Origin of the sequence: Stenotrophomonas sp. NA06056 (genome assembly GCF_013364355.1) — a bacterium.
Lineage (GTDB): Bacteria > Pseudomonadota > Gammaproteobacteria > Xanthomonadales > Xanthomonadaceae > Stenotrophomonas.
Map to the genome: position 1 here is coordinate 2790917 of NZ_CP054931.1, position 57059 is coordinate 2847975.

The window sequence follows — 57059 nt, forward strand, 5'->3', positions numbered from 1 at the left end:
GCAGCGGCCGTGCGCTCGATCAGGCGTTGCAGCCGGGTGCGCACGTCGCCAACGCGGCTGACCTCGCTCATCGCGTCGAGGTCAGTGTAATCGGGGCGCTCATGGGTCCAGCCCAGGCGCTCGGCGACCTCGGCCAGGGCGGTGACCTTGGTCGCCTCCGGGCCGCTCTCGAAGCCGTGCGACAGGATGCAGTGACCGCGACTCATGCGTCCGCTCCCACGGAGCGGACCGACAGCAGAAAGGAAGGCAGTTTCATTCGGCAATGCTAGCATCGCCGCATGTCCAATCCGCTCCTGCCCGGCCTGCAGCTGCAGCCGCTGCCCTACCACGACCGCCTGCCCTTGCGCGATCCATCCAGCCTGGCGATGGTGGTGATCCACTGCACCGAACTGCCCGACCTGGCCACCGCCCGCGAGTACGGCGAGCGCGTGCTGTACGACAGCGGCGCCGGCAACAGCGGGCATTTCTACATCGACCGCGACGGCAGCGTGGTGCAGTACGTGGCGCCGGAACGCATCGCCCACCACGTGCGCGGCATGAATGCCGATTCGGTGGGCATCGAACTGGTCAATTCCGGGCGCTACCCGCACTGGCTCGACAGCCGCCACCAGGCGATGGACGAGCCGTACGCCGAAGCGCAGCTGCTGGCGCTGGAACGGTTGCTGCAGGCGCTGGTACTGCAGTATCCCTCGTTGCGGCAGATCGCCGGCCACGACCAGCTGGACCTGGAGCAGGTGCCTGCCAGTGACGATCCGGCCGTGACCGTGGCGCGCAAGCGCGATCCGGGCCCGTTGTTCCCGTGGCAGCGGATCCTGGCGAAGGTGCCGCTGCAGCCGTTGGGGTGATCGGCAGGGCTGCGCCCTGCACCCGCAGAGGCAACAGCCGAAGCAACAGCAAAAGCTGGGTATCCGTGGGATGGCGGGGCGGGTCCGGTTGCGGGGGACGCTGCAAGTACGTCCCTGTAAGCTCGGTCGCGCCATCCATGGCGCTCACGCCCCCGCAACCGGACCCACCCCGCCTTCGACAGGTTCCCGCGATCTGTCGGGACGGCACGGCTCGCTCTTGGTGGGGTGTCGACCGCGCTGCTGTTGGTGGGTGTCGACCTTGGTCGACACATGGATCCACGCCATGCGTGGATGAATGTCGAATCGATTGACCCGCTTCGCTCAGGCGCCGGTAGCCACCGGACGGCTGCTGTCGCTGACCCAGCCACTCCATGAGTCCGCATAGATGCGCGCGCCGGACAGGCCCGCACTCTCCATCGCCAGCAGCAGATGGCAGGCGGTCACGCCCGAACCGCACATCAGCACCACCCGCTGCGGGTCCTGGTTGCCGATCACGCTCTGCAGTTCGGCACGCAGTTCCTCCGCGTCGCGCAGGCGGCCGTCCAGCACGTTCAACGCGAACGGTCGATTGACCGCCCCTGGCACATGGCCAGCCACGGGATCCAGCGGTTCCACTTCACCGCGGAAACGCTCGCCTGCGCGGGCATCGACCAGCCAGCCCGGTGCATGCTTGAGGCGCGATTCGATCTCGTCCGCGCTGGCAATCTGGCTGGTATCGAAACGTCCCGGATATGCCGGCAACGCCGCGACGTCGCTGCTGCCGGTCGCCAGCGGCTGGCCGGCGGCGTGCCAGGCGGCGATGCCGCCATCGAGAACAGCCACCTTCGTGTGCCCGATCAGGCGCAGCAGCCACCACAGTCGCGCAGCGGCCATGCTGCCGTCGCTGCCGTCATACACCACCACCTGCGTGTCGGTGCCGATACCCCATTGCCCCAGGCGCGCGGCGAAGGCATCGCTGTCCGGCAACGGGTGCCGCCCGTGGCCGACCCGCGTCAGGTCGGACAGGTCACGATTGAGGTCGGCATGCACCGCACCGGGAATATGCCCCTGTGCGTAAAGGCCACTCCCCGCCTGCGGATCGGCCAGCGATGCACGCGCGTCGACCACGCGCACAGCGGTGCTTGCGGTCGCGCGGGCATCGACCACGCGTACTCCAGCGCCCAGCGCCGCAGCCAGGGTCGCGACATCGACGAGGGTGGTCCACGGCGGATCGATCGGCTTCATTGCACTTGCTCCAGGCGGCGACGCAGGTTGTACAGGATGGCCGCGGTAGCGCCCCAGATGCGCTGGCCGGGCCAGCCGTATTCGAGGACATGGCGGACGCGGCCGCGATGGTTGATTTCGACCTGGCGCAGGTTGTCCGCGGCCATCAGGTAGTCCAGCGGCACTTCAAATACTTCGGCCACTTCGCTGGGTTGCGGTACCGCCACGAACTCCGGATCGATCACCGCCACCACCGGGGTCACCCGGTAGCCGGTGATGGTCACGAACGGATCGAGATAACCCAGTGCCTGTACCTGGGTCGGCGCCAATGCGATTTCTTCCTGGCTTTCGCGCAGTGCTGCTGCCAGTGCATCACGATCATCCGGCTCGGTACGGCCACCGGGAAAACCGACCTGGCCACCATGTTGCCGCAGGGTTTCGGTACGCCGGGTCAGGATCACCTGCGCACCGTTGGCACGCGGCACGATACCGGCCAGCACCGCCGCCTCGACCGGTGGCCCCGGCGGCAACAGGTCATCCAGCTCACTTCGGTTCCAGCCGTCGCCTGCCGGCGGCTCGGCCAGCGGATGCAGCGCGCGCAGCAGGCGCTCATGATCGGCCAACGAGCCTCGCAGCGACTGCTGCAGTTGTTGGCGCAGTGGCAGCACGCGCTGCAGGATGTGCGTGCGTTCGCTGTCGCTCATCGACGACCACCGTGCGATTTCGTCGATATGCCGGCCGCAGCCGGCGCACAGCCGGTTGCGATCCAGCTTGCACACGTTGATGCAGGGGCTTGCGACAGCACGCGCCGTTTCTTCCATTGTTTGCACCGGTCAACAGTAGCGCGAATGGGCTGGATTTGGGATGGGCGCACACGGCTGTTGCATACCGCAGAAACAAAAACGCGCCGGTGGAATCACCGGCGCGTTGATGTTGACGCTGTTTCTTCTTACTTGACGCTGATCAGCTTGATTTCGAACTGCACAGCCACGTTCGGCGGGAACGGGGTGCGCGGGTCGGCACCGTAGGCCTGATCCGGCGGCAGGGACACTTCCCACTTCGAGCCCGCCGGCATCTGCAGCAGGGTCTCGCGCATGGCCTTCATTTCAACTTCGCTGACCTTGATCGACGGAATCTGCTGGGCCGGGCGGGCTTCGGTCGGACGCTGGCCGTACGGGAACGGACCGGCCACTTCCAGCTGCACGGTGCTGGCCTGGGTCGGCTTGGCACCCTTGCCGGCTTCGATCACACGGTACTGAACGCCGCTCGGCAGGGTCTGCACGCCCGCCTTGGCCTTGTTCTGCGCCATGAACTGATCGCTCTTGGTCTTGTTGTCGGCAGCAGCCTTTTCGTACTCGGCCTTGGCGGCCTGGGCACGGCCCTGCTCGCGCTTCTGGAACGCTTCAACGGCCGGCTTCAGCTGCTCGGCGGTGATCGCCGGCTGCTTCTTGGCGTAGGCGTCCTGCAGACCCTTCACCACCGAGTTGATGTCCAGCTGCTCACCGCGACCGGTCAGCTCCGCCAGGTTGTTGCCGTAGTCGTAACCGAAGTAGTAGCTCAGCTTGCCCTTCTCGGACGCGATGTCCTGGGCGAAGGCATTGCCCGTCAGGGCCAGGGCCGCGACGGCGACCGCGATAGAACGCAACTTCATCAAACAGTTCTCCAGGGGTGGTAACTCAGGGACGTTCTGCGCCGCCCTGAGGCGACGGGTTAGGATAACGGCCACAACGTGTAACCGCTACTCACCACGCAGGCTATGACCTGTCTGCGTTTACAGAGTTCAATCTCACTTTTTTTTAACGTTCCAGGAGTTTCCCGTGGTCGAGGCCCCCGCTCCCCGCCCGGTCGACGTCAGCGATGACGGCGCCGTCCGCACCATTACCGTGCAGCGCCCGGACAAGCTCAATGCCCTCAATGCAGCGACCCTGCAGGCGCTGGACGAGGCGTTCAGCGACGCGGCCGCCGACCCGGCGGTACGGGTGGTGGTGCTGACCGGCGCTGGCCCCAAGGCGTTCGTGGCCGGGGCCGACATCGCGGAAATGAACACACTGAGCGCGGTTCAGGGACGTGATTTCTCCCTGCTCGGCCAGGCCGTGATGCGCCGCATCGAACGCATGCCCAAGCCGGTGATCGCCCGCGTGAACGGTTTTGCGCTGGGCGGCGGGCTGGAGCTGGCCATGGCCTGCCATCTGCGCATCGCGGCCGATTCGGCCAAGGTCGGCCAACCGGAGATCAATCTCGGCCTGATTCCCGGCTTCGGCGGCAGCCAGCGCCTGCTGCGCCTGTGCGGCCGCGCGGCCACGCTGGAGCTGTGCCTGCTGGGCAGCCCGATCGACGCAGCACGCGCGCTGGCCCTGGGCATCGTCAACGAGGTGGTGCCCGCCGCCGAGCTCGACGCCCGCGTGCAGGCCCTGGCCCGGCAGCTGGCACAGTCGGCGCCGCTGGCGTTGCGTGGCCTGCTGGACGCGGTGCACGTGGGCGGCGAATGCAGCCTGGAGGCCGGCCTGGAATACGAAAGTGCGCAGTTCGGCCTGCTGTTCGCCACCGAAGACATGCGCGAAGGCACCAGTGCCTTCCTGCAGCGTCGTCCTCCCGCCTTCCAGAACCGCTGACGCCATGGCATCCCGACCCAACCCCGTGCTGCTGTTCGCCCGGGTCCAGGCAGACGATCCCGATGGTGCACTGCAGGCTGGACTGATGGACTACGTCGTGCGCGCTGGCGACGACCGGCTGCTGCCCGATCATCCCGACCTGCCCGACCGCCTCTGCCAGATGCAGCTGCAACTGCAGCGTGCATGGGCCGCGCGCGAACGTTTCCGCGCGCGCGCGGTGCGCTTGGCCCGCCGCGAGGCCGAGCGTGATGCGCGGCGGACGCCCGCGCCGGCACCGGACGCGAAACCCGCCCTGCCTGCCGCGGCGGCCGCCATCCTCGCCCGGGCCAAGGCCCGCGCCGCCGGCAAGGAGCTGTAATGGCAACCGCGAAGAAGACCGCGCGCGCGCCTGCGCGTCGCGGCGGTACGATGCCGCGCGCCGACGTGGTGGAAATGTTCACCCGCCTGCGCGAACTCAACCCGCACCCGAAGACCGAGCTGGAATACAGCTCTCCCTTCGAACTGCTGGTGGCGGTCGCACTGTCGGCACAGGCCACCGACGTCGGCGTCAACAAGGCCACCCGTCGCCTGTTCCCGGTTGCCAACACGCCGGCGAAGATCCTCGCCCTGGGCGAAGAGGGACTGAAGAAGTACATCGCCACCATCGGCCTGTTCAACGCGAAGGCGAAGAACGTGATCGCCACCTGCGCGCTGCTGCTGGAGAAACACGGCGGCGAAGTGCCGCGCGACCGCGATGCACTGGAAGCACTGCCCGGTGTCGGTCGCAAGACCGCCAACGTGGTGCTCAACACCGCCTTCGGCGAACCGGTGATGGCGGTGGACACGCACATTTTCCGCGTCGCCAACCGCACCGGACTTGCACCGGGAAAGAACGTGCGCGAGGTCGAGGATCGATTGGTCAAGGCGATTCCTGCCGAGTTCCTGCTGGATGCGCATCACTGGCTGATCCTGCACGGACGGTACGTGTGCAAAGCGCGCAAACCGGATTGCCCCGGGTGCGTGATTGCCGATCTTTGCCGGTTCAAGGACAAGACCCTCGCCGAGTGATGTCGGTATCCGCGCATGGCGTGGATGCACGGGAAAACCATCCACGCAGGGCGTGGATCTACTGCAACCGGGGCGAAATCCGGGCGTCATACGTAACCGGTTTCAATGGCAGGCCCAGCCGTGACGGGGCCTGCGGCGGATCGCGGCCGTGCGCGAACTGTCACATTTACGCAATCTTCACGCTCTAGCCTGCGCGCATCTTCCCACCTGCCTGCAAGGCTCCTCTCCATGAAACTGCATCACCAACTCCTGACGGTCGCCGTGGCTGCTGCGCTGTATGTGCCGGCCGCCCACGCCGAAGTCGCCATCGATGTGATCGGCGGTTCGGAAATCACCTTCGAAGGCCTGGTCCAGGCCGACGGCAACTGGTACGACAATGACGTCGTGGACCTCAACGGCGGTGACGCCGGCAACGGCAAGAACAGCGAATTCGAACTGCGTCGCGCCGAGCTGGTGCTGAAGGGCAAGGGCCCGGGCAACGTGGAGTGGGTGGTCGGCTATGACGCCAAGGCCGACAAGTTCCTTGACACCAACGTGAAGTACAAGCTGCTGGGCAACGCCAACCACTTCATCCAGGTCGGCCAGTTCAAGCAGCCCAACAGCCTGGAAGAGCTGTCCAGCACCAAGAACAACGACTTCATCTCCAAGGCCGCGGTCACCAACACCTACGCCGTCGCCCGCCGCCTCGGCGGTGCGTACAGCTATGGCCAGGACAACTGGTCGGTCACTGCCAGCGCCTTCGGCCGCGAGCTGACCCGCAACCTGGCCCACGGCAGCGGCTACGGCGCACGTGGCACCTGGGCACCGATCAACGAGAAGGGCCAAGTCCTGCACTTCGGCCTGAGCTATGTGGACTACGACACCGACGCGGACACCCTGCGCGTACGTGCCCGCCCGAACGCCGACCTGGCCACCGCGCGTCTGGTCGATGGCGGCAACATGACCGACACCGACCGCGTCAGCACCATCGGCGCCGAGGCAATGTACTTCCAGGGCCCGTTCAAGGCCCAGGCCGAGTACTACACCAGCAAGGCCAAGCGTTACGCCCACGACAACTACACCACCGACGGCTACTACGTCAGCGGCGTGTGGAATGTCACCGGCGAAAGCTGGAGCTACAAGGGCGGCACCCCGGGCACTGGCCTGCCGAACAACCCGGCCAGCGGCCAGTGGCAGCTGGGCCTGCGTTACGACCACATGGATCTGAACGACGGCAACCTCGCCGCCAACCCGGTGGCCGGCCGTCCGCCGATCGTCGATGGCGTGCTCGGCGGCAAGATGGACATCTGGACCGTCGGTGCCAACTGGTACTGGCGCTCGAACTTCAAGCTGATGCTCAACTACGTGATGGTCGACAGCAAGAAGTACAGCTCGACCGCTCGTGGTTTCGTCAACGACGATCCGAACATCCTGGAAGCCCGCGCGCAGTTCTTCTGGTAAGTCCTGCGGCGTGAAGGTGGACGAAGGCACGGCACCGGCCGTGCCTTCGTCGTTGTGGGCAGGCGGTGGGCGCGCGATGATGCCCTGCCCTGTCGACATGGACCTTCGGGATGCCCACTTCCCTCCGCCTGCGCCGCCTGCTGTGTGGCGCCCTGCTTACCGCCCTGTCCCCCGCTGCGCTCGCCTGCGAGGATGCAGAGGCCGTGCGCGAGGCCGCCTATCGGCAGTTGCCGGCCGGCGTACTGCCAACAGCGGCACGCTTCACCGATGCCGACAGAACCGCCTGCCGCGCGTGGCCCGCGCAGCCCGGCACGACCCTGCTGGCCGTGGCGCAATGGGCCGAGCCCGCCTCGGAAGACGTGCGCGGTGGCGATCTGGACCTGTTGCTGATCGATACCGCCAGTGGCCGGCCGCTGGCCTGGACCCGCGTGGCCGATGCGGTCAGCAGTGATGCGCTGCGCTTCACCGGCCTCAGCCTGGACACGGCGCGCTGGCAGCTGGATGCGGCCACCCGCGCATTCGGCGTGCGCATGGACTACAGCGGCAGCTCAGGCCCCAACCCGTTCGCGCAGACCGAACTGCAGTTGTTCGTGCGTGATGGCCAGCAGCTGCGTCGGGTGCTTGCGCCGCTGGCCGTCAGCGGCAGTCGCGGCGAATGGGATACGCGCTGCGCCGGCGAACTCAGTCGGTTCGAGCGCACGCTGGAGATGGGCAAGGCCCATAGCGCTGGCCTGGCACCCATCCTGGTGCGCGAAAAGCGCGTCGACACGATCAGCGTCGCCGTCGGTGATGACTGCCATGCAACCGACACGACGGCACCTGCGCACCGCTGGACACTGCTGCCCAGCGACGGTCGCTATGCCATTCCGGAGGCGCTGCGGGGGCTCTGAAAGGGAGGCTTCGGCACCGCCATGACCGCTGTCACGTTTGCGTCATATGACAGACGCGGGCGTGTCATGGAACCGTTATGGAATGTGCACCGAAACGTCGGGCAGCCGCCCCTCGACCACCCCAGGAGTCTCTCCCGTGATCCACGCCTTCAAGTCGCGCGCCGCCGTCGCCATTCTGGCCGCGTCGTCCGTGTTCGCCGCCAACGCCGCCGATGTCACCGGCGCGGGCGCCTCGTTCATCTACCCGGTGATGTCCAAGTGGTCGGCCGACTACAGCACCGCCACCGGCAAGAAGGTCAACTACCAGTCGATCGGCTCCGGTGGTGGTATCGCCCAGATCAAGGCCGCGACCGTCGATTTCGGTTCGTCCGATGCGCCGCTGAAGCCGGAAGAACTGGCTGCGGCTGGCCTGGCCCAGTTCCCGTCGGTGATCGGCGGCGTGGTGCCGGTGATCAACGTCGCCGGCGTCGCCCCGGGCGCGCTGAAGCTGGACGGCCCGACCCTGGCCAACATCTTCCTGGGCAAGATCACCACCTGGAACGACCCGGCCATCGCCGCGCTCAACGCCGGCCTGACCCTGCCCAGCGGCAAGATCACCATCGTCCATCGTTCGGACGGCTCGGGCACCACCTTCAACTTCGTCAACTACCTGTCCAAGGTCAGCCCGGAGTGGAAGAGCAAGGTCGGTGAAGGCACTTCGGTGCAGTGGCCGGCCGGCATCGGCGGCAAGGGCAATGAAGGCGTTGCAGCCTACGTGAAGCAGATCAAGGGTGGCATCGGCTACGTCGAACTGTCCTACGCGCTGCAGAACAAGATGTCCTACGCGGCGATGAAGAACGCGGCCGGCAAGATCGTGCAGCCGTCGGACGCCTCGTTCTCGGCCGCTGCGGCCAGCGCCGACTGGGCCAACGCCCGTGACTTCTACCTGGTGATGACCAACGCCCCGGGCGCTGACGCATGGCCGATCACTGCCACCAACTTCATCCTGGTGCGCAAGCAGCCGAAGAACGTGGCGGGCGCCAAGGCCACCCAGGAGTTCTTCCGCTGGGTCTACAAGAATGGCGATGCGCAGGCCAAACAGCTGGACTACGTGCCGCTGCCGGACGCACTGGTGCGCCAGATCGAGACCTACTGGACGCAGAACCTGAAGTACTGAGTTTCGTTGCCAGGCGTTCCCCCGCAGGAACGGGGTCGGCGGGTCCTCTCTCCCCCGCCGGCCCCACCGGGCGCTGGATCCTTCGGGGTCCGGCGCTCTTCTTTTTTGTACGGTTGTCGATTGGGTTGGGTTGGTCGTGAAGAGCGCTGCGCTTCCGTTGAAGTCTTGTTGCGGCGATGGGCCGGGCTGCGCAGGACACGCCGTGAACCCGTCCGTGGGGGCTCGGCCACGGCATCCATGCCGTGGACGGTCCTGCGCAGCCCGGCCCATCGCCTTTCGACAGTCCATCGGGGGCGCGGTGGGGTCATGGAAGGCAGGAGCAGGAGCAAGGGCAACGGCAATGCGCCGCCGCGCCGGGGACCGCGCAGACGCGCAGTTGGCGCCGTCAGCCGGCCCAGCGGCCAACCGCGGATCAGCCGAAACCCTTGTCGGAACGTGATCCAGGACACCTCTGTCATGGACGTCATACGGCTGTAACAAAAACATCATTTCATAGCCGCATCCGCCGACACCGTCGGCTCTACCCCGCTATGGAGTGACCATGAAACTGCACTCGGCCAGCCTTGCCGCCCTTTCCCTGGCCATCGCCCTGGGCTTGTCTGCCTGCGGTGGCGACAAGCAGGCCGCACAGCAGCCGGCCGCTGACGGTGCCGCTGCTCCGGCCGCTGCCGGCGACAAGGTGACCGCTGAGGTCTCCGGTGCTGGCGCCTCCTTCATCTTCCCGCTGGTGTCCAAGTGGTCGGCCGACTACAACACCGCCACCGGTGCCAAGATCAACTACCAGTCCATCGGTTCCGGTGGTGGCATCGCCCAGATCAAGGCCGGTACCGTTGATTTCGGTTCGTCCGACAAGCCGCTGAACAGTGACGAGCTGGCCCAGGCCGGCCTGGCCCAGTTCCCGTCGGCCATCGGCGGCGTGGTTCCGGTGGTCAACATCGACGGCCTGGAAGCCGGCAAGCTGCGCCTCAGCGGTGCCCTGCTCGCCGACATCTTCCTGGGCAAGGTCAAGACCTGGAACGACCCGGCCATCGTCGCCGCCAACCCGGGCGTGACCCTGCCGGACGGCAAGATCACCATCGTCCACCGTTCGGACGGTTCGGGCACCACCTTCAACTTCTCCAACTACCTGTCCAAGGTCAGCCCGGAGTGGAAGAGCAAGGTCGGTGAAGGCACCTCGGTGCAGTGGCCGGACGGCGTCGGTGGCAAGGGCAATGAAGGCGTCGCTTCGTACGTGAAGCAGATCAAGGGCTCGATCGGCTACGTCGAACTGGCCTACGCACTGCAGAACGCGATGCCGTACACCTCGCTGCAGAACGCCGCCGGCACCTGGGTGCAGCCGAATGCTGAAACCTTCGCCGCCGCTGCCGCCAGCGCCGACTGGGCCAGTGCCAAGGACTTCAACCTGGTCATCACCAACGCGCCGGGCGAGCAGGCGTGGCCGATCACCGCCACCAACTTCATGCTGATGCAGAAGAAGCCGAAGGATGCCAAGCGCAACCAGGATGCGCTGGCCTTCTTCAAGTGGGCCTTCGAAAGCGGCCAGACCCAGGCCAACGAACTGCACTACGTGCCGCTGCCGGCCGAGCTGGTCAAGCAGATCGAAGCCTACTGGGCGACCGAACTGAAGTGATGGACCCGACGGTGCCCGCCATGTGCGGGCACCGCCTCCTGAACATCGTGCTGCCCCGCCCCTTCCTGGCCCTGCCGTCCCCATGAATGCCATCGCCCAGCCTGTAGCCGCCCCGTCCACGCGTGACACGCGTGATGCCCGCAACGACAAACTGTTCCGATGGGTGCTGGTCGGCACCGTCATCTTCGTCCTGATCGCTCTGGCCTGCGCCGCACTGTCGATGCTGTGGGGTGGTCGCCACGCCCTGCAGATGCAGGGCTTGAGCTTCTTCTTCTCGTCCGACTGGAATCCAGTCGAAAACAAGTTCGGCGCCCTCGCCCCGATCTACGGCACCCTGGTCACCGCGCTGATCGCGATGGTCATCGCCGTGCCGGTCAGCTTCGGTATCGCCTTCTTCCTCACCGAGGTGGCACCGCGCTGGCTGCGGGGTCCGGTCGGTACCGCCATCGAACTGCTGGCGGGCATTCCCTCGATCATCTACGGCATGTGGGGCCTGTTCGTGCTGGTGCCGGTGATGACCGAATACGTCACTCCGTTCCTCAACGAAACCCTGGGCGAATGGCCGATCATCGGTCCGGTATTCCAGGGCCCGCCGCTGGGCATCGGCATGCTCACCGCCGGCTTCGTGCTGGCGATCATGGTCATCCCCTTCATCTCCTCGGTGATGCGCGAAGTCTTCCTGACCGTGCCGACCCGCCTGAAGGAATCGGCCTACGCGCTGGGTTCCACCAAGTGGGAAGTGAGCTGGGACATCGTGCTGCCCTACACCCGCTCGGCGGTGATCGGTGGTGTGTTCCTCGGCCTCGGCCGCGCACTGGGCGAGACGATGGCCGTGGCCTTCGTGATCGGCAACAGCGTGCGCCTGTCGCCGTCGCTGCTGGAACCGGGCACCACCATTGCCGCGCTGATCGCCAACGACTTCGGCGAGGCCACTGAAACCTACCGCTCGGCGTTGCTGCTGCTCGGCTTCGTCCTCTTCATCGTCACCTTCGTGGTGCTCGCCATCGCCCGCCTGATGCTGATGCGCCTGTCCCGCAAGGAGGGCAACTGATGTCCAGCACCGCTGACTCCCTGTACCTGCGCCGCCGCATCGGCAATGTCATCGCCATCGCGATGTCCTGCGCCACTGCGCTGTTCGGCCTGTTCTTCCTCGGCTGGATCCTGTTCACCCTGGCCTCCAAGGGCCTGGCAGGCATCAACCTGGATCTGTTCACCAAGATGACACCGCCGCCGATGCAGGAAGGCGGACTTGCCAACGCCTTCTTCGGCAGTGCGGTGATGTGTGCGCTGGCGATCGGCATCGGCACCCCGCTGGGGGTGCTGGCCGGCACCTGGCTGGCCGAGTACGGCAACGCCCGCAAGGCCGGCACCGTGGTCCGCTTCGTCAACGACATCCTGCTGTCGGCGCCGTCCATCGTGCTGGGCCTGTTCGTTTACACCCTGTACGTGATGCAGACCGGCGGCAGCTTCTCCGCCTTCGCAGGTGCGCTGTCGCTGGCCTTCATCGTGCTGCCGGTGGTGGTGCGCACCACCGACGAGATGCTGCGCCTGGTGCCTTCGCAGATGCGCGAAGCGGCCCTGTCGCTGGGCATCCCGCAGTGGAAGGTGATCGTGCAGGTGCTGTACCGCAGTGCCTCGGCCGGCATCATCACCGGCATCCTGCTGGCACTGGCCCGCATTTCCGGCGAGACCGCACCGCTGCTGTTCACCGCCTTCGGCAACCAGTACTGGAACAGCAACGTGTTCCAGCCGATGGCCTCGGTGCCGGTGGTGATGAACCAGTTTGCCGGCAGCCCGTATGAATCCTGGCAGGTGCTGGCCTGGGCCGGCGCGCTGGTGCTGACCGTGTTCGTGCTGCTGGTCAGCCTCTCTGCGCGCGGCATCCTGCTGCGCAACCGTATCTCCCATGACTGACCTTTCCGTGGATACCGCCATGAACGACCTTTCCAACGCCGTGCCGATGCAGCGCATCGTGGTGCCGGCCTCGCACGAGAACCTGCACGCTCCGGCACCGGTCAAGCTCGCCGCGCGTGGACTGGACTTCTACTACGACAAGTTCCACGCCCTCAAGGGCATCAACCTGGAGATCCCGGAAAAGCGCGTGACCGCGCTGATCGGTCCGTCCGGTTGCGGCAAGTCGACCCTGCTGCGCATCTTCAACCGCATCTATGCGCTGTACCCGAAGCTGGAAGCGCGCGGTGAGGTGATCCTCGACGGCGAGAACATCCTGTCGCCGAAGTATCCGATGAACCGCCTGCGCAGCAAGGTCGGCATGGTGTTCCAGAAGCCGGTGCCGTTCCCGATGACCATCTTCGAGAACGTGGCCTATGGCATCCGCCACCACGAGAAGCTGTCCAAGGCAGACATGGCCGACCGTGTCGAGCATGCGCTGCGCCAGGGCGCGCTGTGGGACGAAGTGAAGGACAAGCTCAACCAGAGCGCGCTGGGCCTGTCCGGCGGCCAGCAGCAGCGTCTGTGCATCGCCCGTGCCGTGGCCCTGCGCCCGTCGGTGCTGCTGCTGGATGAGCCGACCTCGGCGCTGGATCCGATCTCCACCAGCCGCATCGAACAGCTGGTGGAAGAACTGAAGCACGAATACACCATCGTGATCGTCACCCACAACATGCAGCAGGCCGCGCGCGTGTCCGATTACACCGCCTTCATGTACCTGGGCGACCTGATCGAGCACGACCGCACCGAAGTGATCTTCTCGCAGCCGTCCAAGCAGCAGACCGAGGATTACATCACCGGCCGCTTTGGCTGATCGGCCTGTTTCTTTGCCCTATGTCCCAGCCAGGCATGGCCTGGCTCTACCCGGATTGCAGACCATGAACCTTCCCAACGACCACATCGTCAAGAGCTACGACGAAGAGCAGCAGCGCCTGGTGGCCGAGATCGTGCGCATGGGCGAGATGGCCGTCGCCCAGCTGGAGGCGTCGATGGACGTCATCGAGAAGCGCGATGAGAACGCCGCCCACCGCATCATCGCCAACGATGAAGCGATCGATTCGCTGGAACAGCAGATCAGCCACGACGTGATGCGCCTGGCGCTGCGTGGCCCGATGGCACGCGACCTGCGCGAGATCCTTGCCGGCCTGCGTATTCCGGCCGATATCGAACGCATCGGCGACTACGCGGCCAACGTCGCCAAGCGCTCCATCGCGCTGGGCAAGGTACCGCCGCTGCCGCAGATCCAGGGCCTGCGCGCCCTCGGCCGTCTTGCCGCGCAGCAGGTCCGCCGCGCCATCGCTGCGTACCGCGACAACGATGCCGATGCCGCGCTGGAACTGCGCGAGGACGATGCCCGCCTGGATGCGCAGTACACCGCGCTGTTCCGCGAGCTGCTGACCTACATGATGGAAGACCCGCGCAACATCACGCCGTGCACCCATCTGCTGTTCATGGCCAAGAACCTGGAGCGCGTGGGCGACCACGCCACCAACATCGCCGAGAACGTGTGGTTCCTGGTGCATGGCGAACAGCCGCTGCCGCCGCGCCAGAAGCGCGACGAGACCTCCAGCGCCGGCGATATCTGATACCGCACTGCAACACCGGAGTTGACTCCAAGGTGGCCGCTGTCCTGGTGACAGCGGCCTTCCTGTTTCTGGGCGTTCCGGCGATTCATCCACGCGTGGCGTGGATCTACTGGCCACCGGTCTCGCCTTCTGTAACAAACCTCACGAAAATTTGAGGTCTTGGCGAGGATTCGTTGAGTAGGATCGCTGCACCATCACTTCACCACGGGCATCCGCCCACCACCCAGGAGCACGACCGATGAGCACCTCCAACAAGACGCTGTCCCTGCTGACCGCCACCGCCTTGGCCGCAGGCCTGGGCATGACCGCTTCCGCCTCGGCCCTGAGCATGAGCGACCTCGCCCAGGGCTATCTGGTGGCAGGACAGGCAGCCAAGGCCAGCACCGACGCCAAGGCTGCCGATACCAAGATGGCCGCGGACGCCACCAAGCATGCTGAAGGCAAGTGTGGCGCCGATGGCAAGACCGCCGAAGGCAAGTGCGGTGCCGACAAGGGCAAGGCGGCCGGCGCAGCTGCCGGTGCCAAGGCCAAGACCGGCGACAAGAAGGCAGCCGAAGGCAAATGCGGCGAAGGCAAGTGCGGTGCCAAGCACTGACGTCAACACCGGCGTCGTCCACCCGCGGTCGCCGCTTCCCGCGGCGGCCGTGGGCCTGGGCCTGCGCCGCGCCCTGCTGCAGGACCTGCGCGAAGCTCCGGCCGGCGATTTCGATTTCCTCGAGTGCGCGCCGGAGAACTGGATCGGTGTCGGTGGCCCTGCTGGTGATGCCCTGGCCGAACTGACGGCGCGGCATCCGTTGAGCTGCCACGGCCTGTCGTTGTCACTGGGCGGCAGCGCAGCACTGGATACCCAGCTGCTGGCCCAGGTGGGTGCCTTTCTTGAACAGCACCGGGTGCCGCTGTACAGCGAACACCTGAGCTACTGCAGCGACGAGGGCCATCTGTACGACCTGCTGCCGATTCCGTTCACCGATGAAGCGGTACGCCACACCGCTGCACGCATCGCCCGCGTGCAGGACATCCTCGGCCGCCGCATCGCCGTGGAAAACGTGTCGTACTACCTCGCGCCGGAGCCGATGATGGACGAGCTGGCCTTCACCAATGCGGTGCTGGCCGAGGCCGACTGCGATCTGCTGCTGGACGTCAACAACGTCTACGTCAACGCCTGCAACCATGGCTACGATGCCGATGCCTTCATCGCCGGCCTGCCCGAGCAGCGCATCGTCTGCCTGCACGTGGCCGGGCATCTGGACGACGCTCCCGACCTGAAGATCGACACTCATGGCAGCGCGGTGATCGATCCGGTATGGGACCTGCTGGCGCGTACCTATGCCCGTATCGGTGCACGCCCGACACTGCTCGAACGCGACTTCAATTTCCCGCCCTACGCCGAGCTGCGGGGCGAACTGCAGACCATCCAGCGCCTGCAGGCCGTACATGCCGGAGCAGCCCATGGCTGACGACCCGGAACGACTGCGCGCACAGCAGCACGCGTTCACCGCACACCTGCGCGACCCGGCGCAGGTACCGGCGCCGCCCGGCATGGACCCGCGCCGGGTGGCCGTGTACGAACGCCTGCTGTTCAACAATCTGCTGGGATTGTTGAGCAATGGTTTCCCGGTCTGCGTGCGCCTGCTGGGCGAACCGGCCTGGAGTGCGCTGGTGCGCCACTACTTCGCCAGCCATCATTGCCAGGCGCCGCTGTTCACCGAGCTGGCCGCCGAGTTCGTGCAATGGCTGCAGGTGCAACCGCAGCTGCCGCATCCAGCGCTGGCCGAACTGGCCCACTACGAGTGGGTGGAAACCGCGCTGTACCAGCTGCAGGCCGATCCGTTGCCGGAACCGGGCGACATCGACCCGTTGCAGGTGCCGTTGCGGCGCTCGCCACTGGCCTGGCCGCTGCTGTATCACTGGCCGGTGCATCAACTGGGTAGCGACGATGCACCGCTGCAAGCGCCGGCAGAACCCACCGGCCTGTTGGTGCGCCGCGATGCCGATGGCGAGGTCAGGTTTGCCGCGCTCAGCAGCCTGGCGGTGCACCTGCTGACCCTGATCGGCGAGGCACCCGGCGCTACCGGCCAACAGCAGCTGCTGCAGCTTGCCACCCTGCACCATCTCGATCCCGAAACCCTGGCCGCCCCTGGCGCACAACTGCTGCTGCAGTTCCTGCGTACCGGTGTGATCGGCCCGCTCCCTGCTTCACCCTGACGCCCCTTCCAGGAGATTCACCCATGAAGACCCCGACCCTGGCCGCCGCGCGCGGCCAGCTGGACCGTTTCGCCCCGTGGTTGGCCCCGCTGGGCCTGCGCGTACTGCTGGCGTGGGAATTCTTCGAATCCGGACGCGAGAAGCTGCATGGCGAGAACTGGTTCGCCGACCTGCAGGGCGCATTCCCGTTTCCGTTCGACCAGCTGCCCGCTGCGCTGAACTGGCAGTTGGCCACCTGGTTCGAGCTGGTGGGTGCGGTCTGCCTGCTGCTTGGCTTCGGTACCCGTTTTGCCGCCACCAGCTTGCTGGTGCTGACGGTCGTGGCAACGTACGCGGTGCATTGGCCGGCCGAATGGAGCTCGCTGAGCGAGCTGGCGATGGGTTATGCGATCAGCGACCAGGGCTTTGGCAACTTCAAGCTGCCGCTGCTGTTCATGGCGATGCTGCTGCCGCTGCTGTTCACCGGCGCGGGGAAACTGAGCGTGGATGCGCTGCTGGCGCGGTGGTATCCGGCGGGCCCCACGGCGCTGCCCGCGCTCCGGTAGACGCCAACCTTGATCGGCGCGCAGTGTGCCAACCAAGGTTGGCACCTGCCGGGATCCCGGGTGCTCAGGGTCGCTCTGCTAGAATCCGTACATGACTGACCCCACTTCCGCACCTGCCGCCGCCCCTGTTTCCGACGTACCCCAGGCGCAGCGCGCGATGTCACAACGCTTCCGCGGCTTCCTGCCGGTGGTGGTGGATGTTGAAACCGGCGGCTTCGACAGCCAGCGCAACGCGCTGCTGGAAATCGCTGCCGTGCCGATCGAGATGGACGAGAACGGCCTGCTCTACCCCGGCCAGACCGCCAGCGCCCATGTTGTGCCGGCCGAGGGTCTGGAGATCGACCCGAAATCGCTGGAAGTGACCGGCATCATCCTCGACCATCCGTTCCGGCTGGCCAAGGAAGAGAAGGCAGCGCTGGACCACATTTTCACCCCGGTCCGCGCAGCGATGAAGAAGTACGGCTGCCAGCGCGCGATCCTGGTCGGGCACAACGCCCATTTCGACCTGGGTTTCGTCAACGCGGCGGTGGCCCGTACCGGGCACAAGCGCAATCCATTCCACCCATTCAGTGTGTTCGACACGGTCACCCTGGCAGGCATCGCCTATGGCCAGACAGTGCTGGCACGCGCGGCCAACGCGGCCGGGCTGGGCTGGGATGCCAACGAAGCGCACAGCGCGGTGTACGACACCGAGCAGACGGCACGGTTGTTCTGCACGATCGCCAACGCCTGGCCGCGGTAAGGCGGCCAACGGCGGAGCCCCTCGTGGCGGGCTGACAGCGAATTGGGGTGTGGCCGGGCGCCACGGATACGTTCCTGGGCGCCACGGAAAGATCAGAAACGCGGGAGCAACAGCGGGTCGCTGCGCTCGATGCTGCCGGCTAGCGCTGTGGTGAGTCACTTCTGTGGTGGGTGCCGACCGTTGGTCGGCATTACAGTAGGTCCACGCCATGCGTGGATGCTTCGCACCCGATCAACCGATGCTGGTGCGATCCCGCCCGTCACTCTTTGCACGGTACAACGCGCGGTCGGCACGCTGGTACAGCAACGCCGGGGTGCGGTCGTCGCCATCCAGTTCCACCAGACCAGCGCTGAAGGTCACCCGCAGGCCAGGTATGCCGGCCCAGTCCGGATGGTCATGGAACAGGCCACGCAGGCGCGCGCACAGTTGTGCCGCCTCCTCCAGCCGGGTGTCATTGAGCAGCAGTGCGAATTCTTCGCCGCCGGTGCGTGCCGGCAGGTCCGAGTCACGGCTGGCTGCGGCGATCACCTGGGCCACTTCCACCAGTACCGCATCACCGATGCTGTGGCTGTGCTGATCGTTGACGTCCTTGAAGTGGTCGATGTCCAGCACCACCAGGCACAGCGGATGGCCGCTGCGCTGGGCACGGGCGAAATCGCGGGCCAGCGCCTCGTCGAAGCCGCGGCGGTTGGCCAGCCGGGTCAGCGCATCCTCGCGGGCCTGTCGTTCGAATGCCTCGGCCTGCCGCGCCAGGCGCTCGGCCAGTTCGGTCTTCTCCTGGTTCAACGCCTGCAGGTGCACGGTCTGCGCCTGCAGGTCGAAGGTTGCCTCATCCACGCGCCGTGCCAGGCGCAGGTTGCTGGCCTTGTACTGCTTCAGCAGGAAGCGGTACAGCGCCACCAGCGCGGCCAGCAGCACCAGCCCGATCAGCGCCTGCACGCTGCGTCGCTGCCACCAGAACGGCTCGACAGTGAAGCTCCACACCGCTTCCTGATGACCCCAGCTACCGCCCGGGTGCGAGGCCGCCACGTGCAGCGTGTAGTCGCCCGGCGGCAGGCCGACGAACTCCACGCTGCGCTGCGGGCCACGCTCTACCCAGCCGCTGTCCAGCCCCTCCAGCCGCGTGCGGTAGCGGATGCGGTCGGACATCAGGTAGCTCAGGCCCACGTAGCTCACCGCAAGCCGCCGCCCACCGGGAATCAGATTGCGCTCGGGGCCCTCCCAGTGCACCGGCGCACCGTCGACCTGTACGTTCTCGATTGCCGCAGGGGGTGCCGGACGTTCGCGGAAACGCTGCAGCCGCTGCGGATCGACCATGCTCAGGCCACCGGCGGTCACCACCCAGAACGTACCGTCCTTGCGCAGGATCGCCGAAGGGCCGGAGCTGCCGTTGGCCTGCGCATTGGCCATGCCATCGATTTCGTTGTAACGCTCCACGGTCACCCGCGGCGCGCGTCCGTCAGCCACGGCGTTGAGCGTCGCCATATCGGTACGCAGCACGCCGCGGTTGCTGCTGATCCACACATTGCCCAGGCGGTCGGGCACCAGCTGGAACACCGCATCCACCGGCATGCCCTGCTCCAGGCCCACGCGCGCCAGCCTGCCGCCCTGCCAGCGGTACAGCCCGCGGTCACTGCTGATCCACATCGCATCGCCGATCTGGTGGAAACCGAACACGCTGCGGCCACCGCCCAGCGGCGCCAGGTCGATCGACTGCACCCGATCACCGCGCAGCACACGGATGCCCTCAATGGTGCCGATCCACAGATTTCCCTGGTGATCGTGTTCCAGCGCGGTGGTCAGGCCTCCCGGCATGCCGGGAACCGTGGGCACGCTTACCTGGTCACCCTCGATGCGCACCACGCCCTTCTGCGTGCCCGCCCAGACCACGCCGTCAGGTGCGATGCTGATCGCGCGGATGTTGCCGCCCGGCAGGCCATCGGCCGCCGCGTAGTTGTGGCGCAGGCGGCCATCGGCATGCAACCGGTAGATGCCATCGCCGAAGGTGCCCACCCACACGTCGCCGCCCGGGTCCTGGGCCAGGCTCAGCACCGACGGTGCCTTGCCGCCGCGGTTGTGCAGCGGCACCGGACGGAAGCGGCCATCGGCGGTCTGCTGGTCCAGGCCGCTGGCGCTGCCCACCCAGAGCTTGCGGTCGCGGTCCTCGAACACGGTGCGCACATAGTCGCCGCTGAGACCGTCACGCTCGGTGTAGCTGCTGAACAGGGTTTCGCGCAGGCGGTACAGGCCGCCGTTGGCGCCGACCCAGATGCTGCCCTCGGCGTCTTCGCGCAGGCTGACCACACGCCCGCCGGGCAGGTTCAGACCCGCCGGGAGGCGTTCCAGGCCGTGCGCCGAGATGCGCAGCAGGCCCTGGTTCTCGGTGCCCAGCCACAGGTCGCCATGACGGTCCTGCAGCATGGCGGTCAAATGCAGCTGGCCGGGCAGCCGGTGCACCAGCACCAGGCGATCGTCCTCCACCTTGTACAGACGCTCGCCGGCGACGATCCACAGTGCGCCATCGGGCGCGCGATAAGGCCACGACAGCCCCTTGTCCACGCCCCATGCCGCCGGCGCGCGCTGCAGCACGCCGTCGTTGTCGCGCAGCAGCAGGCCGTCGAGGGTGCCGATCCAGACCCGGTCCTGCGCGTCGACCGCCATCTTGGTGAAACTCATCGCCAGCGGCAGGTCCGGCGGTGGACGCTGGTAGACGATGCCCTTGTCCGGGGTCAGATAGGCGATGCCCTTGCCTTCATACAGCAGCCACAGGCGCCCCTGGCTGTCCATCTGCATGGACTGGATCAGCACCTGCGGCGTATCGGGCCGGTGCTCCCAGACCCGCCACTGGCCATCACTGCCGCGGTGGCTGACATTGCCCCGCGAATCGCTGATCCACAGCCCGCCCTGCGGGTCGACCAGCAGCGCGCCGATGCCGTTGTCGCGCAACCCCGGCCGGGTACTGCGGTCGAACACGGTGAAATCCAGCCCGTTGTAGCGCACCAGGCCTTCCCAGGTGGCGAACCACAGGTGGCCTTCCGGGGTCTGCGCGATGTCGCGCAGCGAGTTGTGCGGCAGACCATTGCGCGAGGTCCACACGTCGATGGCGTAGTCGCGCAGTGGCGGCGCGCCACTCTGCGCGGCCAGCGGCGCGGCAATCGCCAGCAACAGCCACAGCATGCCCAGTCGCAGCAGGCGACCGATCCTTTCCGTGTGGCGCCCCGCCCGGCGCCCTCCTGCCCCCTGTCCGCCCATCAGCGCAGCGGCGGCGGCCAGCTGCGGATGCCGGTGGTGACGGCAGACGCGAACAGGATTGGCCGCACCACGCAGGGCGGCATGCCGGCAGGAACGGGCAGGCTCATCGGACGAAGAATGGGGAAGTACGCAGATGATAGGGCAAACCCTGTCGCTGGCGTCACCGCACCCGGCACAACCGGGCCTGGACAGAAATCTCCGCTGCTACCGGGCCTCGGCACTCGTTGACCACTGCACCACCGCTTCCAGCCCACCCTCGGGACGGTTGCGCAACCACAGCCGACCACCGTCCTTTTCGGCCAGCGCACGGGCGATGGTCAGGCCCAGGCCGGCACCACCGGTCTCGCGCGAACGTGACGTCTCCACCCGCACGAACGGGTCGAATACCGCCTCCAGCTGGTCATCCGCCAGCCCGGGGCCGTCATCGGCGATGACCACCGTGATCGTGCCCTCGCCGCGCTCGACGCGTACCCGGGCGCGCTGTGCGTACATCACCGCGTTGTCCACCAGGTTGGAGAACAGACGGTGCATCGCCAACGGGCGCAGCATCAGCACTGCGCCGCTGCGGCCTTCAAAGACGACGTCGGCGCCGTCCTCGGCGGTGTCCTCGACGATGCTCTCCAGCAGCGAATCAAGGTCCAGCGCGGCGCGTTGTTCGGCACTCTCCGCACTTCGCGCCAGTTCCAGGCCCTCACGTACCAGCGCCTGCATCGCGGCCAGGTCGCCGATCAGGCGCTCGCGCAAGGTTTCGTCGGTCACGTTTTCCAGGCGCAGGCGCAAGCGGGTCAGCGGTGTCTGCAGATCGTGGGTGATCGCTGCCAGCATCTGCGTGCGTTCGGCCAGGTGGCGCTGCAGCCGGTGCTGCATGGCATTGAAGGCTTCGGCGGCGCGCTGCACTTCGCGCGGCCCGCGCAGCGGCAAAGGTGCCCGCTGCAGGTCATCGCCCAGGTCCTCAGCGGCTGCCGCCAGTTCCTGCAGCGGCGCGCTGGCCATGCGTGCGACCACGTACGCCAGCACGGCGATGGCCAGCACCAGCAAGGTCAGGAACAGCGGGTCCACGGCGAGGATGCCGTTGTGCGCGATCGCTGGTGAATCGAGAGCGAGCTTCAGCAAGGTGCCGTCGTTGAGCACCACGTCCACCGCCCGGCACTTGGGCGGGATGAAGGTGGGATCGCGTTCGCGTGGCGGCTTGCGGTGGCCCGGCGGCGGCGGCGGCAGCAGGTCCTGCAGCTTGGGAATGCAGGAACGGAACGAGGCGAAATGCACGTGCGCCCGCGATACCGGGCCGGGGCGATCCTCCAGTACCTCCATCAGCGCCTTGTCGGCCCGGCCGATGCGCGCGCCGGGCTGCAGTGCGCGCACGCTGGGGCCACCGATCTCCAGCAGCCGCTCGCGCAGCTCCGGGTTGCCGTCCAGCAGGTTGATGTAGCCCTGCAGGCGGTCGGCGATGCGGTTCAGGTTCTGCCGCTCGAATTCCTGCTGCCGCTTGGAGCTGGCCAGCATGGTCGCGCCGATCGCGGCCACGCTCATGCCCAGCAGCAGGATCACGAACAGTCGTCCGACCATCGAGGACAGGAAGTGGCGCAGGCGCTTCATCGCGGCTTATTCCAGGTTGACGGCCGAGGCCAGTACGTAGCCTTCATTGCGCACGGTCTTGATCAGGCCATCGGGGCCACCGTCATCGGCCAGCTTGTTACGCAGCCGGCTGACCTGCAGATCAATCGCCCGGTCCTGCGCTTCATAGTTGCGGCCACTGCTGAGCGCCACCAGCTGCTCGCGCGAGAGCACCTTGTTGGCATGGGCGATGAACACCCGCAGCAGGCGGAACTCGGCGCCGGACAGCACCACCACGCGCCCGTCCGGGTCGACCAGGTGGCGATGCTCCAGGTCGAAGATCCAGCGCGAGAACCGTGCGCGGCGCACCGCCAGCGGCTCAAGGTTGGCAGGAAGCGCTTCGGTACGGCGCAGCACGTTGCGGATGCGCGCCAGCAGTTCGCGCGGCTCGAACGGCTTGGCCAGGTAGTCGTCGGCGCCCATTTCCAGACCGAGTACGCGGTCGATCGGCTCGGCGCGCGCGGTGAGCATGATCACCGGCGTGTTCGAGCGTGCGCGCAGGTCGCGGCACAGGGTCAGGCCATCTTCGCGCGGCAGGTTGAGGTCGAGCACGATCAGGTCCACGTGTTCGCGTTCCAGCAGCTGGCGCATGCTGGTGCCATCAGCGGCGGTGCTGACCTGGTAGCCCGCACGGCCGAGCTGCTCGGCCAGCAGGGTGCGGATATCGTTGTCGTCATCGACGATCAGCAAACGGTGCATCGGGTTTTCAGTCTCCATGTCGCGAATCATCCCGTGTCGGCAGCTGAACCGCATCCAGGCCAATGCGTACCACTGTATCCCCCGCAACGCGGGATACCTGCTGATACGCCGTCTCGGCGACAGTGTTACATAGAGACACACCCTGAGGATTGAGCACAGCGTCGCTCGATCTTCACAATGCCCACCAACGCCGCCACTGCGGCCCCCAGAGTGAAGCCGCCACGTGATCTCCCGCCTGTTGCCCGCGACCCGCAAGGGTCGCCTGATGTTGATCGCCCTGCTTGTCCTGATCGCCGCCGTGTCCGCCTGGTGGCTGCTGCGCAAGCCGGCTGCACCCGCCCTGGCCACCACCCCGGTCAGCCGCGGCGACATCGAACAGACGGTGGAGGCTACCGGCGTGATCGACGCCTACAAGCTGGTCAGCGTCGGTGCGCAGGCCTCCGGCCAGATCAAGTCGCTGAAGGTGCAACTGGGCGATACGGTGAAGGAAGGCGACCTGATCGCCGAGATCGACGCCACCACCCAGCAGAACCAGGTGCTCAACGCGCAGGCCTCGCTGGACCAGGTGACCGCGCAGCGCGCGGTGCAGCAGGCCACCCTGCGCCAGGCCGAACTGGAGTTCGCACGCCAGCAGCAGATGCTGGCCGCCGAAGCCACCTCGCGCCAGGAATACGATGCCGCCGAGGCCCAGCTGAAGACCGCGCGTGCGCAGCTGCAATCCTACGAGGCGCAGATCAAGGGCCGCGAAACCGAACTGGGCACCGCCCGTGCCAACCTGGCCTACACCCGCATCGTCGCGCCGATGGACGGCACCGTGGTGGCGGTGGTGGCCGAGGAAGGCCGCACGGTGAACGCCAACCAGACTGCGCCGACCATCGTGATGCTGGCACGGCTGGACGTGGTGACCGTCAATGCCGAGGTCTCCGAGGCCGACGTGGTCAAGATCAAGGCCGGCATGCCGGTGTACTTCACCACGCTGGGCGACCCGGACCGCAAGTACCACGCCACGCTGCGGCAGATCAATCCGGCACCGGCGTCGATCGCCAACGAGAGCTCGTCCAGTTCCAGCAGTTCGTCCAGTTCCAGCTCCAGCAGCGCGGTCTACTACAACGCGTTGTTCGACGTGGAAAACCCCGATGGCACCCTGCGCATCGACATGACCGCACAGGTATCGGTGCTGCTCAAGCAGGCCAAGGGCGTGTTGATGGTGCCGGCCGTTGCACTCGGCCCGAAGTCGCGCAATGGCGAGCGCATCGTGCGGGTGGTCGATGACAAGGGCCAGCCGCAGCCGCGCAAGATCAAGGTCGGCATCAACAACGGCGCCAACGTCGAGGTCCTGTCCGGCCTGCAGGAAGGCGAGCGCGTGGTGGTCGGCGAAGGTGGCGCTGCGGCAGCTGCCGGTGGCGGCAACCGCGGCGGCATGCAGATGCGGGTCGGCGGCCCGGGCATGGGGCGCCGATGAGCACGACGGCACCGCTGCTGCGCCTGCGTGACCTGCGTCGTGAATTCCCGGCCGGCGACGACGTCATCGCCGTGCTGCGCGACGTCAACCTGGACATCCATGCCGGCGAGATGGTGGCCATCGTCGGCCAGTCCGGCTCGGGCAAGTCCACGCTGATGAACATCCTCGGCTGCCTGGACCGCCCGACCCGTGGCAGCTACCAGGTGGCGGGTCGCGAGACGGGGAGCATGGCGCCCGACGAGCTGGCCGAGCTGCGTCGCGAGCACTTCGGCTTCATCTTCCAGCGCTATCACCTGCTGGGCGATCTGGACGCGCGCGGCAACGTAGCCGTGCCAGCCGTCTATGCCGGCAGCCCCGGCCCGGTTCGCACTGCGCGTGCCGAGCAGCTCCTGCAGCGTCTGGGCCTGGCCGACCGCATGCACCACAAACCGGGGCAGCTGTCCGGTGGCCAGCAGCAACGCGTGTCGATCGCGCGTGCGTTGATGAACGGTGGCGAGGTAATCCTGGCCGACGAACCGACCGGCGCCCTGGATACGAAATCCGGCGAAGAAGTGATGGCCATCCTCGGCGAGCTGCATGCCGAAGGCCACACCATCATCATCGTCACCCACGACATGAGCGTGGCCGAGCACGCACAGCGCATCATCGAGATCCGCGACGGCGAGATCATCGCCGACCGTGCCAATCCAGCCGCACCCAGCTACCGTGCGCAACGCGAGCCAAGCGCGGGCGTCGCCCATGGCAACAGCTGGCACGCGGCCCGCGATCGCTTCACCGAAGCGTTCCGGATGGCCCTGCTGGCGATGAACGCCCATCGCCTGCGTACCTTCCTGACCATGCTCGGCATCATCATCGGCATCGCCTCGGTGGTATCGGTTGTGGCACTGGGCAATGGCTCGCAGCAGCAGATCCTGCAGAACATCAGCGCGCTGGGCACCAATACCATCGACGTCTACCCCGGCCGCGGCTTCGGCGACATGCGTTCGGCACGGGTGCAGACCCTCAAGGCCAGCGATGCCGATGCCCTGTCGCGGCAGAGCTATGTCGACAGCGCCACCCCCAGCGTGTCCAGTTCGGTTACCGCGCGCTACCGCAACCAGTCAGCCACCGCGCAGATCAGCGGTGTCGGCGAGCAGTACTTCCGGGTGAAGGGGGTAAGCCTGCTCAGCGGCAGCTTCTTTGACACCGATGCGGTGAAGGGACTGGCCCAGGTGGCGGTGATCGATGAGAACACCAAGACCCAGTTCTTCCCCGACAGCGACCCGATCGGCCAGGTGATCCTGCTTGGCAACGTGCCGGTGCGCGTGGTCGGCGTGGCCAAGAAGCAGAGCTTCGGTTTCGGCGGCAGCACCAGCCTGGGCGTGTTCGTGCCCTACACCACGGTGATGTCGCGCATGCTCGGGCAGAGCCATGTTTCCAGCATTACCGTGCGGGTGAACGATGAAACGCCGATGGATGCGGCGCAGGAAGCGATCACCCGGTTGCTGACCATGCGCCACGGCACCGAGGACTTTTTCCTCAGCAACAGCGCCGAGATCCGCGACACGATCGAACAGACCACGCGCACGATGACGCTGCTGATCGGCGCCATCGCCGCCATCGCGCTGCTGGTCGGTGGCATCGGCGTGATGAACATCATGCTGGTCTCGGTGACCGAGCGTACCCGTGAGATCGGCGTGCGCATGGCGGTAGGGGCACGGCAGAGCGACATCCGCCAGCAGTTCCTGATCGAAGCGGTGCTGGTGTGCCTGCTCGGCGGCTTGCTCGGCATCGGCCTGGCACTGCTGATGGGCGTGCTGATCGGCCGTTTCGCCAGCGATTTCCAGGTGCTGTTCTCCACCGCTTCCATCATTGCCGCCTTCGCCTGCTCCACCCTGATCGGCGTGGCGTTCGGCTTCCTGCCGGCACGCAGTGCCGCCCAGCTCGACCCGGTGGAGGCCCTGGCCCGCGAATGAAAACGATGACCCGACTGCCGTTCCCCGCTCCCTCGCGCCTGCTGCTGGCCGGTGCCGTACTGCTTGCACTCTCCGCCTGCGCTTCGGTGGGCCGCTATCCGGTCCAGGACCCCAGCGTTGCCGCCACCTATGGCCGAGGCGACGCGACCCTCAACGCGCCGGCCGACGACCCGCGCAGCGGCCTGGACACCCCGGCCCGCGACATCCGTCAGGACAACTGGTGGACGGGTTTCGGCGATGAGCGCCTGGACCGCCTCGTTGCGCAGGCGTTGAGCGCCAACAGCGACCTCGGTGCTGCCGGCCTGGCCGTGCAGCGTGCACGCCTGCAGGCCGGCCTGGCCAGCAACGCGCTGTGGCCGCAGCCGTCCTCGTCCGGCGTAAACGGAAGTGGCAGCCGCGCCACCGATCGGGCCGACGACTGGCGTCGCAGCTATTCCACCGGTGTCTCGCTGGGGTGGGAAATCGACCTGTGGGGCCGCCTGCGCACCCAGCGCGACATCGCCCATTGGGAGGCGGACGCCAGCGAAGAAGACCGCCAGAACACGGCACTGCTGGTGATCGGGGATGTCATCAACCAGTACTGGGCGCTGGCCTACCTCAACCAGTCCATCGCCACCGGCCAGGCCAACCTCGAACGGCTGCAACGCACGCATGAACTGGTGCAGGCGCGCTTCGATGCTGGTGCAGTTTCGCGACTGGAAGTACGCCAGGCAATGCAGAACCTGCAGTCGCAGCGTTCGGCACAGAGCGCGCTGGAGCAACAGCGGGTGGAAGTGCGCAATGCACTGACCGTGCTACTGGATGGCACGCCGTGGCCGCAGCAGGACGAGCCGCAGAACCTGCTGGAAGCGCAGAGTCCGTCCATTGCCGAAGGCCTGCCGGCCGATCTGCTCGGTCGCCGGCCCGATCTGCGTGCGGCCGAACTGCGGCTGCGCAACAGCCTTAAGACGATCCGGGTGACCGCCACCCAGTACTACCCTGCATTGAGTCTTACCGGCAGCCTGGGGTCCAGCGCGACCTCGCTGGGCGATGTGCTGCGCAATCCGGTGGCCACGCTGGGCGCTGGCCTGTCGCTGCCCTTCCTCAACCTGCAGCGCGCGCAGCTGGATACGGATGTGGCCGGTACCAGCTACCAGATCGCCGCCACCAACTTCCGCAAGACGCTGTACACCGCGCTGTCGGAGGTGGATAACGCTTTGTCCGCACGTGAGCAGCTGCTGCGCCAGGTGACTGCGTCCCAAGCGTCTTATGACGAAGCGGTGGAAGTGGAGCGCGCGCAGGAAGTGCGCTATCGCGTGGGCGCCACCGATCTGCGCACCTGGCTGGAAGCGCAGCAGACCCGCCGCGACGCGGAGCTGTCACTGGCGCGGGTGCGGCAAAGCCAGTTGAACAACGACGTGACGCTGTTCAAGTCGCTGGGCGGCAGTGCGGGGTGACTTCTTCTTCTGTAGAGCCGAGCCCACGCTCGGCTGCCTTTCGTCTCGATGCCGGTGCCGCGCGGTGCGCGGCAGCCGAGCGTGGGCTCGGCTCTACAGGGACGGTTACCTGATCAACCGCGCTGGCGCACGACCTCGAACAGGCTGACGCCGGCAGCGACCGAGACGTTCAGGCTCTCGATCTCGCCCGGCATCGGAATCTTGACCAGGCCGTCGCAGTTCTCGCGGGTCAGGCGGCGCAGGCCATCGGCTTCGCCGCCGAGCACCAGGGCGATGTTGCCCTTCAGGTCCAGCTGGTACAGCGAAGCGGTGGCCTCACCTGCCAGGCCGTAGATCCATACGCCCTGCTTCTGCAGGTCCTTCAGGCAGCGCGACAGGTTGGTCACCGCCACCACCGGGATGCGGTCGGCGGCGCCGGCCGAGGTCTTGCGCACAGTGGCATTGACCGTGGCCGACTTGTCCTTGGGAATGATCACGGCGGTGGCACCGGCTGCGGCGGCCGAGCGCAGGCAGGCGCCGAGGTTGTGCGGATCCTGCACTTCGTCCAGCACCAGCAGCAGTGCCTTGCCTTCCGCAGCAGTGACCAGGCCTTCCAGCTCGTTCTCGTTGTAGGTGCGGGCAGCGGCATAGCGCGCGGCCACGCCCTGGTGGCGCACCGAACCGCCCACGCCGTCCAGCGCCTGGCTGTTGACCTTGCGCACGTCGATGCCCTTGCGGCGGGCGTTTTCCTCGATCTCGGTCAGGCGCGGGTTCTTCGCACCGGCCTCGACCAGCACTTCGCGGACGTTCTCGGCGTCGTTCTCGATGGAGGAGGCGACGGCGTTGACGCCGACGATCCACTGGCTGTTCTTGCTCATGCGGGCAGGACCGGAAAGGGGGTGGCTATGGTAGAGCATCGGGGCCGGCCGCGCTTCGCCCTCGCCGGGCATGGCCCGGTGCTACCCGCCGCTCACCCTTCGGCCGAACGGCTGCGCGGCGGCCAGTGCGGGGTGTCGTGGTCGGGGTGCTGGTGGGACACGATCGTGGCCAGGAACTCCAGTGCGGCGACATCCTCCTCGGTGCGGCGTGCCGGCAGCCTGCCCAGCCCGTCAACGAAGGGCAGCTTGCGCTCGACGCCATACTGGATGGTCGGCGGCAGGCGTTCAGGCTGGTCGAAGGCACCGGCGGCCACCGCGACGCCATCAGGGGCTTCATAGGTCAATGGCGTGCCGCAGTCGGCACAGAAGCCGCGCCGCACGACGTTGGAGGACTGGAAATAACGCGGTTGGCCGCGGGTCCAGCTGAACTGCACGCCGCGCACCGAGACCAGCGGCGCGTAATACGCGCCGAAGGCCTTCTGGCACATCCGGCAGTGGCAGATCGAGCTGTCGGTCAGCTCGCCGCGCGCCTGGAAGCGGATCGCACCGCATTGGCAGCCGCCGCTGTATTCGGGTTGGCCCTGCATTGCTGCGTTCCTCCGAAACGTCGTGCCAACCAACGGTTGGCACCTACCGGGTGAGGTGGGTGCCGACCGGTGGTTGGCACCTACAGGGTGGGGTGGCTGCCGACCGGTGGTTAGCACCTACCGGGTGGGGTGGCTGCCGACCGTTGGTCGGCACACCTTTCAATATTGCTTTTTCGTGCGCTTGGCCGGCTTGCCGCGCTCGGGCAGCGGCGCCGGGCCGGCTTCCTCTTCTTCGCCCTTGTGCTCGACGAGGCGGAAGTCGATCTTGCGTTCTTCCATGCTGGCCTTCAGCACCAGGATGCGCACACGGTCGCCCAAGCGATAGCTGCTGCCACGGCGCTCGCCGGTCAACGTCTTTCGTGTCGCGTCGAACTTGTAATAGTCCTGCGGCAGCTGGGTCACGTGCACCAGCCCCTGCACCTTCGACTCATCCAGTTCCACGAACAGGCCGAAGCTGGTGACGCCGCTGATCACGCCGTCGAACTGGCCACCCACGTGCTTTTCCATCCACGCGGCGCGGTAGCGCTCATCGACTTCACGCTCGGCCTCATCGGCACGACGCTCACGCTCGGAACACTGCAGGGCCAGCGCGGCCATCTCGCGGGCGTTGTAGATGAACTTGTCCAGCGGCTTGCCCGACAGCGCATGTTTGATCGCACGGTGCACCAGCAGGTCCGGGTAACGACGGATCGGCGAGGTGAAGTGCGCGTATGCCTCCAACGCCAGGCCGAAGTGACCGTTGTTGTCGGGGCTGTACACGGCCAGGCTCTGGCTTCGCAGCAGCACCGATTCCAGCAGCGTGGCATCGGGACGGTCGCGGATTTTCTTCAGCAGCTTGGTGTAATCGCCCGGGCGCACCTTCGACCACGGCGGCAGGCTCAGCTTGAACTCCTTGAGGAATTCCAGCAGGTCGGCGTACTTGGTCTCCGGCGGCTTCTCATGCACGCGGTACGGCGCCGGCACATGGCGCGACAGCAGGTACTTGGCCGCCTCCACGTTGGCCGCGATCATGCATTCTTCGATCAGCTTGTGCGCATCGTTGCGCACCAGCATGCCGGCCTGGGTGACTTCACCGCGGTTGTCGAGCACGAAGCGGACTTCGCTGCTTTCAAACTCGATCGCGCCACGCTTGGTGCGCGCCTTGGACAGCACCTTGTACAGCTGGTGCAGGCGCTGCACCTGCGGCAGCAGGTCGCCGATGAAGGCCTTGGCACCGGCGTCATCCTCGCCCACCGCCTGCCACACCTGGGTGTAGGTCAGGCGCGCGTGCGAGTTCATCACCGCTTCGTAGAAACGCGAGTGGGTGACGACACCATCGCGGTCGATCTGCATGTCGCAGACAAAGCACATGCGGTCGACCTTCGGCATCAGCGAACAGATGCCGTTGGACAGGGTCTCCGGCAGCATCGGCACCACGAAGCCCGGGAAATATACCGATGTGGCGCGCTTCTGCGCTTCCTCGTCCAGCGGCGTGCCGGGACGGACGTAGTTGGAGACATCGGCAATGGCGACCACCAGGCGGAAGCCATCGGCGTTCGGCTCGCAGTACACCGCGTCGTCGAAGTCCTTGGCATCCTCACCATCGATGGTGACCAGCGGTGTGCTGCGCAGGTCGACGCGGTCGCCGATCATCGCCGGCTCGACCACCAGCGGCACCGACGCAGCTTCGTCCAGCACCTCCTGCGGGAACTCGAACGGCAGTTCGTGACCGTGAATCGCGGTCTCCACCACCAGCGACGCGGTCAGCTTGTCGCCGAGCACGGCGATGATGCGTCCGATCGGCGGGCGGCGGCTGTCCGGTGCCTGGGTCAGTTCGCAGACCACCAACTGGCCATCGCGCGCGCCACCGGTCTGGTCCGGCGGCACCTGGACGTTGCGCTGGATGCGCTTGTCATCAGGCACCACGTAGTTGATGCCCATCTCGACGCTGAAGCGACCGATCAGGCGGGTCATGCCGCGCTCCAGCACACGGGCGATGCTGCCTTCGCGGCGGCCACGGTGATCGATGCCGGTGACACGGGCCAGCACCTTGTCGCCGTGCATCACCTTGCGCATTTCATAGGGCGGCAGGAACAGGTCGTCACCCCCCTCGACCGGGCGCAGGAAGCCGAACCCTTCCGGGTTGGCGATCACCACGCCGGTGACAAGATTCAAGGTCTGGATCGGCGCGAAGCCGCCGCGGCGGTTCTGTACCAACTGGCCGTCGCGGACCATGGCGCCGAGGCGGCGCGACAGCGCTTCGGCACGGTCCGGTGCGGTCAGGCCCAGGCGCGCGCCGAGTTCTTCAGCCGTCTGCGGCCCTTCGCAGCGCTCCAGCAGGGCCAGGATGGCCTCGCGGCTGGCGATGGGTTGTTCGTACTTTTCTGCTTCGCGGGATGCATAGGGATCGTCGATCACCTTGCCCGTCGGCGGCAGCTTGCGACCCGGCGCCGGACCCGGCGGCTCAGCGCTGCGGCGGCCACGTGCCGAAGGCGGTGCGCCTCCGTCGGCCAGTGCGGGGAGCCAACCCGGCAGCGGCTTGCCCGGCTTGTTGGAGCGGGCAGTGCCCGGCTTGGTGCCCTTCTTGGGGGCTTCACCGCGGGACTTGCTCCCGCCCTTGCTTGGTTTTTTGGTAGTCATCGCCCTCCATGGTAGCCGTTGCGGGCGTGCAGAACGGGTCAGCACACCCGTTGAAGAATCCCCATTAAGAATTTTCAGGAAATCGTTGACAGCCCCCGGGTTCATCTTCACAATTGCGCCTCTGGAACGCCCAGATGGCGGAATTGGTAGACGCACTAGTTTCAGGTACTAGCGGGTAAAACCGTGGAGGTTCGAGTCCTCTTCTGGGCACCAACGAAAAAACTCCTCGCTCCGGCGGGGATTTTTTTTGCCTGCGATCCGGGCGCGGCACCCCATCCACGCATGGCGCCGATCTACTGAACGCTCCCATCCACGCATGGCGTGGATCTACTGGCGTGTTGGACGCCGGAATTTCACAAGGGTGTTGACACTTCCATCACGGCACCCCATAATTCTCCTCCTCGACGCCCAGGTGGCGGAATTGGTAGACGCACTAGCTTCAGGTGCTAGCGGGGGCAACTTCGTGGAGGTTCGAGTCCTCTCCTGGGCACCATGTCGAGAATGAAAAACACCCGCGAAAGCGGGTTTTTTCTTGTCTGGCGTCCAGCCAGCATCACCACCACGAACGCAGCACCAGCTCCAGGCCCAGCAGCAACAGGAAGCCGAGGAAGCACGCACGGAATACCCGTGCACTGATGCGCTGGCGGATCACCTGTCCCAGCCACATCCCTGCCAGCGACGGCACCACCGCCAACGCGCTCAGGCCGAGCTGCTGCACACCGAACGCACCATGCAGCACCAGGCCCGTGGTCAGCGAGATCGTGGACACCGTGAATGCAAGCCCCAGCGCCTGTACCAGCTCGTCGCGCTGCAAGCCCAGCGATTGCAGGTAGGGCACCGCCGGCATCACGAACACCCCGGTGGCGCCGGTCACCACACCGGATATCGCGCCGACCAGCGGTCCAAGCCAGCGCTCGCGCCGAGCCGGTACCCGCAACACCGGCGCCAGCAACGCGTACCCGGCGTAGACCACCAGCGCCACGCCCAGTGCGGCGCGCGAGACATCACGATCCACCCGCACCAGCAGCGCGGCGGCGCCGAGCGTGGCGATCACCACCGCCAGCATCATCGGCCACAGTCGCCGCACGATCTGCCCCACCGATGGCCCGGACAGCAGCTGCCAGGCATTGGTGACAAAGGTGGGAATGAACAGCATCGAGGCCGCCGCAACCGGCGACAACGCGCCCCCCAGCAGCCCCATCGCCACCGTCGGCAGCCCCATGCCGGTCACGCCCTTGACCACCCCGGCCAGCAGGAACACCACCACCAGCAATGTGTAGAAATAGATCGGCTCGTTCATGCCTCCATTGGAGCCGGCGGCACTTCAGCGCACAATGCGGCATTCCCGCCCCACCCTTCGGCTGACCCGAAGGCAAGAGGGCATGTTGCGAGGACTCACCATGCGTCTGGACATTGCCGATCTGCGCCTGTTCCTGGCGGTGGCAGAAGCCGGCAGCATCACCGCCGGCGCTGCAGAGTCGAATCTCGCACTGGGATCGGCCAGCGAACGCCTGCGCGCCATCGAATCCGACGCTGGCACCGCGCTGCTGACCCGGCACCCGCGCGGCGTCAGCCTGACCGAAGCGGGTGCCGCACTGGCCCATCACGCGCGCCTGATCCTGCAGCAGCAGGCACAGCTGCGCGGCGAACTGCAGGCCTTCGCCCACGGCGCGCGCGGCACCCTGCACCTGTATGCCAATACCGCGGCATTGACCAACTATCTGCCCACGCGACTGGCTCCATGGCTGGCCGAGCGCCCTCGCCTGCGCGTCGAACTGCACGAACGCACCAGCAACGAAGTCGTGCGCGCGATCCGTGCCGGCCAGGCAGAGGCTGGCATCATCAGTGACGCCGTCCCCGCCGATGGGCTGCGCCGTCATGTCGTTGCGGAAGACCCGTTGATGATGCTGCTGCCGGCTGGCCATCGCTTCGCCGCGCGACGCTCGCTCGATTTCAGCGACGTGCTGGGCGAGACGTTCGTTGCACTGGCCGACGGCAATGCGTTGCAGACCTATATCGAAGAACTGGCAGCAGAGGCCGGACGGACGCTCGATGTACGCATCCGCATGAAGACATTCGAAGGCCTGTGCACGATGGTGGGCCATGGCATCGGCGTTGGCATCGCGCCACGCACCATCGCCCGGCAGCACCGACGGGCCACCGGCATCGTCACCGTTGCACTCGGCAATGCATGGGCACAGCGCCGACTGTGCGTCGCGTTCACCGACTGGACATTGCTCTCGCCGCCGATGCGCAGCCTGCTGCAGCATCTGGATGTGGGCGCGCAAATGGATGCAGAAAAAAATGTGTGAAATGGTGTTGACACATATCCAACCTTCCTGCAAAATTCTCCTCCTGAGTCGCCCAGGTGGCGGAATTGGTAGACGCACTAGCTTCAGGTGCTAGCGGGGGCAACTTCGTGGAGGTTCGAGTCCTCTCCTGGGCACCATGACTCAGCAAATGATCAAACCCGCGAAAGCGGGTTTTTTCATGTGCGGCGCTCGGGAAATCTCCGGCGCTTAGGAGCGTCGGCCCATGCCCGACGAGCGCGTGGCGCGCCGCCACAAACAAAAACCCCGCCTTGCAGCGGGGGTCTCTGCATTTCAGCCGGGCATGGCCCGGCGCTACTGCGTGGCGGATCGATCAATGACCGCCGGCAGACGTCGCGCCTGCATCGGCACCGAACGGCGGCTTGGCCAGCCCCAGGAACGCGATGCCAGCCCAGCAGGTAGAAGATGTCGTTGAACGCCATCCACAAGGCCTGGTGGTTGATGATGTTGCTGAGCACCGCAGCGTCACACGGCAGGTCGCGCCACTGCATCAAGGCCATTTGCTGTTATCGCTCCCCACCCTAAGAGTATCGCTCGCTAGGAAATAGCTTGTCAGCTATGTTATGCGCACTTGTGTTGATGACAGAGCAAATGGACACGGCGCTGAATCCAAAATCTTTGCCCAAGAGCGGAAAGACAAAGGCTGAAGACAGAACCATCGAAGCCGATGTCGATGGCGGGAATTTTTCTAACTTCCATTTTTCACGCCTCGTCGCGAAGAAAGTTAATTTCAGAAATATTGACTTCCGATACTCCTCTTTCGACTCGTGCTACATGCGAGGCTGCACCTTCGACAGCTGCGACTTCACCGGCTGCAAGTTTGTCGGAACCAACCTTCATGGAGCTCACTTCCTAGGCTGCAAATTTGATTACGCAGTATTTGAGAGAACAGATATTGACGATCATGTTCTTTTATCGAACTGCCCAGAGAGAGAAAATCTCAAGTTAAAGTTCGCAAGAACGCTGCGAATGAACTATCAACAACTAGGAAATGCCCAGTCCGCGAACAAGGCCATTCAAATTGAACTAGACGCGACAGAGGCACATCTACTGAAGGCATGGAAATCCAATGAATCCTATTATCGACGAAAATATTCCGGTCTAGCGCGAATCAAGCAATTTGCCCATTGGCTCTACTTCAAAAGCCTGGACTGGATCTGGGGAAATGGTGAAAGCTCACTAAAACTGGGCAGATCCGCGCTCGTTGTAATTGCCATCTTGGCGCTGAATGACACACTAGAGTTCAAGAATCCCGCACTACTGTCGAGTTACGTTAACTCCTTCAAAGAAGTAATTCCCATATTTCTAGGAATCAATACTTCAACACCCTACACCCCCCTATTCATGGCTGGCGTGACAACAATTCGGCTCATGATGTTTGGATTTTTGATGTCCATCATCATAAAAAGATTTAATAGGCGGTAGCCATGCACATCTATGCATTCGGATCCGTTTGCCGAGGGGAGATTGACGATGACTCGGATATCGACATGCTCGCGGTAATCGGCGAAAACGATAGAAACGTGAGCGAGATGAACTTTTCCATCTACTCACAAGATAAGCTAAAAGCAATCTGGCGAGAAGGAAACCCTTTCGCTTGGCACCTGCATCTGGAGTCCGCAATGGTATTCACCAGCGACGGAACGGATATCATTGACAGTCTTGGAGAGCCAAGCAAGTACTCCCGCGCGAGAGCCGATTGTTTGAACTTTATAGATCTCTTTGACAGTGCAACCACATCCATAAGAATGGGCACAAACAGCATTCACTTCGAGCTATCAACGATATTTATCGCAGCTCGCAACTTTGCAATTTGCTATTCCTTCGATAAGAAAAGCCGGCCAGTCTTCTCGCGCCAAGCCCCACTGCTACTCGGAGAGCACAGCCTGAGGCTCCCCCCCACTTCTTACAGCACTCTCGAAAGAGCAAGAATCCTAGCTAGCCGCGGCATTGGGGATCAGATAGAAAAACAGCAACTGAATTCTACAATCGAAGATCTTCCAAAGATTAGACAATGGATGGCGAGACTGATGGAAGGATTAACGTTGTGAGCGGATTCAACGATCGAATTAGCGCACAGCGCTCAATACTAAGCCAAATAAATAGGGTCGAATGGCCATCAGAGCCACTCCATAGCCTGTCACAGCACGCAATTGATCGGTGGATCGCCACCAATAGAATTGAACAGGAAGACCCAATAGTCCTCCTCGTGTCCTCGGCAGCAAAACAGCTGCAATTTCTAGCTAACAAGAGCCAAGACCAAATTACCGAGAGCTACTTGGCGCGGATCACTGAGATACAAGGAATCGTTGCAGATCTAGCTTGGAGAATAGAGTTGGAGCTCGGGCAAAGAGCTTCACCTGTCCGCTCTTAAGAAAAAACCCCGCCTTCCGGCGGGGTTTTGTTCTTCATCAACACGGATCGATCAATGCCCGCCGGCAGACGCCGCACCCGCACCTGCGCCGAATGGCGGCTTGGCCAGCCACAGGAAGGTGATGATTGCCAGGAAGATCCAGCCCAACAGGAAGAAGATGTCGTTGAAGCCCATCTGCGAAGCCTGGTGGTTGATCATGTTGTTCAGCACCGCAGCACCGTGCTGCAGGTCGCCCTGCCCCATCGCTGCTACCTGGTCCTGCATGCCCGGCTGATACACCGAGATGTGTTCGGTCAGATCCGCGTGATGCACCTGCGTGCGACGCGCCCACAGCCAGGTGGTCAGCGACGCGGCAAAGCTGCCGCCCAGCGTACGCAGGAACGTGGCCAGGCCGGAGCCGGCCGCGATCTCACGGCCATCCAGGTCCGACAGCAGGATCTGCAGCACCGGCATGAAGAACAACGCCACGCCGATGCCCATGATCAGCTGCACACCGGCCACGTGCTGGAAGTCCACCTGCAGGTTGAAACCCGAACGCAGGAAGCTGGTCATCGACAGCACCACGAACGCGATCGTGGCCAGCATGCGCATGTCGAAGCGCGATGCATACTTGCCCACGAACGGCGTCATGATCACCGGCAGGATGCCGATCGGCGCCGTCGCCAGGCCTGCCCAGATCGCGGTGTAACCCATGTCGCGCTGCAGCCATTGCGGAATCAGCAGGGCCACGCTGAAGAACGCCGCGTAGGCCACCACCATCGCCAGCGTACCCGCGCGGAAGTTGCGGTGCCGGAACAGCTTCAGGTCAACGATCGGATCCTTGTCGGTCAGTTCCCAGATCAGGAACACGGTCAGCGCCACCACGGCCACGCAGGCCAGCACCACGATCTTCATCGACGAGAACCAGTCCTCGTCGTTGCCCAGGTCGAGCACCAGCTGCAAGGCGCCCACGCCGATCACCAGGGTGACCAGGCCGACGTAGTCCATCTTCGGCTTCTCGACGTGCTCCGGGCGGCCCTTCAACTGGTTACCCACCACCAGCGCGGCGAAGATGCCCAGCGGTACATTGATCAGGAAGATCCATTCCCAACTGTAGTTGTCGGTGATCCAGCCACCGAGGATCGGCCCACAGATCGGCGCCACCACGGTGATCATCGCCAGCAGCGCCAGCGCCTGTCCTCGCTTCTCCCGGGGATAGATCGAGACCAGCAGCGACTGCGTGATCGGGTACATCGGCCCGGCGACGAAGCCCTGCAGCGCGCGCGACAGCACCAGCATGCCCATGCTCTGGGCCAGGCCGCACAGCAGCGAGGTGATCACGAAGGCCAGCGTGGCCCACACGAACAGCTTGCGCTCGCCGAAGCGACGGCTGAGCCAGCCGGTCAGCGGCAGCGCGATCGCGGTACTGACCGCGAACGAAGTGATGACCCACGTCGCCTGCTGCGAACTGGCACCAAGATTACCGGCAATGGTCGGCAGCGAGACATTGGCGATGGTGGTGTCGAGCACCTGCATGAACGAGGCCATCGCCAGGCCCACGGTGCACAGGGCCACACTGGGTGGCAGGAAGCCGGCGGCCGCACCCGGCGCCGCCGGTGCGCCCGGAGAGCCGGGCGCAGCTGGAGCTTGTGCGGACATGGCCGACCTCAGCTCGCCTTGGCCTGCTGCGGCAGGTTGCCCTGGATGATCGTGTGGATCACCTCATCGGCATCGTGCAGCTGCTTGGCGTACACGTCGGTGTCGAACACCGCGCCCTTGGCGGCCGCGCTCGGCAGCACTTCGCCCTTCTGGTCGCGCAGGCTCACTTCGGCCTTCATCGACAGACCGATGCGCAGCGGATGTTCGGCCAGCTGCTTGGCATCGATGGCGATGCGCACGGGCACGCGCTGCACGATCTTGATCCAGTTGCCGCTGGCGTTCTGTGCCGGCAGCAGCGAGAACGCCGAACCGGTGCCCAGGCCCAGGCTGTCGATGCGGCCCTTGTACTTCACGTCGCCGGCATACAGGTCCGACTTCAGCTCCACTTCCTGGCCCAGGCGCATGTGGCGCAGCTGGGTTTCCTTGAAGTTGGCCTCGACCCACATCTGCTCGGTCGGCACCACCGCCATCAGGGCGTTGCCCGGCTGCACGCGCTGGCCGACCTGCACAGAACGACGGGCGACATAGCCGGTGACCGGCGCGACGATGCCCGAACGGGCATTGTTGAGGAAGGCCTGGCGCAGCTGCGCGGCGGCGGCCAGCACGTCCGGCTGGGTGGCGATGACCGTGTCATCGACCAGCGCGCGGTTGCGCTCGACGGTCTCGCGCGAACCGGCCACGGCCGCTTCGGCAGAGGCCAGCTCATCACGTGCATGGGCCAGTTCTTCGTTGGAGATGGCGCCGGTGGCGGCCAGGTCCTTGCGGCGGGCGAAGTCGTCGCGCACGCGCTTCAGGCTCACCTGGCGCGCGTTCAGATCGGCCTGCGCACCTTCGACGCTGCGGTACAGGCCGCGGGTCTGGCGCACGGTCTTGGCCAGGTTGGCTTCGGCCTGCTGCAGGGCCACCGAGGTATCGGCCGGATCCAACTGCACCAGCAGCTGGCCGCGCTCCACGCGCATGCCGTCATCGGCATTGATGGCGACCACGGTACCGGCCACCAGCGGAGTGATCTGCACCTGGTTGCCCTGCACGTAGGCGTCGTCGGTTTCTTCAAACCAACGACCGAACATGAAGTACCACAGCGCCAGTGCGGCCAGCAGCAGCACGACGATCACGAACAGGCCGCGCAGCAGCGTGCCGCGACGGTTGGGGGCGGCAGGGGCCGCAGTGTCTTGGGTCTGGCTCATGGCAGGCGTCTTCAGGAATGCGAGGAATCGGAATGGGAAGCAAGCGGTGCGGCACCAGCGTCGCTGGGCTGGAAACCACCGCCCAGCGCCTTGCTCAGGCGTACCGAGGTCTGCAGCTGCTGCGACTGCAGGCCGGCCAGCTGCTGCTGCGATTGCAGCAGCGTGGACTGCGCGGTCAGCACGTCCAGGTAGCTGCCGATGCCGGCGCGGTAGCGCTGCTGGGCCAGGTCAAACGCAGCATGTGCGGTATCCACCGCCTGCTGCTGCGACTGCGCCTGCTGCGCCAGCGAGCGCACGGCGTTGACCTGGTCGGCCACATCGCGCAGTGCATCGAGCACCGCCTGGTTGTAGTTCGCTACGGCCAGGTCGTACTGCGCATCGGTGTTGGCCAGGTTGGCGCGCAGCTTGCCGCCTTCGAAGATCGGCAGGCTCAGCGCCGGGCCGATGTAAGCGAAGCTGGAGCTGCTCTGCAGCAGGTCGCCAACATTCGGTGCGACCACGCCGGCCAGCGCGGTCAGGTTGAGGCTGGGGTAGAACTTGGTTTTGGCGACCTTGATCTGCTTGTCGGCCGCCTCCACCCGCCAGCGCGCGGCGACGATGTCCGGGCGACGGCCGAGCAGTTCGCTGGGCACCACGCCCGGCAACTGCAGGGCCAGCGGGTTCATCGCCCGTGGGCGTTCGATCGACAGGCCCCGGTCCGGGCCCTTGCCGACCAGCGCGGCCAGCGCAGTGCGGCCCGCATCGATACGCTGCTGCGCCGCCAGCAACTGCTGCTGTGCGGCCGGAACGCGGGCTTCGGCCTGGCGTACCTGCAGATCACTGTCGATGCCGGCGCGGCGGCGCTGGCGGGTCAGCTCCAGCGACTTCTGCGAGCGTGCCAGCTCTTCTTCGGCCACGTCGTTGAGCTGCCACGCATAGGCCAGGTCGGTATAGGCCTGGGCGATGCCGGTGGACAGGTTCAGGCGAGCGGCCTGGGCCTCGACGGTCGCGGCATGGGCGCCATCCACGGCGGCCTCCCAGGCGGCGCGCTTGCCACCCCACAGGTCGATGCCGTAGCTGAAATCGAAGGCGACCTGGCTGCTGCCGGCATAGTGACCGCCGATTTCATCACCGGCCATCGATTCGGGCAGGCGCAAGCCCGTGTAGCCACCGGACACGGACAGGCTGGGCAGGCGATCGGCGCGTGCAGTGCCGACCTGCGACTGTGCCTGGCGCAGGCGCGCGTCGGCGGCGTCCAGGCTCGGATGGCCGGCCAGGCCTTCGGCGATCAGCGCATCCAGCTGCGTATCGCCCAGTGCCTTCCACCAGTCCTGGGCAGGAAAACCGGCGGCGCTCAGGTCGCTGTCGGCCAGGGTGCGTTCGCTGTGCAGGCTGTCCACGTCGAGCACGTGGCCCTGCGGGGTGAGGCCACGGCTGCTGGCGCAGGCGGCCAGGGCCAGGGCCAGCGCTGAAACCAGCAGCGCGCGCCCGGACCGGCGGAGAGTGGGATGCGTGATCGGGTTCATGGGGTCGTCAGGGAATCGCGGATTCGGGTCAGGAGGGACAGCAGCTGGGTGCGTTCGTCGGCGGACAGATCGCGCAGGGCGTAATCCATCACCGCGTCGCCACGCAGCTTCAACCGCGCCCACAGCGCGCGGCCTTCATCGGTCAATACGATCTGCAGCGCACGCCGGTCCTGGGCATGCGGCTCGCGGCGCACGCAACCGAGCGCTTCCAGCTTGTCCAGCAGGCGGGTGACCGCGCTGGGCACCTGGTCGATGGCCTGGGCCAGCTCGTTGGCCGTGCACGGCGCCATGTTCGAGAGCACCTTCAGCCCGATGTAGTGGGTGAAGCCGATGCCGAGGTCCTCTTCGGCCATGGACGCATCGAGCTGGCGGACCAGGCCGTCGCGCACCTGGCGCAGCAGCAGGCCGAAGCTGGGGGGAGTGGTTGCAGGACAGATCATGGGGGAGCATTCTCTTCCAAAAAAAATATTTCTCAATGGAAATATTCGATCTGGCATCAAATGCTGTGTTGCAGCAGTGGGCTGGATCAGGTGAAGGCGCCACCTTAATGGCGCTCCCGACTGGCCCGGTAGTACAATCCAGCCAATGAATGTCACATTCAAGCCACCCCCAGCCCACGTGAAGGCGGGCGAACCCGGACCCGCCACCCTGCTGCGTGAAGAGGCGCTGGACTGGTTCGAACGCAATGATGGGCCGCCGGTCATCGCCTTCCGCTTCGACAGCCCGCAGGGGCTGGCCCGCGAAGTGGACTGGCATCACCACGTCCGCGCGCAGCTGATCTGCGTTGAACGCGGCCTGCTGACCACCCGCACCTCGCATGGCACCTGGTCGCTGGCGCCCGGCTCGGCGGGATGGATGCCACCGGCCGAGCCGCATACGGTCCACATCGATGGACCGCTGCGTGGCTGGGGCATGGTGCTGGCCGCCCCCCTGTGCGCCGAGCTGCCCGCCGACCCCTGCGTGCTGGGCATTTCGCGGTTGGCGCAGGCCGTGGCCGAACGCATCTGCGACTGGCCGCAGGACTACGAGAGCACCCCCGAACGGCAGCACATCATCAACGTGCTGCTGGACGAGATCCGCACCGCGCCGCGCCAGCGCATGCACCTGCCGATGCCGCGCGACCGACGCCTGTTGAAGATCGCCTCACAGCTGCTGGCCGACCCGGCCGACGAGCGCGGCCTGGCGCAGTGGGCGCATTGGGCCGGTTTGTCGCCGCGCAGCCTCACCCGTCATTTCCGCGACGAGACCACACTGAGCTTCGCCCAATGGCGCCAGCAGGCGCGGCTGGCCGAGGCGCTGCGGCAGCTCAGCGAGGGCCGCAGCGTGGCCGACATCGCCCACGCACTGGGCTTCAGCAGCGCCAGCGCCTTCGTCACCGTGTTCCGACGACACTTCGGATTGCCGCCCGGACGCTACCTGGCACGGGCCGGCCACGGCCTGGAACCGGGCCTGGACCCTGCACGCGGCTTGGCATCCCCCGCCGCATCCGGATAATCACTGGATTGAGAGCGGCGACCGCCGTCACCGCCTCCCGACATAGGTAACAACGCCGCATGACCGATCTTGCCCGCCCCGTGTTCCACGGTTTCGAACAACTGCCGCTGCGCGAGTACGCCGAACGCGCCTACCTCGACTACTCGATGTACGTAGTGCTGGATCGCGCCCTGCCGTTCATCGGCGACGGCCTGAAGCCGGTGCAGCGTCGCATCATCTATTCGATGAGCGAGCTGGGCCTGAATGCCGCGTCCAAGCCGAAGAAGTCCGCGCGCACCGTCGGTGACGTCATCGGTAAATACCACCCGCATGGCGACAGCGCGTGCTACGAAGCGCTGGTGCTGATGGCGCAGCCGTTCTCGTACCGCTATCCGCTGATCGAAGGCCAGGGCAACTTCGGTTCCAGCGACGACCCGAAGTCGTTCGCGGCGATGCGTTATACCGAATCCAAGCTGACCCCGATCGCCGAAGTGCTGCTGGGCGAACTGGGCCAGGGCACCACCGACTGGGCACCGAACTTCGACGGCACCCTGCAGGAACCGACCTGGATGCCGGCACGCCTGCCGCATCTGCTGCTGAACGGCACCACCGGCATCGCCGTGGGCATGGCCACCGATGTGCCGCCGCACAACCTCAACGAGATCGTCAGCGCGCTGCTGCATCTGTTGGACGACCCGGACGCCAGCGTGCGCGACCTGTGCGAGCACGTGAAGGGTCCCGACTACCCGTCCAACGCCGAGATCATCACCCCGGCCAACGACCTGCGGAACATGTACGAGACCGGCAACGGCAGCGTGCGCGCGCGTGCAACCTTCACCAAGGAAGCGCACAACGTGGTGGTCACCGCGCTGCCGTTCCAGGTGTCACCGTCGAAGGTGATCGAGCAGATTGCCGCGCAGATGCGTGCCAAGAAGCTGCCGTGGCTGGAAGACGTGCGCGATGAATCCGACCACGCCAACCCGGTGCGCGTGGTACTGGTGCCGCGCTCGAACCGCGTCGATGCCGAACAGCTGATGGGCCACCTGTTCGCCACCACGGACATGGAGCGCAGCTACCGCGTCAACCTCAACGTGATCGGGCTGGACGGCCGTCCGCAGGTGAAGAACCTGAAGATGCTGCTCAGCGAATGGCTGGCGTTCCGCAGCAGCACCGTCACCCGACGCCTGCAGCACCGCCTGCAGAAGGTCGAGCGTCGCCTGCACCTGTTGGAAGGCCTGCTGGTGGCGTTCCTCAACCTGGACGAGGTGATCCACATCATCCGTACCGAGGACGAACCGAAGGCGGCGCTGATCGCGCGCTTCGGCCTGTCCGAAGACCAGGCCGAGTACATCCTCGAAACCAAGCTGAAGCAGCTGGCCCGCCTGGAAGAGATGAAGATCCGTGGCGAGCAGGACGAGCTGGCCAAGGAGCGGGAGAAGATCCTCGGCATCCTGGACAACAAGGCCAAGCTGAAGAAGCTGATCCGCGACGAGCTGCAGGCCGATGCCAAGAAGTTCGGTGACGCGCGCCGTTCGCCGCTGGTGCAGCGCCAGGCGGCGCAGGCCATCGACGAGACCGAGCTGGTACCGAGCGAACCGATGACGGTGGTGATGTCCGAGAAGGGCTGGATCCGCGCCGCCAAGGGCCACGACATCGATGCCTCGACCCTGTCCTACCGCGATGGCGATGCCCTGCAGGGCGCGGTGCGTGCGCGCAGCACCCAGCAGGTCGCGTTCCTCGACAGCGAAGGCCGCGCCTACTCTACGCCGGTGCATACCCTGCCCTCGGCGCGCGGCAACGGTGAACCGCTGACCGGCCGCTTCTCGCCGGCCGCCGGCACCAGCTTCGTGACCCTGGCCAGCGCCGAGCCGGATACCCGCTTCGTGCTGGCCTCGACCCACGGCTACGGTTTCGTCACCCGCTTCGAGAACCTGATCGGTCGCAACAAGGCCGGCAAGGCGATGCTGAACCTGTCGGCGGGCTCGTCGGTGCTGACGCCGTCGGTGGTGGCCAACGTCGCCACCGACCGCATCGTCGCGGTGACCAGTTCGGGCAACCTGCTGGCGATCGCCGCCAACGACCTGCCGGAACTGGACAAGGGCAAGGGCAACAAGATCATCGAGATCCCCAAGGCCAAACTGGCCACCGAGCGGGTCGTCGCGATCGTCGCCATCAGCCCCGGGCAGACCCTGCAGGTGCGCAGTGGCCAACGCACCATGGGCCTGAAGTTCAACGAGCTCGAAGCCTATCTGGGCGCCCGCGCCACCCGCGGCCACCTGCTGCCCCGCGGCTGGCAGAAAGTGGAAGGGCTGTCGGTCGAATGAGGGAGGTGTCAACCTTGGTTGACACGCCTTGACCGGCAAACCGGGACACCGCCGGGCATGGCCCGGCGCTACCGGGAACGGGACGTCAGACACAAAAAAGCCGGGGCATTCCCCGGCTTCTTTGTTTGTCGGCTGGCGGGCAGTGGAGCAGCGGGCTGGCGAAGGCTGGCTGGCGGTGCTCCGGTGCTGGCGGGCGACGGGACGTTGTGCTCCTGGTGGAGCCGACCAGCGATCGGTTCCACCAGAAGGCAGCCGAGCATGGCTCGGCTCTACAGAAAGCGGCGCCGGTCAGTGCGCTGCGGCGCCGCTGCCGTCGATCTTGCTCAACTGGTACAGCTCCAGGCCGATGCGCTTGATCAGGCCCAGCTGCTGCTCCAGCCACCAGGCGTGGTCTTCCTCGGTGTCCTTCAACTGCGCCAGCAGCATGTCGCGGCTCACGTAGTCGCCTTTCTCCTCGCACAGCTTCATGCCGGCGGCGAGGTTGTTGCGCACCGCGTACTCGGTGTCCAGATCCTTGCGCAGCATCTCCTCCACGGTCCTGCCCGGCTCGGTGGCATGCGGGCGCATGTCCGGGTCGCCGCCCAGGAACAGGATCCGGCGCAGCAGCGCGTCGGCATGCTGGGTCTCCTCTTCCATCTCGTGGTTCAGGCGTTCGTACAGCGCGAACAGGCCCTGGTCCTCGTAGCGGCGGGAGTGGATGAAGTACTGATCGCGGGCAGCGAGTTCGCCGCGCAGCAGTTCCTTCAGGCAGGCGATGACGTCCGGATTGCCTTTCATGGGGGGAGCTCCTGTGAATCGATGGCGCCCATGGTGCCCCATCTGGAAATACGGTGATCTAATCGGAATCAGTCGCAGTTGCGCCTGCGGCTACAATCGGCCGACATGCTCGGGAAGGACCTGCAATGCGTCGTACGTGGCGGTGGATTCTGGGTGCGCTGGTCGCGATCGTGCTGCTCGCGGCACTGGTCCTGTGGTTGCTGCTGCGCGGCAGCCTGGCCGAACTGGACGGCGAGCGCCCATTGCCCGGGCTGGCCGCGAAGGTCAGCGTGGAGCGTGATGCGCTGGGGGTGGTCACCATCACCGCTGGCAGCAAGACCGATGCACTGCGGGCGCTCGGCCGTATTCATGCACAGGAACGCTATTTCGAGATGGACCTGATGCGGCGCAGTGCCGCAGGTGAACTGTCCGCCCTGTTCGGGGCGAAGGCGATCGAGGCCGACAAGCGCATGCGCGTGCACCGGCTGCGCGCGCGCACCGAGGCCCATCTGCAGGATGCACTGGGGAGCGACCCTGCCTCCGTGCGCGCCTACGTGGACGGGGTCAACCAGGGCCTGGGCAGTCTGGCGGTACGGCCGTGGGCCTACCTGCTGCTGCGGCAGGCGCCCCAGCCGTGGCAGGCCAGCGACAGCGTGCTGGCAGGCCTGGCCATGTACGCCGACCTGCAGGACCCCAGCAACCCGTCCGAACTGGCCCTGCAGCGCATCCGCGCGGTGGCGCCGCCGGCCCTGTACGCCCTGCTGGTGCACGACGGCAGCGAGTGGGACGCGCCGCTGGCCGGCGCTCCCCGCGGCAATGCCACCCTGCCCGACGCCAGCCAGCTGGACCTGCGGACGCTGAAGGCCTCAACCGGCTCGGTGGCGGAAGATGCCGACGCGGTCGGCAGCAACAATTTCGCGGTTGCCGGAGCGTTGACCGCCGATGGCCGTGCGATCGTCGCCGACGACATGCATCTGGGCCTGCGCGCCCCCAGCCTGTGGTTCCGCGTACGCCTGCGCTACCCCGATCCGCAGGCCGCAGGTGGCCAGGTCGACGTCAGCGGTTTCTCGCTGCCGGGCGTGCCGGCAGTGATTGTCGGCAGCAATGGATACGTGGCCTGGGGCTTCACCAACAGCTACATCGACACCGCCGACTTCCGCACCGAACCCGCCAATGCTGCGGTGACCGTGCATCAGGAACGAATCGTGGTGGCCGGTGGCACCGACGTGCAGTTCCCGGTACGCGAAACCGCGTGGGGACCGATCCTGCACACCCACGCCGATGGCAGCGGCGACGCCCTGCGCTGGGTCGCGCAGTTGCCAGGCGCGGTACGCATGGATTTCGCCGACATGGCACGCGCCGCCGATCTGGACCAGGCCCTGCAGATGGCCGATCACGCCGGCATTCCCGCGCAGAACCTGGTGATCGGCGACCGCAGCGGGCGCATCGCATGGCGCTTGATCGGCGCGCGGCCCGACCGTGGCCCGGACTGCGCACCGCTGGGCTTCAATGACAATCATGGCAACCGGGGCTGTGCACCGTGGCCGATCCGCAGCGACGCCGCGCCGAGCCTGGTCGATCCGCCCAGCCATCGGCTGTGGACCGCCAACAGCCGCGTGGTGGACGAGGCGACCTTGGCCACCGTCGGCAATGGCGGCTACGACCTGGGCGCACGCGGCCGGCAGATCCGTGACATGCTGGCCACGCAGGAGCGCTTCGACGAGCACGACCTGCTGGCGATCCAGCTCGACGACCGCGCGGTGTTCCTGCAGCGTTGGTGGGTGCTGCTGCACGACGTCGTCGGGCACAGCAACGATCCAGCACTGAAGCGGTTGGGCACGGTCAGCAGCCATTGGGACGGGCGTGCCGCGATCGATTCGGTCAGCTACCGGGTGGTGCGCGAATTCCGTACACAGGTGCTCGACACGCTGACCGATGCGCTGCTGGCACCGGCCCGTGCACAGCTGGGCGAGGATTTCCTGGCACCACGCCTGGCGCAGCTGGAAGGCGTGGCCTGGCCGATGCTGGAACAGCGACCCGCCAACCTGCTACCGCCCGCGTACACGAGCTGGGACGCGCTGCTGGCCGATGCTGCGCGTCGCACCGAAGCGGAGCTGTCCAAGCAGGGGCCGCTGGCGCACCGCAGCTGGGGCGAGCGCAACACCGCAGCGATCTGCCATCCGGTCGCGCGCGCCCTGCCCGCCTTCGCCAGCCGCTGGTTGTGCATGCCGGCCGATCCGCTGCCCGGCGACCGTGACATGCCGCGTGTACAGACGCCGACCTTCGGTGCCTCACAACGGATGGTGGTCTCGCCGGGCCACGAGGCCGATGGCATCGTGCACATGCCGGGCGGGCAGAGCGGTCACCCACTGTCGCCGTACTGGGGCGCGGGACATGAGGATTGGGTTCACGGTCGCCCCACCCCGTTCCTGCCCGGCAAGGCACAGCACATGTTGACGCTGGTGCCGGTGCACTGACGGCGGTACCCACATGCTCGAGGGTGCGCTGCACGCTGTAGAGCCGATCCCATGCTCGGCTGCTTCTGGTGCGGAGCCGAGCATGGGCTCGGCTCTACAGAATGCCCGCTCGGCGCGACCGGGTCAGGCCTTGCGGCGCTCGATCAGGTTCAACAGCGGCCCGGTCATCGCAGTGGTCACCAGCGCCATGATCACCAGCACCGCGAACAGGCGGTCGCCGAGCAGGCCCAGCTCGTAGCCCAGGTTGAGCACGATCAGTTCCATCAACCCGCGGGTGTTCATCAACGCACCCAGCCGCCACGCTTCGCGCGAGGCCATGCCGGTGCTGCGCGCCGCACTCCAGGTGCCCAGCAGCTTGCCCATGGTGGCAACTGCTATCACCAGCACGCACAACAGGACGTCGCCGCCCTGCAACGCGTCGGCGCGCAGGCGCAGGCCGGTCATGGCGAAGAACAGCGGCAGCAGCAGGGTCACTGCGAACGGTTCGACCCGGGCCACCAGCAGATGCCGCAGCTGCGCGTTGGAGGAGACCGCCACACCCGCAGCGAAGGCCCCGAACAGCGCGTGGATGCCAAGCACTTCAGTGACCAGCGCACTGGCCAGCGACAGCAGCAGGATGCCCAGCAGCCAGCGCCCTTCGCGACCCGGCGCGATGGTCTGGCGGGCAAACCACGGCTTCACCAGGCCCAGCATCAGCGCGATGAACGCCACCACGCACAGCAGGTTGAGGCTGGCCGGCAACCAGCCAGTGGCCTGCGCTGCCGCCACGATCAGCGCCAGCAGGCACCACGCGGTCGCATCACCCAGCGCCGCACAGGCGATGGCGGTCTGCCCCAGCGGCGTGTGGGTGATGCCACGATCGGCAAGGATGCGCAGCAGCACCGGAAAGGCGGTGATGCTCATCGAGATGCCGACGAACAGCGCGAACGCGGTAAAGCTCACGCCGTGTGGACCGTGCTGCGGATACAGCCAGATGGCCAGGCCCACGCCGAGCACGAACGGCACCGCGATGCCCGCGTGGCTGACGGTGAATGCGAATCGGCGACGCCCCCGCAGTGCGCCCATATCAAGTTCGGCGCCGGCCACCAGCAGGAACATCAGCACGCCCAGTTGGCTGAGCATGCCCAGCGGCCCCAGCGAAGCGGCCGGGAACAGCGCACCGTGCACCTGCGGCAGCAGACTGCCCAGCAACAGCGGCCCCATCATCAGGCCAGCGGCCATCTCGCCGATCACGGCCGGCTGGCCGAAACGCTTCAACAACGCGCCAGCGCCCTTGGCGACCAGCAACAACACCAGCAGTTGCAGCAGGAACAGGCCCAGCGGTGAAGCCAGGTGATGCGCCCAATCGCTGCCAACCACGGCCTCGGCCCTGCTGGCCACCGTCGGCAGCCCAGGCCCGGCATAGCGGGCCAGCAGCAGGCCGACCAGCAGCGGCACGCCGGCCCAGACCAGGTAACGCCACGCCCACTTCGTCGGCCGCACGGGACCTCCGGTCTGTACGTCCATGAACATTCCCCAATGTGCAGGGCGCCGATGATACGTCCTTGCCTGCTCCAGCGCAGTGCGCCCGCCGGGCATGGCCCGGCGCTACCGTTGTCAGGCGACCGGGCACTGCCGGTCAGGCCAACGCCTGCTCGTGCACGCCGGCGATGGCGCGGCCCGACGGATCGGCAGCGGCAGCGAAGCTGGCGTCCCAGGCAATGGCTGCCGGCGAGGAACAGGCGATCGACTTGCCACCCGGCACGGTTTCAGCCGCCGCGTGGCTGGGGAAGAACTGCTCGAACAGGTGGCGGTAGTAGTACGCCTCCTTGGTCTGCGGCGGGTTGTGCGGGAAACGCTTGTCGGCGGCGGCCAGTACGCGGTCGCTGACCTGCGCTTCGGCGTGCGCCTTCAGGCCGTCGATCCAACCGTAGCCGACGCCATCGCTGAACTGCTCCTTCTGCCGCCACAGAATGCTGTCCGGCAGGTAGCCCTCGAAAGCCTCGCGCAGCACCGCCTTCTCGATGCGGCGACCACCGAAACCGGCGTCGACCATCTTGTGCGCGGCATCGAAACGCATCGCCACGTCGAGGAAATCGCGGTCCAGGAACGGCACGCGCGGCTCCACGCCCCAGGCCATCATCGACTTGTTGGCGCGCAGGCAATCGTAGTTGTGCAGGGCGTCGAGCTTGCGCACCAGTTCCTGGTGGAATTCGCGCGCGTCCGGTGCCTTGTGGAAGTACAGATAGCCGCCGAAGATCTCGTCGCTGCCTTCGCCGGACAGCACCATCTTCACGCCCATCGCCTTGATCCGGCGCGCCAGCAGGAACATCGGCGTGGAGGCGCGGATGGTGGTGACGTCGTAGGTTTCAATGTGGCGGATCACCTCCGGCAACACATCCAGACCTTCCTCGAAGGTGTATTCGAAGCCGTGGTGCACGGTGCCCAGCGCTTCGGCGGCGACCGCAGCAGCGGCCAGATCCGGCGATCCCTTCAGGCCGATGGCGAACGAATGCAGGCGCGGCCACCAGGCTTCGCTCTGGCCGCCATCTTCGATGCGACGGCGCGCATAACGTGCCGCCACGGCGGCCACCAGCGACGAATCCAGCCCGCCCGACAGCAGCACCCCATACGGCACGTCACTCATCAACTGGCGTTCGACCGCATGTTCAAAGGCCTGGCGCAGCTCGGCGAGATCGGCCTGGCGGCCCTGCACGTCGTCGTACTCGCGCCACGGCTGCTGGTAGTAGCGCACCAGTTCGCCGCTGGCGCTGTCGTAGTAATGGCCCGGCGGGAACTGGGCAACGTCGGCGCAGGTATCGACCAGCGCCTTCATTTCAGAAGCTACGCGCAGCCGCCCCTGCGCATCATGGCCCCAGTACAGCGGCACCACGCCGACCGGATCGCGCGCCACCAGCACACGGCCGGCTGCACGGTCCCACAGGGCAAAGGCGAAGATGCCGTTGAGCTGTTCCAGCCACTGCGCCGGCGATCCACCCTGGCGGTACAGCGCGTTGATCACCTCGCAGTCCGAACCGGTCTGGAAGGCATAGGCTTCGGCGAGGCCGGCCTTGAGCTGCTGGTGGTTGTAGATCTCGCCGTTGACCGCCAGCGCCAGCTGCCCGTCTTCGGACAGCAGCGGCTGCGAGCCGCCGGCCGGATCGACGATGGCCAGGCGCTCGTGGACCAGCAGCGCGCCTTCGTCCAGATACACGCCGCTCCAGTCCGGGCCACGATGACGCTGGCGCTGCGACAGCTCCAGCGCATGGCGGCGCAGGGAAGGAAGATCGTCACCGGCCTGCAGGCCGAAAATACCGAAGATCGAACACATGGGTGGAACTCCTGTTGTGGGGAAGTACACGGGGGGAAGGTGTTCGACCGGCCATCCAGGCCCGGGTGGGGCTGCGCCCGGGCACAAAAAAACCCGCATCGGCCGATGCGGGTTTTCTGGTGTCCGGGCGTATGTTGCTGTCTATCTACCCAGGGCGCAGTCCCGCATCGGCCGCGCACGATTATTCGCGCGCAGATTATTGCGGTTGGTGTTGTTGACGGCGGTGGCCAGGCGGGGCGACATGGATTCGACCGTAACCGGGTTTCCGGCGCGGCGCAACTGTTGCGATGGCAACCGATTCAGCGGCCACGCCGGTAGCGGCCCGGATAATCCCCTGCCCGCTTTCCGGAATTCATGGATGAACCCTTGCTGCCGTCGCCTGCTGCCCCTCCTGGCCCTGATCGCCCTGGCCGGCTGCGCGACCACGCCCACCCGCCCGGTCGATGACAGCGAACGCGACGCCCTGGCCGCAGCTGCCGATGGCCAGTTCGATTCGGCGCTGCGCGTGGCCAAGCTGTACCAGTACCGCAACGACGTGCGCGCACTGGACTGGTACGCGCGCGCCGCTGCCACAACGCCGCGCACCCATCGCACCACCAGTGCCGAGGAACAGCTTGGCAGAATCCTGGAACGCGGCCGGCTGGACAGCGGTGATACCCCGCAGAAGCCCGACGCGGTGGTGCTCAAACCCTCCGCGCGCAAGGCCTACCGCTGGTACCACCGCGCTGCCTATCACGGCTCGCCGTATGCGATGAGCGATCTGGAAACATGGTACGAGCGACGTGGCGACATGGAGGGCGCACTGCGTTGGCGCCTGCGCCGCGCGGTCTACCTGCGCCAGCTGTACAAGCTGCAGCCCTTGCGTGATGCCACCAGCGGGTCCGCGAAACCCGGCACTCCGCTCAGCGCCGATACCTCTCCGAACCCGGTGATCGCGCGCATCCAGCGCCGCGCCGCGCGCGGCGATGCCGAAGCGCAGGTGGACCTGGGCACGCTGTACGAGGCTGGCATCGGCGTGGTGCAGGACAAGGCCGAAGCACTGCGCTGGTATGAGCGTGCCGCCGCACAGGGCAACGTGTATGGCCAGTACCTGGCCGGGCTGGCACTCGGCCGCGGCGGCGATGGCCTGCAGAAAAACGTGGATGCCGCGGCAGCGTGGTTCGCCAAGGCCCGCGCGCAGGACTTCTACATGGCCGACGAGTCGTACTGGCGCGAAGCGATCAAACCGCCGTTCTTCCAGTTCTCGGAGTAGCGCCGGGCCCGAACCGATGCTGCCTGCAGCGCCGAAGCACGCTCGGCGCTGCAGATCTCCAGCGCACGGGCGCTACACCAGCAGTCGTTCAACCAAGCGCCGGTACAGCCCCGGCAGTGCTTCCAGTTCGTCCACGCGCACGTTCTCATCCACCTGGTGGATGCTGGCATTCACCGGCCCGACTTCGATGCACTGCGCACCCAGGGGTGCGATGAAACGCGCATCGGAGGTGCCACCACCGGTGCTCTCTTCCGGCGCGCGACCGGTGTGCTCGGCCAGCACCGCGCGCGCCGTTGCGCGCAACGTCCCTTCGGGCGTGTAGAAGGGCTCGCCGCTGCGGTGCCACTTCAGCGTGTACTGCAGGCCATGACGGTCCAGCAGCGCGGTGATCTCCGCTTCCAGCTTCGGTGCATCCCAATGCGGGTTGTAGCGGATGTTGAAATCCACTTCCAGCTCACCGGGAATCACGTTGTTGGCGCCGGTACCGGCATGGATGTTGGAGATCTGCAGGCTGGTCGACGGGAAGCTCTCGTAGCCCTCGTCCCAGCGCCGTGCGCTCAGTTCGGCCAGCATCGGCGCGGCAAGATGGATGGGATTGCGCGCCTTGTCCGGATAGGCCACATGACCCTGCACACCCTGCACGCGCAGCTTGGCCGACAGGCTGCCACGCCGTCCCACACGCAGCAGGTCACCCAGCGTGGCGGTGGACGACGGCTCGCCAGTGATGCACCAGTCGATGCGCTGGCCACGCTCGGCGAACAGCCGCGCAACATGGCGCACGCCATCGATGGCATCGCCCTCTTCGTCACTGGTCAGCAGCACCGCCAGCGTGCCGGTGTGCTGCGGATGGGCCGCAACGAACTGTTCGGCAGCGATCACGAACGCCGCCACGCTGCCCTTCATGTCCGCCGTGCCACGACCGTACAGCACGCCATCGCGGATCTGCGGTACGAACGGATCGCTCTGCCACGCCTCGCGCGGGCCCGGCGGCACCACGTCGGTGTGGCCCAGCAGCACCAGCACTGGCGCGCCGCTACCATGTGTGGCCCACAGGTTGTCGACCTCGCCCAGCCGCAGGTGTTCGCAGGTGAACCCTGCAGCCTGCAGACGTTCACCGATCAGCCGCTGGCAGCCGGCATCGTCCGGGGTCACCGACGGCCGTGCAATCAGATCGCAGGCCAGGTCGAGGACGGCGCTCACGCGCCGCCCACGCCGAAGCGCGCCTTGAAGCCGTTGTCGCTGAAGCCCTGGCTGACCTTGCCATCGGCAGTCACAACGACCGGACGCTTGATCAACTGCGGGTACTCGCGCAGCAGCAGTTTCCACTCCGCGTCCGACTCGGCCGCCTTGCGGTTGTCCGGCAGCTGACGCCAGGTTGTGGAGGACCTGTTGACCATCGCGGCCAGGCCACCCAGCTGTGCGGACCATTCCAGCAGTGTTTCCGGGCTGGGCTTGGTGTCGCGGTAGTCGACGAAGGTGTACGGCACGCCGAAGCGCTCCAGCCACTTGGTCGCCTTCTTGCAGGTATCGCAGTTCTTCAGACCGTAGACGGTGGTGCTCATGCGTGCGGCTCCGTCAGTCGGCCAGGCCGCGCAGCAGGTCGTTGACGCTGGTCTTGCTGCGGGTACGGGCATCGACCTGCTTGACGATCACCGCGCAGTACAGCGAGTGGGTACCGTCCTTGCTCGGCAGCGAGCCGGACACCACCACGCTGTACGGCGGGATGTAGCCATAGCTGATTTCGCCGGTGGCGCGGTTGTAGATGCGGGTGCTCTGGCTGAGGAACACGCCCATGCCGATCACGCTGTGATGGCCGACGACCACGCCCTCCACCACTTCCGAACGCGCACCGATGAAGCAATGGTCTTCGATGATGGTCGGGCTGGCCTGCAGCGGCTCGAGCACGCCGCCGATGCCGGCGCCGCCGGACAGGTGGCAGTGCTGGCCGATCTGCGCGCAGGAACCGACGGTGGCCCAGGTATCGACCATGGTGCCTTCGCCGACGTAGGCGCCGATGTTGGTGAAGCTCGGCATCAGCACCACGTCCTTGCCGAAATACGTGCCACGACGGGCGATCGCACCCGGCACCACGCGCACGCCGCCACGGCGGAACTTCGCCTCGTCATAGCCGGCAAAGCGCGATTCGACCTTGTCCCAGAACGGTGCCGGGCGTGCATCGACCACGGCCATGTCGTTGACGCGGAAATACAGCAGCACCGCCTTCTTCAGCCATTCATTGACCTTCCAGCCACCATGGCCGTCCGGTTCGGCAACGCGGAACTCACCGCTTTCCAGACCGTCGATCACGCGGTTGACCAGCGGACGGGTCGAGCCTTCCAGTTCGTGCAGGGTCAGCGTGGCGCGGCGCTCGAAGGCGCTTTCGATGCCGAACTTCAGCTCTTCGACGCCCGGGCCGGCCGGCTTGCGCAGCGACTTGCGCGCGATGTTCTCGGCGCGCGCGACTTCGGCGGTCTTGGCCGGGGCCTTCTTCGCCGGAGCCTTCTTCACTGCAGCCTTTCTCGGTGCGGCGGCCTTCTTCGCGACCGGCGCAGCGGCAGCAGGGGTTTTCTTGGCTGCTGCGCTCTTGGCGGTCGCGGCAGTCTTCTTTGCAGGCTTGGTGGCCATCAGGCGGGGTCTCCGGCGTTTCGATCAGGGTCCAGGCAGGCCAGCATTGCGTCATGCAGCTGCTGCCGGGCGGATTCAGTCAGGGGGAGGTCGTGTTCGTCACTGATCACGAAGGTGTCTTCGGCGCGTTCGCCGAATGTGGCAATGCGCGCGTCCCGCACGCGCAGTCCCTGGTTGCGCAGCACGAATGCCACGTCGGCCAGCAGGCCGGGGCGGTCGGGTGCGACCAGGGCAAAACGGGTCGCACCGGGTTCATCGCGGAACTCGATGCGCGGGGCGAAACGGAAATGGCGCAGCTGGCGTGGCACCACCCGACGCGAGGGACGCAGCCGCGTCAAATCGCCATTGAGCGCCTCGCGCAGGGCCGCTTCCAGGTTGGCGCTGCTGCCATCGGCAAACGTATCGGCCGGGCTCACTTCAAAATTATCGAAAATCGTGTCGGCCGGACCATCCAGCACGCGCGCGCGGTGGATGCCGTAGCCCTTGCGGTCCAACGTCATCACGATCGCAGCGAACAGACCATCACGGTCCGGCGAGTGCACGAACACTTCCAATGCAGGGTCATCAACGCTGATCCGGCGAACCTTCACCAGCGTCTGGCCCTGCTTGATCGGTACCAGCGCGGCGGCCTGCCAGGCCAGCTGTTCCGGGCGCAAACGGATGAAACCTTCGTCGGGCATCACCGCGAACTGGCGATCGATGGTGGCATCGTCGTAGCCCTGCTCGCGCACCAGCGCACGCACGCTGTCGCGCGCTTCGGCCACGCGCTCGGCGGCCGGCACCGGATGCTCCAGGCCTTCGCGCAGCGCGCGCCGGGTCGCGAAGTACAGATCGGCCAGCAGCCGGTCCTTCCATGCGTTCCACAGCTTCGGGCTCGTGCCGGCAATGTCGGCGCAGGTCAGCAGATAGAGGTAATCCAGGCGGTCGCGACTGCCGACCAGGGTCGCGAAACGATGGATTACCTCCGCATCGGCGATATCCTGCTTCTGCGCGGTCACCGACATCCGCAGGTGCTGTTCGACCAGCCAGGCCACCAGTTCGGTATCCGAACCACTCAGCCCGTGCGCATGGCAGAACGCCCGTGCGTCAACCGCGCCCAGTTCGGAATGATCACCGCCACGGCCCTTGGCGATGTCGTGGAACAGGCCGGCCAGCAGCAGCAGTTCGGGCTTGCGCAGGCGCGGCCAGACTTCATGGGCGATCGAGAAACGTTCGTCGGCGCGACTGCTGGCGAACAGCCCCATGTTGCGCAGGACCATCAGCGTGTGCTGGTCGACGGTGTAGACATGGAACAGGTCGAACTGCATGCGCCCGCTGACCTGGGCGAACGCGGGAATCCACTGCCCCAGCACGCCCAGCCGCGCCATGCGCGACAGCGTGTCGACCGGGCGCTGGCCACGCAGCAGGGCCATGAACTGCTCGCGCGCGTCGGCGTCTGCCTCGTCATACGCAGGCAGCAGCGGCAGCGATTCGGCC

49 protein-coding genes, 3 tRNA genes and 1 pseudogene (2 of these 53 running past the window's edge) are annotated in these 57059 nt (G+C 66.2%); 30 read left to right on the plus strand and 23 right to left on the minus strand.

Going from position 1 to position 57059, the window contains the following annotated elements:
* Positions 1–206, minus strand: the beginning of a protein-coding gene (locus tag HUT07_RS12540) for a hypothetical protein (protein ID WP_176021207.1). The gene continues 322 nt to the left of window position 1, outside the view; 206 of the gene's 528 nt are visible here — the first part of the coding sequence; the start codon lies at positions 204–206; its stop codon lies beyond the left edge, outside the window.
* A gap of 72 nt (positions 207–278) precedes the next feature.
* Here HUT07_RS12540 and HUT07_RS12545 point away from each other — a divergent pair, with 72 nt between their 5' ends.
* Positions 279–845 carry an N-acetylmuramoyl-L-alanine amidase gene (locus HUT07_RS12545; protein WP_176021208.1) on the plus strand — a complete coding sequence of 189 codons (567 nt, stop codon included), beginning with the start codon at positions 279–281 and terminating at the stop codon, positions 843–845.
* A 321-nt stretch (positions 846–1166) separates the two neighbouring features.
* Here the strand turns inward: HUT07_RS12545 and HUT07_RS12550 are convergent, their stop codons facing one another.
* From HUT07_RS12550 to HUT07_RS12560, 3 genes are all read right to left on the minus strand, one after another.
* On the minus strand, positions 1167–2069 hold the full coding sequence (locus tag HUT07_RS12550) for a sulfurtransferase (RefSeq protein WP_176021209.1): 903 nt from the start codon (positions 2067–2069) through the stop codon (positions 1167–1169).
* Positions 2066–2869 (minus strand): CoA pyrophosphatase, encoded by an 804-nt coding sequence (locus HUT07_RS12555; RefSeq protein WP_176021210.1) that lies wholly within the window; start codon positions 2867–2869, stop codon positions 2066–2068. Before HUT07_RS12555 ends, HUT07_RS12550 begins: the two co-directional genes overlap by 4 nt.
* A 128-nt stretch (positions 2870–2997) precedes the next feature.
* Positions 2998–3699: an FKBP-type peptidyl-prolyl cis-trans isomerase N-terminal domain-containing protein gene (locus HUT07_RS12560; protein WP_089239934.1), complete on the minus strand. Its 702-nt coding sequence runs from the start codon at positions 3697–3699 to the stop codon at positions 2998–3000.
* A 166-nt stretch (positions 3700–3865) separates the two neighbouring features.
* On the opposite strand from HUT07_RS12560, the gene HUT07_RS12565 reads away from it, so the two are divergent.
* The 16 genes from HUT07_RS12565 to rnt all read left to right on the plus strand — a co-directional run bounded on the left by HUT07_RS12565 (position 3866) and on the right by rnt (position 17851).
* The gene (locus HUT07_RS12565) at positions 3866–4660 is read left to right on the plus strand and encodes an enoyl-CoA hydratase-related protein (protein WP_176021211.1); all 795 of its coding nucleotides are present in this window, start codon (positions 3866–3868) and stop codon (positions 4658–4660) included.
* A gap of 4 nt (positions 4661–4664) precedes the next feature.
* Positions 4665–5018, plus strand: a complete 354-nt coding sequence (locus HUT07_RS12570; RefSeq protein WP_176021212.1) for a hypothetical protein — start codon at positions 4665–4667, stop codon at positions 5016–5018.
* Positions 5018–5707, plus strand: coding sequence for an endonuclease III (gene nth, locus HUT07_RS12575; RefSeq protein WP_099819987.1), 690 nt, complete (start codon positions 5018–5020; stop codon positions 5705–5707). Before HUT07_RS12570 ends, nth begins: the two co-directional genes overlap by 1 nt.
* Before the next feature lie 228 nt (positions 5708–5935).
* Positions 5936–7147, plus strand: a complete 1212-nt coding sequence (locus HUT07_RS12580) for an OprO/OprP family phosphate-selective porin (RefSeq protein WP_176021213.1) — start codon at positions 5936–5938, stop codon at positions 7145–7147.
* A gap of 110 nt (positions 7148–7257) precedes the next feature.
* On the plus strand, positions 7258–8037 hold the full coding sequence (locus HUT07_RS12585; protein ID WP_176021214.1) for a hypothetical protein: 780 nt from the start codon (positions 7258–7260) through the stop codon (positions 8035–8037).
* A 136-nt stretch (positions 8038–8173) separates the two neighbouring features.
* The gene (gene pstS, locus HUT07_RS12590; protein ID WP_176021215.1) at positions 8174–9193 is read left to right on the plus strand and encodes a phosphate ABC transporter substrate-binding protein PstS; all 1020 of its coding nucleotides are present in this window, start codon (positions 8174–8176) and stop codon (positions 9191–9193) included.
* A 541-nt stretch (positions 9194–9734) separates the two neighbouring features.
* Complete coding sequence (gene pstS, locus HUT07_RS12595) at positions 9735–10823, plus strand: phosphate ABC transporter substrate-binding protein PstS (RefSeq protein WP_176021216.1); 1089 nt, start codon at positions 9735–9737, stop codon at positions 10821–10823.
* A gap of 82 nt (positions 10824–10905) precedes the next feature.
* Positions 10906–11874 carry a phosphate ABC transporter permease subunit PstC gene (gene pstC, locus HUT07_RS12600; RefSeq protein ID WP_025875378.1) on the plus strand — a complete coding sequence of 323 codons (969 nt, stop codon included), beginning with the start codon at positions 10906–10908 and terminating at the stop codon, positions 11872–11874.
* Positions 11874–12737 carry a phosphate ABC transporter permease PstA gene (pstA, locus tag HUT07_RS12605; RefSeq protein ID WP_032951813.1) on the plus strand — a complete coding sequence of 288 codons (864 nt, stop codon included), beginning with the start codon at positions 11874–11876 and terminating at the stop codon, positions 12735–12737. Before pstC ends, pstA begins: the two co-directional genes overlap by 1 nt.
* Positions 12738–12756: 19 nt before the next feature.
* A complete protein-coding gene (gene pstB, locus HUT07_RS12610) occupies positions 12757–13587 on the plus strand; it encodes a phosphate ABC transporter ATP-binding protein PstB (RefSeq protein WP_025875381.1) in 831 nt (276 codons plus the stop codon).
* Between the two features lie 64 nt (positions 13588–13651).
* On the plus strand, positions 13652–14359 hold the full coding sequence (gene phoU / locus HUT07_RS12615; RefSeq protein ID WP_025875384.1) for a phosphate signaling complex protein PhoU: 708 nt from the start codon (positions 13652–13654) through the stop codon (positions 14357–14359).
* A 238-nt stretch (positions 14360–14597) separates the two neighbouring features.
* Complete coding sequence (locus tag HUT07_RS12620) at positions 14598–14954, plus strand: hypothetical protein (RefSeq protein ID WP_176021217.1); 357 nt, start codon at positions 14598–14600, stop codon at positions 14952–14954.
* The gene (locus tag HUT07_RS12625; RefSeq protein WP_176021218.1) at positions 14941–15816 is read left to right on the plus strand and encodes a DUF692 domain-containing protein; all 876 of its coding nucleotides are present in this window, start codon (positions 14941–14943) and stop codon (positions 15814–15816) included. The genes HUT07_RS12620 and HUT07_RS12625 overlap by 14 nt, the downstream gene beginning before the upstream one ends.
* Positions 15809–16564 carry a putative DNA-binding domain-containing protein gene (locus tag HUT07_RS12630; protein ID WP_176021219.1) on the plus strand — a complete coding sequence of 252 codons (756 nt, stop codon included), beginning with the start codon at positions 15809–15811 and terminating at the stop codon, positions 16562–16564. Before HUT07_RS12625 ends, HUT07_RS12630 begins: the two co-directional genes overlap by 8 nt.
* A 23-nt stretch (positions 16565–16587) precedes the next feature.
* On the plus strand, positions 16588–17109 hold the full coding sequence (locus tag HUT07_RS12635) for a DoxX family protein (protein WP_176021220.1): 522 nt from the start codon (positions 16588–16590) through the stop codon (positions 17107–17109).
* 157 nt (positions 17110–17266) lie between these two features.
* Positions 17267–17851: a ribonuclease T gene (gene rnt, locus HUT07_RS12640; RefSeq protein ID WP_012510544.1), complete on the plus strand. Its 585-nt coding sequence runs from the start codon at positions 17267–17269 to the stop codon at positions 17849–17851.
* A 231-nt stretch (positions 17852–18082) separates the two neighbouring features.
* Here rnt and HUT07_RS12645 read toward each other — a convergent pair whose 3' ends face one another.
* From HUT07_RS12645 to HUT07_RS12655, 3 genes are all read right to left on the minus strand, one after another.
* Positions 18083–21028 (minus strand): ligand-binding sensor domain-containing diguanylate cyclase, encoded by a 2946-nt coding sequence (locus tag HUT07_RS12645; protein WP_254898861.1) that lies wholly within the window; start codon positions 21026–21028, stop codon positions 18083–18085.
* Positions 21029–21307: 279 nt separating this feature from the next.
* The gene (locus HUT07_RS12650; protein WP_176021222.1) at positions 21308–22699 is read right to left on the minus strand and encodes an ATP-binding protein; all 1392 of its coding nucleotides are present in this window, start codon (positions 22697–22699) and stop codon (positions 21308–21310) included.
* 6 nt (positions 22700–22705) lie between these two features.
* Positions 22706–23434, minus strand: a complete 729-nt coding sequence (locus tag HUT07_RS12655; protein WP_025875399.1) for a response regulator — start codon at positions 23432–23434, stop codon at positions 22706–22708.
* Between the two features lie 205 nt (positions 23435–23639).
* Here HUT07_RS12655 and HUT07_RS12660 point away from each other — a divergent pair, with 205 nt between their 5' ends.
* Genes HUT07_RS12660 through HUT07_RS12670 form a run of 3 tightly spaced genes read left to right on the plus strand, consistent with a single transcriptional unit; the run spans position 23640 to position 28269 of the window.
* A complete protein-coding gene (locus HUT07_RS12660) occupies positions 23640–24878 on the plus strand; it encodes an efflux RND transporter periplasmic adaptor subunit (protein ID WP_176021223.1) in 1239 nt (412 codons plus the stop codon).
* Complete coding sequence (locus HUT07_RS12665) at positions 24875–26833, plus strand: MacB family efflux pump subunit (protein ID WP_176021224.1); 1959 nt, start codon at positions 24875–24877, stop codon at positions 26831–26833. Before HUT07_RS12660 ends, HUT07_RS12665 begins: the two co-directional genes overlap by 4 nt.
* Positions 26830–28269 carry a TolC family protein gene (locus tag HUT07_RS12670; RefSeq protein WP_176021225.1) on the plus strand — a complete coding sequence of 480 codons (1440 nt, stop codon included), beginning with the start codon at positions 26830–26832 and terminating at the stop codon, positions 28267–28269. Before HUT07_RS12665 ends, HUT07_RS12670 begins: the two co-directional genes overlap by 4 nt.
* Positions 28270–28382: 113 nt before the next feature.
* Here the strand turns inward: HUT07_RS12670 and rlmB are convergent, their stop codons facing one another.
* From rlmB to rnr, 3 genes are all read right to left on the minus strand, one after another.
* Positions 28383–29126: a 23S rRNA (guanosine(2251)-2'-O)-methyltransferase RlmB gene (rlmB, locus tag HUT07_RS12675; RefSeq protein WP_089239900.1), complete on the minus strand. Its 744-nt coding sequence runs from the start codon at positions 29124–29126 to the stop codon at positions 28383–28385.
* A gap of 92 nt (positions 29127–29218) precedes the next feature.
* Entirely contained in the window at positions 29219–29713 is a 495-nt protein-coding gene (locus HUT07_RS12680) for a GFA family protein (protein ID WP_100464347.1), read from the minus strand.
* A 159-nt stretch (positions 29714–29872) separates the two neighbouring features.
* The gene (gene rnr, locus HUT07_RS12685; RefSeq protein WP_176021226.1) at positions 29873–32332 is read right to left on the minus strand and encodes a ribonuclease R; all 2460 of its coding nucleotides are present in this window, start codon (positions 32330–32332) and stop codon (positions 29873–29875) included.
* Between the two features lie 128 nt (positions 32333–32460).
* Here rnr and HUT07_RS12690 point away from each other — a divergent pair.
* Positions 32461–32545 (plus strand) — tRNA-Leu (locus tag HUT07_RS12690).
* Positions 32546–32738: 193 nt separating this feature from the next.
* Positions 32739–32825, plus strand: a tRNA-Leu gene (locus HUT07_RS12695).
* A gap of 60 nt (positions 32826–32885) precedes the next feature.
* On the opposite strand, the gene HUT07_RS12700 is transcribed toward HUT07_RS12695, so the two are convergent.
* Entirely contained in the window at positions 32886–33632 is a 747-nt protein-coding gene (locus HUT07_RS12700) for a sulfite exporter TauE/SafE family protein (RefSeq protein ID WP_176021227.1), read from the minus strand.
* Between the two features lie 100 nt (positions 33633–33732).
* Here HUT07_RS12700 and HUT07_RS12705 point away from each other — a divergent pair, with 100 nt between their 5' ends.
* Positions 33733–34644 (plus strand): LysR family transcriptional regulator, encoded by a 912-nt coding sequence (locus HUT07_RS12705; RefSeq protein ID WP_176022549.1) that lies wholly within the window; start codon positions 33733–33735, stop codon positions 34642–34644.
* 50 nt (positions 34645–34694) lie between these two features.
* A tRNA-Leu gene (locus HUT07_RS12710) sits at positions 34695–34781 on the plus strand.
* Positions 34782–34975: 194 nt separating this feature from the next.
* On the opposite strand, the pseudogene HUT07_RS12715 reads toward HUT07_RS12710, so the two are convergent.
* Positions 34976–35126, minus strand: a pseudogene (locus tag HUT07_RS12715) (MFS transporter); the annotation flags it as partial.
* Positions 35127–35253: 127 nt separating this feature from the next.
* Here HUT07_RS12715 and HUT07_RS12720 point away from each other — a divergent pair.
* On the plus strand, positions 35254–36087 hold the full coding sequence (locus HUT07_RS12720) for a pentapeptide repeat-containing protein (protein ID WP_176021228.1): 834 nt from the start codon (positions 35254–35256) through the stop codon (positions 36085–36087).
* A gap of 65 nt (positions 36088–36152) precedes the next feature.
* The gene (locus HUT07_RS12725; protein ID WP_176021229.1) at positions 36153–36713 is read left to right on the plus strand and encodes a nucleotidyltransferase; all 561 of its coding nucleotides are present in this window, start codon (positions 36153–36155) and stop codon (positions 36711–36713) included.
* A 374-nt stretch (positions 36714–37087) separates the two neighbouring features.
* Here the strand turns inward: HUT07_RS12725 and emrB are convergent, their stop codons facing one another.
* The 4 genes from emrB to emrR are packed head-to-tail and all read right to left on the minus strand — an operon-like array spanning position 37088 to position 41806.
* Positions 37088–38674, minus strand: a complete 1587-nt coding sequence (emrB, locus tag HUT07_RS12730) for a multidrug efflux MFS transporter permease subunit EmrB (protein ID WP_176021230.1) — start codon at positions 38672–38674, stop codon at positions 37088–37090.
* 8 nt (positions 38675–38682) lie between these two features.
* On the minus strand, positions 38683–39861 hold the full coding sequence (gene emrA / locus HUT07_RS12735) for a multidrug efflux MFS transporter periplasmic adaptor subunit EmrA (RefSeq protein ID WP_176021231.1): 1179 nt from the start codon (positions 39859–39861) through the stop codon (positions 38683–38685).
* An 11-nt stretch (positions 39862–39872) separates the two neighbouring features.
* Positions 39873–41366, minus strand: coding sequence for a multidrug efflux transporter outer membrane subunit EmrC (gene emrC, locus HUT07_RS12740; protein ID WP_176021232.1), 1494 nt, complete (start codon positions 41364–41366; stop codon positions 39873–39875).
* Positions 41363–41806: a multidrug efflux system transcriptional regulator EmrR gene (gene emrR / locus HUT07_RS12745; protein ID WP_025877626.1), complete on the minus strand. Its 444-nt coding sequence runs from the start codon at positions 41804–41806 to the stop codon at positions 41363–41365. Before emrR ends, emrC begins: the two co-directional genes overlap by 4 nt.
* Positions 41807–41951: 145 nt before the next feature.
* On the opposite strand from emrR, the gene HUT07_RS12750 reads away from it, so the two are divergent.
* A complete protein-coding gene (locus HUT07_RS12750) occupies positions 41952–42860 on the plus strand; it encodes a helix-turn-helix transcriptional regulator (RefSeq protein ID WP_176021233.1) in 909 nt (302 codons plus the stop codon).
* 59 nt (positions 42861–42919) lie between these two features.
* Positions 42920–45163 carry a DNA topoisomerase IV subunit A gene (gene parC / locus HUT07_RS12755; protein ID WP_176021234.1) on the plus strand — a complete coding sequence of 748 codons (2244 nt, stop codon included), beginning with the start codon at positions 42920–42922 and terminating at the stop codon, positions 45161–45163.
* A gap of 288 nt (positions 45164–45451) precedes the next feature.
* Here parC and bfr read toward each other — a convergent pair whose 3' ends face one another.
* Complete coding sequence (gene bfr, locus HUT07_RS12760) at positions 45452–45940, minus strand: bacterioferritin (protein WP_176021235.1); 489 nt, start codon at positions 45938–45940, stop codon at positions 45452–45454.
* 125 nt (positions 45941–46065) lie between these two features.
* Between bfr and HUT07_RS12765 the strand changes: the two genes are divergently transcribed.
* Positions 46066–48396: a penicillin acylase family protein gene (locus HUT07_RS12765; protein ID WP_176021236.1), complete on the plus strand. Its 2331-nt coding sequence runs from the start codon at positions 46066–46068 to the stop codon at positions 48394–48396.
* Between the two features lie 123 nt (positions 48397–48519).
* Here the strand turns inward: HUT07_RS12765 and HUT07_RS12770 are convergent, their stop codons facing one another.
* Together HUT07_RS12770 and asnB are read right to left on the minus strand one after the other, a co-directional pair.
* A complete protein-coding gene (locus HUT07_RS12770; protein WP_176021237.1) occupies positions 48520–49908 on the minus strand; it encodes a cation:proton antiporter in 1389 nt (462 codons plus the stop codon).
* Positions 49909–50014: 106 nt separating this feature from the next.
* Positions 50015–51706 (minus strand): asparagine synthase B, encoded by a 1692-nt coding sequence (gene asnB, locus HUT07_RS12775; RefSeq protein ID WP_176021238.1) that lies wholly within the window; start codon positions 51704–51706, stop codon positions 50015–50017.
* Between the two features lie 358 nt (positions 51707–52064).
* Here asnB and HUT07_RS12780 point away from each other — a divergent pair, with 358 nt between their 5' ends.
* Positions 52065–52958, plus strand: coding sequence for a tetratricopeptide repeat protein (locus HUT07_RS12780; RefSeq protein WP_176021239.1), 894 nt, complete (start codon positions 52065–52067; stop codon positions 52956–52958).
* Between the two features lie 72 nt (positions 52959–53030).
* Here HUT07_RS12780 and dapE read toward each other — a convergent pair whose 3' ends face one another.
* The 4 genes in view from dapE to HUT07_RS12800 are tightly spaced (at most 13 nt apart) and all read right to left on the minus strand, a layout consistent with a single transcriptional unit that may run on beyond the window.
* Positions 53031–54158, minus strand: a complete 1128-nt coding sequence (gene dapE, locus HUT07_RS12785; RefSeq protein WP_176021240.1) for a succinyl-diaminopimelate desuccinylase — start codon at positions 54156–54158, stop codon at positions 53031–53033.
* Positions 54155–54520: an arsenate reductase gene (locus HUT07_RS12790; protein ID WP_176021241.1), complete on the minus strand. Its 366-nt coding sequence runs from the start codon at positions 54518–54520 to the stop codon at positions 54155–54157. The genes dapE and HUT07_RS12790 overlap by 4 nt, the downstream gene beginning before the upstream one ends.
* A 13-nt stretch (positions 54521–54533) precedes the next feature.
* On the minus strand, positions 54534–55583 hold the full coding sequence (gene dapD, locus HUT07_RS12795; protein ID WP_176021242.1) for a 2,3,4,5-tetrahydropyridine-2,6-dicarboxylate N-succinyltransferase: 1050 nt from the start codon (positions 55581–55583) through the stop codon (positions 54534–54536).
* A protein-coding gene (locus HUT07_RS12800; RefSeq protein ID WP_176021243.1) for a [protein-PII] uridylyltransferase crosses the window boundary here: on the minus strand, positions 55583–57059 show its 3' portion. It continues 1151 nt past the right edge of the window; the window shows 1477 of its 2628 coding nt (coding positions 1152–2628); its start codon lies off the right edge, out of view; its stop codon occupies positions 55583–55585. The genes dapD and HUT07_RS12800 overlap by 1 nt, the downstream gene beginning before the upstream one ends.

What these genes read in the sequence shown, in the direction of transcription:
- HUT07_RS12545 (WP_176021208.1), top strand. Translation starts at nt 279, where the DNA reads ATGTCCAATCCGCTCCTGCCCGGCCTGCAGCTGCAGCCGCTGCCCTAC.
- HUT07_RS12550 (WP_176021209.1), bottom strand. Translation starts at nt 2,069, where the DNA reads ATGAAGCCGATCGATCCGCCGTGGACCACCCTCGTCGATGTCGCGACC.
- HUT07_RS12555 (WP_176021210.1), bottom strand. Translation starts at nt 2,869, where the DNA reads ATGGAAGAAACGGCGCGTGCTGTCGCAAGCCCCTGCATCAACGTGTGC.
- HUT07_RS12560 (WP_089239934.1), bottom strand. Translation starts at nt 3,699, where the DNA reads ATGAAGTTGCGTTCTATCGCGGTCGCCGTCGCGGCCCTGGCCCTGACG.
- HUT07_RS12570 (WP_176021212.1), top strand. Translation starts at nt 4,665, where the DNA reads ATGGCATCCCGACCCAACCCCGTGCTGCTGTTCGCCCGGGTCCAGGCA.
- nth (WP_099819987.1), top strand. Translation starts at nt 5,018, where the DNA reads ATGGCAACCGCGAAGAAGACCGCGCGCGCGCCTGCGCGTCGCGGCGGT.
- HUT07_RS12580 (WP_176021213.1), top strand. Translation starts at nt 5,936, where the DNA reads ATGAAACTGCATCACCAACTCCTGACGGTCGCCGTGGCTGCTGCGCTG.
- HUT07_RS12585 (WP_176021214.1), top strand. Translation starts at nt 7,258, where the DNA reads ATGCCCACTTCCCTCCGCCTGCGCCGCCTGCTGTGTGGCGCCCTGCTT.
- pstS (WP_176021216.1), top strand. Translation starts at nt 9,735, where the DNA reads ATGAAACTGCACTCGGCCAGCCTTGCCGCCCTTTCCCTGGCCATCGCC.
- pstC (WP_025875378.1), top strand. Translation starts at nt 10,906, where the DNA reads ATGAATGCCATCGCCCAGCCTGTAGCCGCCCCGTCCACGCGTGACACG.
- pstA (WP_032951813.1), top strand. Translation starts at nt 11,874, where the DNA reads ATGTCCAGCACCGCTGACTCCCTGTACCTGCGCCGCCGCATCGGCAAT.
- pstB (WP_025875381.1), top strand. Translation starts at nt 12,757, where the DNA reads ATGAACGACCTTTCCAACGCCGTGCCGATGCAGCGCATCGTGGTGCCG.
- phoU (WP_025875384.1), top strand. Translation starts at nt 13,652, where the DNA reads ATGAACCTTCCCAACGACCACATCGTCAAGAGCTACGACGAAGAGCAG.
- HUT07_RS12620 (WP_176021217.1), top strand. Translation starts at nt 14,598, where the DNA reads ATGAGCACCTCCAACAAGACGCTGTCCCTGCTGACCGCCACCGCCTTG.
- HUT07_RS12630 (WP_176021219.1), top strand. Translation starts at nt 15,809, where the DNA reads ATGGCTGACGACCCGGAACGACTGCGCGCACAGCAGCACGCGTTCACC.
- HUT07_RS12635 (WP_176021220.1), top strand. Translation starts at nt 16,588, where the DNA reads ATGAAGACCCCGACCCTGGCCGCCGCGCGCGGCCAGCTGGACCGTTTC.
- rnt (WP_012510544.1), top strand. Translation starts at nt 17,267, where the DNA reads ATGTCACAACGCTTCCGCGGCTTCCTGCCGGTGGTGGTGGATGTTGAA.
- HUT07_RS12645 (WP_254898861.1), bottom strand. Translation starts at nt 21,028, where the DNA reads ATGCTGTGGCTGTTGCTGGCGATTGCCGCGCCGCTGGCCGCGCAGAGT.
- HUT07_RS12650 (WP_176021222.1), bottom strand. Translation starts at nt 22,699, where the DNA reads ATGAAGCGCCTGCGCCACTTCCTGTCCTCGATGGTCGGACGACTGTTC.
- HUT07_RS12655 (WP_025875399.1), bottom strand. Translation starts at nt 23,434, where the DNA reads ATGGAGACTGAAAACCCGATGCACCGTTTGCTGATCGTCGATGACGAC.
- HUT07_RS12665 (WP_176021224.1), top strand. Translation starts at nt 24,875, where the DNA reads ATGAGCACGACGGCACCGCTGCTGCGCCTGCGTGACCTGCGTCGTGAA.
- HUT07_RS12670 (WP_176021225.1), top strand. Translation starts at nt 26,830, where the DNA reads ATGAAAACGATGACCCGACTGCCGTTCCCCGCTCCCTCGCGCCTGCTG.
- rlmB (WP_089239900.1), bottom strand. Translation starts at nt 29,126, where the DNA reads ATGAGCAAGAACAGCCAGTGGATCGTCGGCGTCAACGCCGTCGCCTCC.
- HUT07_RS12680 (WP_100464347.1), bottom strand. Translation starts at nt 29,713, where the DNA reads ATGCAGGGCCAACCCGAATACAGCGGCGGCTGCCAATGCGGTGCGATC.
- rnr (WP_176021226.1), bottom strand. Translation starts at nt 32,332, where the DNA reads ATGACTACCAAAAAACCAAGCAAGGGCGGGAGCAAGTCCCGCGGTGAA.
- HUT07_RS12700 (WP_176021227.1), bottom strand. Translation starts at nt 33,632, where the DNA reads ATGAACGAGCCGATCTATTTCTACACATTGCTGGTGGTGGTGTTCCTG.
- HUT07_RS12705 (WP_176022549.1), top strand. Translation starts at nt 33,733, where the DNA reads ATGCGTCTGGACATTGCCGATCTGCGCCTGTTCCTGGCGGTGGCAGAA.
- HUT07_RS12720 (WP_176021228.1), top strand. Translation starts at nt 35,254, where the DNA reads ATGGACACGGCGCTGAATCCAAAATCTTTGCCCAAGAGCGGAAAGACA.
- HUT07_RS12725 (WP_176021229.1), top strand. Translation starts at nt 36,153, where the DNA reads ATGCTCGCGGTAATCGGCGAAAACGATAGAAACGTGAGCGAGATGAAC.
- emrB (WP_176021230.1), bottom strand. Translation starts at nt 38,674, where the DNA reads ATGTCCGCACAAGCTCCAGCTGCGCCCGGCTCTCCGGGCGCACCGGCG.
- emrA (WP_176021231.1), bottom strand. Translation starts at nt 39,861, where the DNA reads ATGAGCCAGACCCAAGACACTGCGGCCCCTGCCGCCCCCAACCGTCGC.
- emrC (WP_176021232.1), bottom strand. Translation starts at nt 41,366, where the DNA reads ATGAACCCGATCACGCATCCCACTCTCCGCCGGTCCGGGCGCGCGCTG.
- emrR (WP_025877626.1), bottom strand. Translation starts at nt 41,806, where the DNA reads ATGATCTGTCCTGCAACCACTCCCCCCAGCTTCGGCCTGCTGCTGCGC.
- HUT07_RS12750 (WP_176021233.1), top strand. Translation starts at nt 41,952, where the DNA reads ATGAATGTCACATTCAAGCCACCCCCAGCCCACGTGAAGGCGGGCGAA.
- parC (WP_176021234.1), top strand. Translation starts at nt 42,920, where the DNA reads ATGACCGATCTTGCCCGCCCCGTGTTCCACGGTTTCGAACAACTGCCG.
- bfr (WP_176021235.1), bottom strand. Translation starts at nt 45,940, where the DNA reads ATGAAAGGCAATCCGGACGTCATCGCCTGCCTGAAGGAACTGCTGCGC.
- HUT07_RS12765 (WP_176021236.1), top strand. Translation starts at nt 46,066, where the DNA reads ATGCGTCGTACGTGGCGGTGGATTCTGGGTGCGCTGGTCGCGATCGTG.
- HUT07_RS12770 (WP_176021237.1), bottom strand. Translation starts at nt 49,908, where the DNA reads ATGTTCATGGACGTACAGACCGGAGGTCCCGTGCGGCCGACGAAGTGG.
- asnB (WP_176021238.1), bottom strand. Translation starts at nt 51,706, where the DNA reads ATGTGTTCGATCTTCGGTATTTTCGGCCTGCAGGCCGGTGACGATCTT.
- HUT07_RS12780 (WP_176021239.1), top strand. Translation starts at nt 52,065, where the DNA reads ATGAACCCTTGCTGCCGTCGCCTGCTGCCCCTCCTGGCCCTGATCGCC.
- HUT07_RS12790 (WP_176021241.1), bottom strand. Translation starts at nt 54,520, where the DNA reads ATGAGCACCACCGTCTACGGTCTGAAGAACTGCGATACCTGCAAGAAG.
- dapD (WP_176021242.1), bottom strand. Translation starts at nt 55,583, where the DNA reads ATGGCCACCAAGCCTGCAAAGAAGACTGCCGCGACCGCCAAGAGCGCA.